Origin of the sequence: Shewanella sp. SM73 (genome assembly GCF_025653795.1) — a bacterium.
Lineage (GTDB): Bacteria > Pseudomonadota > Gammaproteobacteria > Enterobacterales > Shewanellaceae > Shewanella > Shewanella oncorhynchi.
This window is the reverse complement of record NZ_JAKKRY010000003.1, coordinates 403,700-461,370: the sequence shown is the minus strand read 5'-3', so window position 1 is coordinate 461,370 and position 57,671 is coordinate 403,700. Positions and strand designations below refer to the sequence as shown.

The following is a 57,671-nucleotide window of genomic DNA, read 5'->3' as shown; positions in this document are numbered from 1 at the left end:
TACTATACGGTGCGTTTTTTTACCGCGATGAGAACTGCTGAGATCGATGGTCTTAAATGGCAATACGTCAATTTAGAGCGTGGTGAGATATTAGTTCAAGAGACTCTGGTTGATGGCAATGTCGAAACACCCAAGACATCGGCATCTTATCGCAGTATTCAATTGTCTCAACCTGTAACTGAGGCGCTTAAGCGTCAATTCAGCCTAACAGGGAGATTGACGTACGTTTTTTGTAACTCTAAAGGTAAGCCACTCGATCATCGAAATGTCACCAAGCGGATCTGGTATCCGGCGTTAACCGCTTTGAACCTCAAACGTCGTCGCCCTTATCAGACGAGACATACCTGCGCAACCTTATGGTTAGCCGCTGGCGAGAGCCCAGAATGGATTGCCAAACAAATGGGGCATAGCACGACCAAAATGTTGTTCGAGGTGTATAGCCGTTATGTACCCAATATCACAAGACAGGACGGCAGTGCTTTCGACCGCTTAGTAAAACAAATTCAGCTAGCTACATCAGGAGATCCCCATTATGAATAACGTTATATTTGCATGGGTTAAAGACATTAAAATCAGTGGTCATCTACCTACTGCTAACTGTGAATTTATTTCAAACCAAAAGACAATACATGCCATCACATCTGCAGATATTGCCAGGACATGTCAATTCAACTATGGGCTAGCTCAAATGAACATTACTCATGATAGCCGAGGTAATGTCGTTATCTGTGCGATGAAACCCATACTCACTCGTTACAGTGAAAATGAATATATTCAGTTAACTCAGCTACTGGGTTCGACAAAAGAGAAGTTGCTGGGTCGTTTTTTGAAGTTATTAAGCCTAGTGACTTGTCCTGAACTACAGCCCTTCGTCAATTTTATCTTTGAGAGAACAGACATTCTTAAGATATTTATCAAGGCCCAAGCCAGTTATCAGCATCACCATTCCTATGCCAATGGACTATTTGAACATAGCATAGAGGTCGCTGAGATGACCTATCACAATGCCAAACATCTACAGCATTCAGAAATCGAGTGTCAGACAGGACTGGTAGCGGGGTTATTTCATGATATTGGTAAAATTTATGCCATGTTAAACCAGCACATTGAACATTATGTGCCTGGCCCACATGAGAGCTACAACTTCGCGATTCTAGCTAAGCCTCTGGGTGAACTGGGCACCATCAACAGTAAGGTATTTGCTCTACTGAGCGACTTACTTGCTGCAAAACCCTATGGCCATAAAGTCCGCTATGCAATGGAATACGTACTTCAGCAAGCAGACCGCAGCTCTGCACAATCGGGGTATGTACGTGATCAGTTTAAGTCATTACCCGCCCACTATGATTTTAGAAAAGTCGGTGATTCTGTCATCCGAAGATTAAATTAAGTTGAGCAATCTTAATGATAAATGACGATAAAAAATGCTAATGTGACAACTGTTCCATCAGAGTTTCGTTGGCATAAACCTCAAAAAAGATCTACATCAATAGCTCAAAATAAGCAGCAAATGTAAAAAACTGAATATGCTTTGATGTCTTTGTATTCGCTTATATGAATTGTTAACTACGGCTATCTCTAGAAACCCATTACCATCATGCTTGCCTAAATAAAGCCCTTCAGTCTCACTAGCAACGACAAATTTAGTGTCACTGAAACCATGTTCGATAAGCGTCTTCTTCCATCTAGCCTGGATAATATTAGACTTTTCAGGGGTTAGGTTTGCATTATGATAGCGAAAATTTAAATGCCTGGCTTTTAAATCCAACAATTGACATAGGCGTATAAACATTCTTGAAATATTTGCGTCTGGACAGCGTAAGGCGTAATTTTTACCGGGAACCGCATACCGCAAAATTTCTATCCCTAGGCGAATATTTTCTAAGGTCAATGAACCTTCACTAATGTTGTTATCCAATTTATTACATAAAAAGATAAACACACGTGTTGAATTAGCTAAATGTTTATTTTGTTGGATGTTAACAACTGAAACGTCTATACGCGGAAACTTAGGGATTAAGGGGAAGTGCCTACCTCTGCGAGGATAATTCTTATGAATAGTCTCGGCATTACTGAGTAACTTTTGTAATTGCTCTAATGGAACCACATAGTGCGCGGCAACTTCGATGGTGGATGATGTATGTAACGCATTTAATGCTTTGGCCCAAGTTAAACTACTGATAGTTAAGTCTGTTTTTATATTGACAGAGAAGTTCGCTAAACTTGGCATCACTAGGCTGACTGTTTGTTGAGCTGGTTTAATGGCAAGTTTGTGCATTACGTCCTGAGTGTAGTACGTTATGCGTTCAGCTAGACTCAATCCTGGTTCAAGGGGTTGCAGTGTCACACGACCCACGCACTCTGATGTAAAGTATTTTGTCAGTTCAAAGCGCGAATTGTGCTGCAGGTAATACAGTAGGTCTTTTAAATGAAGATAACTATTTAGCGTCGATTGCACGTCTTTATGGCCCATCATATGAGACAGGATAAACATTTTCTTGCGGGTGTTATCACTATAGCAAAGACGAGTTTGCAACCTTTTTAGATACTTTTCATCAAAAAACTCATCATTGAACAAGGTCAAATGTCGCCTGCCCGTCTCTATGATGCTGGCATTCAAACGACACCAGGTCCAATTAGCAAAACTGTGTCGTAAATGATGTACACGTAAACTTTGATCTTGGGTGTAATGACGCATTAAGTCTGTTATTAAGTCATAAGCCTGATTCACTCTTCTCTGATTATCAAATAGTAAAGTGCTATTCTTAGCCCCTGCTCCATTGACGATTCGATAAGTGTATCGCAACTTACTCAATGCCGTTTTCGGCCACAAAGCGTCTAAAGGTAACTCTCTTCTGGCGGAGGTCGTTTTTAATGTCCTATGTTTATTAGGTCTCACTGAAAGCTGAACATAATCAAAGTTGTTATGGGTTGGTTCAGTCAGAGAGAATGTAAAATCCCCCCAGGTTAACTTGGCGGCTTCATTTCGACGTAATCCACTGTAAAAACAGAAACACAAAAGAAAATAGGCATCGTGGTGCGCCGGACAATGTGCCGATTGATGATCTAAATAGGACAACATGACTTGCACATGCTCATGGGAAATCAGGTTGCTATCTACCTCACTGGAGCTCCCAAACACCTCAATATCAGATAAACATAAATCTCGAACAAAGCCTGAATCACTCAGAAACTGCGCAAAATAGTAGATATATTTTTTTCGCTGTGCCGAAGAAAAATGGTCAGCAGCATCATTTAATTTCTCAGCCCAATCCTCACCAGACAATAAGTAAATATCGCTTGTGCAAAAAATGATTAGAAATGGCCGGCTTAAACTTTTGACATAATCAATAGTTGTCGAGACTTTTAGCCGCCGCTTGTGCGTACCACCTGTCTTTAGTAACGAATACAGCCATGCACATAAAATCCAAAAGTATGGATTACTCTTAGATGATTGTTGATCCAGAATGATTGCTATAGCCCCAAGACAATCGGCTCGAAGTTTGTTGCTATCTACAAGTTTACAGAGCTCGGTATATACCTTATCTAATTGTTCGAGGGTCTTTTCCATCGACACAAAAGAAGTTTTCTCGTTCGTGACAACGGACCAATCACGAAAAGCCTTGGTTTTATCAGAAATGGCTTCTGAAAGGTACGGTTCGGCGTTTGCATAAACTTTTCCTGTCAGGATACGTACAAACGCATGTGTGGGCAATGGCTGGCAAACGCCAGGTAACATGTACATACGATATTGAACCGGGCCATAACGGAGGACGTTATCAATTCGTCGCAGCACCCTTAGCTTCAATAGTGATATATCTGACCAATCGAAATACGATCCGTAATTAAGATAATGCACTAAAGCAGCTTTGAACTGACTGGGCTTTATTGCGAAAGACGCGCTATGGTGCACATTATGCCATTGCTGTAAAGCCATGACAGCCATATCACTTAGCACATACCGTGGCGAATTTATTTTGATATTTTGGCATTGCCAATAACAAATTCCTCCCACGTAGAATATGTCCTGTGGGTATTCAACCATAAGCTGTAAATGTTCAGTTTTCTCTATGTTCACTGTGTAATATAAGACGAGTAATAGTCTCCCCAACTTAGCCTTGTCATCTAAATCTCTATGAGGCGCTATCAACTCCCTGCTTAATTGAGTGTTAATGAGCTCGACTATGGGTAATTTTGTCAAATCTACCGGGGTCAACATCGGTTTATCACGTTTTAACGTGATGATTGACGGAATGTTTGGCGAGTCTATGTCTAAGAACTTTTTGGCATAGTTGAGTATAGATTGCAGTATGAGAAGTTGTGCTTGTTTGCTTAGCACTTCAGGCTTCAATGCGGCAAGCACGTTTTCTAACTCTTCTGGTAAAAAAGCGTTATCAGAAAGTTTAATCTCCTTTTTTAGATGCCCGAGCAGATTGTGATAGGATGCAAAAAATTCGTTTTCAATTTTTTCTGACTTTTTATTTTTTACAGCAATAGATGGCGATATGCTGTTTAAAAATGCGGTGCGGCATTCTATGTATAATGGATGTAGCTTCCCCTCTTTTGATAGCTGGATTATGAAAGCACTGACTTTAGTGGTTTCCATCCTACCTCCCTGAATAACTTATCTAAGATAGGCACTAATTCATTAATGGCTTCGATATGGCTTAACGCTGAGTAATTTCCTATTGGTACTTCACCAGCTTGCCAATGACCCATTTGAAAGTTGATTAACTCAGGATCGACTCCTTGATCTAATAAACTACTTTTTAACCAGTGACGACCTGCATTGGCTGGTATAGAGTTTTTTTCCTTTAGTACGCTAATTAATTGTGAAGGAGACAAGCTGCGGGTAACAATTCCTGACTTTTGCTTTTGAAAGAAAAAAAATGGACCATGTTGACTTCGGGAGTTTCTTATCTTTGTATACCAAGCTGAGGCTTGTAAATTGTCATAGCTTAATACTTGCCGATCAACATCGATTATATTGTCTAGTTCGCTGCATAATTGTGGCATTAATAGCCGCAACAATCCGCGCAAACAGCCAAGGTGCCTTCGATATTCGACTAATTGAGCCGTTAACACTGATGGGATTGCGACAATACGTGAATGAGTAAAGTCGCTATCGTCTTTGTCGCTTATTCCCATCAAATTAAAAGAAGGTAGAAACAAAGCCAAGGTAGGTAATGGATTCCAAGCCGCACGATAGCCGGTACCAAACAGCAACATCCATGCAGTGTAAGCTACAAATGCATTATGATAGGCTAAAATATCCTCTAACCTGTGTTGAGGTGTTGGGAATAACGCCTTTGTTTGCAAAGACAAATGGATTATCAATTGCTGAATAGTGGCTTGTGTAGGAGTAAATGTCGAGCCCAAATATTGCTCGTCTTGCTGCCAGTATCTCAACTCAAATAAGCTGACTGTAAGTGGGTTACCACTGTAAACGGAGATCCCCTTTTCAACATCGTTCCAAAAATGCAATAACTGCTCACAGCGTTTTTGATCTCGAACACTTGAATAACTGCGGGCGACTCGAGTTGTATACATATTAACTGCATAACTAAAATCGATATAAATGGGATCTATCACATTTGTAGAGTTGATGTAATTGCATACAAAGTTGGTTAATCTTTTAAGACTTAAACGCCCACCACCGGAGTTGTCAGAAATTTTCGCCAGCTTTTGGGCCAATTTAGACTCAATTTTTTCAACGTCAACGTCCTCAATAAGATTGCCGACTAAACGTGCTCCCATGTGAATGGTGATTAATTTAACCAAAAAGTTTGGACACGCAGTAAAGACATCTTCAACCGTTTTTCTTAGCCCTATTTGGTTCAGACGAGGTCCTGTTGAGTGCGATAGAGGAAAACACCACCATCCATTTCCGCTAGGATCGATATAAAGACCTTGTTTTTTAGATGACAAATCACGAAACACACACAGATTTTTGACCTCTGAAACCGATTTACTGAGAATCAGCATAGTCCATAGAATTATTGCGGTTTCTCGAGTTGATCCGCGACGGCCATAAACCAATAATTTTTTAGCGAGCAGGTAGAGTTCGGCAGGCATCAATAACTGAGTATTTTGCATGCCGATGTTATGAGATCGTCTTACTCGGCTAGTAACATCAATTTCAGTCCGGTGCTTAACCATTGGATTAAAATTAATTGCAACGTCAAGCAACGCCGTTCTGTCTCGCTTTTCCGACATATCAGCATTAGCCATCACAAATGATTGCGACGGGTAGAAATCATCTTCGTCCAGACCTTCGCTATCTGGAATCATATTATCTTGTGGCAATATCGCAGATAAACCATCATCAGTCCCCACTATGGGGTCGGTAACCGGATCTCCATATCTCTTGGGTCCTCTATCTTTATCGCCATGTCCACGAGTACGGCTAATGGCGGGACACCAACTATTGCGAAAAAAATGGCGCAGAACTCTAACATGGGACGTCGGATAAATATTAAGTTTGCTATATTTTCCAGCAAAAATGCTATCGAGATTAGCTGCTATTGATTCTGGGCTATCAAGATGAGAATTCAAAATGTGTACTCGACTAGCGTCGAACGTCTTATCTCCTAATTCCATCATTAATCGAAAATTACTGCATGCTTCCTCTTCTCTTGATGTCGTTTTAGTGGCAAATTCAGGATCCGTCAGCGAGTCAAGGGTATCAAAATACTGCTTGATGAATGCGGCAAGTAACGCACAGGAATGGTAATCAACCTTATATTTCCAAGAACAGATCAAAAGCACATAAAATGGGCGTTCATGACACCATCCCTTACGATACGTGTTTCGATAAAACTCTTTGTTTATTGATAAATCGTTCACTACCATTTGGTGTGCATGGAAGGCATTATAAATGTAAGGCGCAAGACACAGCATTTTTTGAATAAAATTCGCTACTTCAGTAGAAACATTATTCACACGAGTAATTAACACAATTAATTGGAAAAAAGCGCTCAGATCATCAGGCGCATTGACCCGTTCTAAAAACTCATGGAGATCAGCTAAAATGGTCTCGGCATCGATCTCTATAGCGTTTATCTTACAATAGCCTTCTATGTGTTTTAGGACTTTTTGTTCAAGTGTTGTCATTTTAACTTCACCGATTTAGTACTGATATGTAGCCATCGACATAGTTCAGTCTTTGTTTTAATCGACGGGAATAATGACTGCCATTCGGGGGAAAAAAAGACTGATGGCTGATCTACACTCGTAAACAAATGGGGCAATGTATAGTTAATGGTATCGGCGCTAATATCCACAAATTCTTTTAACAGCGGCCTCACTACATCGTTCATTAAAATTAATCGTCTCAGTTGCGCCTTGGGTCTTCGAGACAGGATTAAACAAGGGACGCTTGAATCCACATTTTTAGCATATTTGGCCTTGCATAACTTCTGAAAAGTTAATAAACCTGATAACACCCGATAATGTCCTGCTTCGGTTTTATAAACCAAAAAGGGGGACTGGTAGGCATCGAGTAAAATTGTCGCTGGCGATTCGAATGAATCATCTGAGCATGGTTTCAATGAGCTAATTAAATTAAAGCTCTTAGCAAATTCCTCCACATCTTTATCAAGAGTGGTCAACTTCAAGTCGACTCTCTCTAATTGAACACCTTCAAGAAGCTTTTCCAATTCGCGCCGTATGGTTTCAACTTGATGATTCATCTGCAAACCTACCCTTTGATGGAATAGTGGTCAAAAATGACATTTACAGATTGTGCCTAAAGTGTGCCGAAATCAAGTAAATAAATGCTTGAAAATACGCCAAAACACCTAGCAAAGTGAGTTTTAATTTAAATTTCGCCATATAAAACATATATTTATGGAAATAATGCTAAAGTGGCTTTTATCTAATTAATGAATATTAACGTCTTGACATGGTAGGGGTCGGTGGTTCGAGTCCACTCGGGTGTACCACTCTCTTCAAAGAGTCTAAATTTGAAATTCAAACAGTGCACCCGTAGCTCAGTTGGTTAGAGCACTACCTTGACATGGTAGGGGTCGGTGGTTCGAGTCCACTCGGGTGTACCATTTCTTATTATGTATTTCATTAATCCACCCCTGCTTATCAAGCTAAATACAATTAATCTGCCTTTTAAAGCAGGTGTTTATGGTTTTCACTGCCTTTATCTTTTGATTTAAAATTCATTCCCAAATATCTCAAAGTTCAAAATCCAAAGTAATATCCTGTGCTAAATCAAATATTCGCAGTGGTATTTCTGCACCCTCTCCAATCCTTTTAAACGAGCGGCCTAAAAATTTTTGACTAAGTACGGCATCGAACAGACACTCGACGGTTAAGGTCGCAGAATAATGCATTCAAAGTCTGTTCGTTGAAAATAGCGTTCAGACAATCATCTGCAATTATCATCACCGCTCAATAGTGAGCGATCCTATCTGCATTTAGCGAGGAAATCCCAATGTCGAATGAAGGTTATCATGAACCCATTACTGAACTCACCGATAAAACCAAGGACATGCACCGTGCACTTACGTCACTGATGGAAGAGCTTGAAGCAATAGACTGGTATAACCAAAGAGTTGATGCGTGCAAAAATAATGAGTTGAGAGAGATACTTATACATAATCGAGACGAAGAAAAAGAACATGCTGCAATGCTACAAGAATGGATAAGGAGACAAGATCCGAGCTTTGATAAACAGCTAAAACATTACCTTTTTACAGATACGCCTGTTGCTCACACAGCTATTGTTCACAAATAAGTATTCAATCTGGCTGTTTGAGCAAGCCATTTTCGTGAGCAAACGCCTTTAGTCACTAAGCTGCCGTTCTTATAAAACAAACCTCTGCATGTGTTATTGCACCATTTAGCTCATTTCATACAGCCTTGCAGAATACTAGCGTGCAAATGTATTACTACGGACACTGTATTCTACGGACTTAGTGACTTTCGTTTTTAGCGTGAAGGACTTCACCTAATGCTACCTTAACGAAATATCTTGCGTGTAAATCTTAGGCGTATAGGACCTTTCAATCTCAGAATGGCGAGCACTGCCGTGCAAGAAAAACGAGCGATGTCAGCCATTTTTGAACGACTAAAAACATCACTCACTATTTTTAGCTACCTACGGCAATTAGAAATGATGACTCAATATTGAAGTCATACATCACTTAGGCTTTATCGCTCAAATTTTACCGAGTAGAAGGAATATAACGAGGATCAATACTACCAAACCTAATCCACCGCTCGGGCCGTACCCCCAGCTCTTACTGTGTGGCCAAGTCGGAGCCACACCGATCAGCATCAGAATCAAAACCACCAATAATATTGTTCCTATACTCATGAGAGTCTCCTAGACATTATGGATATAACTCGAACCAGAAATCTTAATCAATATGACAAAGATCCTTTTAAATACCCACATAAAGCTGCCAAACTTTATGCTTAAGGTGCTTACTTAATTGTAAAAGCCTCTGACATCAACTGTGTTTTTCGGCATCCTTAGCCGCTTCTTTTACATTACCAATTGCTTTTTGAGTTTTACCTTTTATCTGTTTCTGAACCCCTTTCATCTGCTGTTTCGGGTTGCCAACGATCTCACCAATTTTTTGCTGCACTTTGCCTGCAGCATCTTTTATTGAACCTTCTATTTGGTCTTTGTTCATGGTCAATTTCCTTTTGTTGTTGATATAACATCTAAATAATAATGAGCGCTAACAATCAGCTATGAGCTATTTTTCATTTTAGTAAATAGCGTTTAGCAAACATCTAAATATTTTTAGTAAATATCTTAGTTGGTAAAATATCAGTAAAGCGACATAAAAATTAGACTAAAATTAATTCCGCGGTATTTTCATAAAATTGTGTGACTGGCTCTACATCAATCACGCCGCGTCAACTTAGGTATTAACGCTACAATATGACATTGGTTTTAATAGGAAAATATTTTGTAGCAATCTTGAATTTTATCTTAAACATATTGTGGTGATCATTTTATTTACTGAAAATTTAGTATTAATCATGACTGAATTCCATTATTTAATTATCTAGTGATTTTTCAGTTAAAGCGACATCCTAATGATGAGCCGCAACATCAAGATAAATAACATAAAATATTTTATTAAGACAAAGATTACCCATTAAAGGCATATCAATCTAAACTCTGTATCCAATTTATAATTTATCTAAAAGTGTGTCTGTGCGATAGCGTACACATTATAAATATTTTAATCCGCAATTTAACTTAAAACACAATGAAACATCAGCTGATACCTAATGTAGCTACATTTTGACATATTATAGATGCCATTAAACATATGAATATTCAGTGAATAAGCTCAGAAGGAACTAAGAGGTATAACTCTAAAACGTTAAAATGATCTAGAGGTGTTTATAGCATCTTGTAGAGCTTAGAAAACCACAGCTGGTAGTCTAAGGTTGTTTAGCACCAATTAGCCTCGACTGCTGATTTTTACAATAATGCTTCTATATTCGCAAGAAGAACACGATAACCTACGTTACCATAAAATATTTGTCTACCTTCGTCGATAATATAGCTTGGACTGCCTTGTAGATTTTGTTGTGTTGACTTTTGATAGTTGCTCATTAATGCGGCTATAGCTGAACCATCATGAACGCTTGAGATGATTTTTTTCTGTTCCAGCCCATAGAAATCAACCAGATCATAGAGTATTTCAAGCTTACCAATATCCAATGCGTCGATAAAAAATGCACTCCGAAATTTCAATGCCATATTGATACTGGTGTTTTTGTCATAGATAAGTTCAATGGCTTTAAGCACTAAATGAGCATTGGCCGACGTTGTCGGTCTGACTTCTGTCCATATTTTTGAGTTCGTGGGAACGTCATCACGGATAGATGCAGATTTATGTACATGTTCTGCAAAACCATTATATTGACCTTTCTGTTTCCACTGTGTCTCAATTTTTGTGTGAACATCACCAAATACATCAAGATAATGATATTTAAAATGAATCACTTTTCTATGCATTGATGAAAGTAAACTTACTAAACAAGCCCATATTTACAATGGCATTATTTCTCATTAAAAACGCAGTTTTGAAATGATTATTGACTAAATAGTCAAGCTGATGGCTATTATTGATATGAATTGTTGACATCTTGTCATCAACATAAAATACTTTATAAGTCCAACAACGGCTTAATCTATGTAACATCTGGTCTTTAGCTTAAAAAGCTGGCGATAAACCACAACCTTGTAATAAGGCTAATGGCATGAGTATACCTATATTTTTCTATTGACTCTGTTCGTTGCCGCACTGATTCTTGACAATACAATGCGCACAATAAAGAGGGAAAACTACCAATACAATATGTGCCATTCCATAACTAGATTGAAGGGCATCATCTTCCCGCTTTCAGTTAATAACAGTATTAGATTTGGGAACGAACCATAGGTGAGTTAGCTCAATATTTACCGATGTCAGTACTGAGTCGTTAATACGCACTAAACAAGCCATAAAAATATTGGGAATAACAATAATAGAAGATACAAAAGGAGTCGCCGATAACTCGGCTACTCCTTTTACTTAGCGGAAAATTTAAAAGCGGTAATTAAAACTCAGGGTCACATTACGTGGAGTTCCGTAGTGATACACACTATATGCTTCGGACATTGAGGCTGAGGCAGACATATAAGCATAGTATTTTTCATCTAATAGGTTCTCTACGTTAAGTTGCAGATCCATATTGTCAGTAAAGTTATAACGAGCCATCAGGTTGACTAAAGAGTAAGCATCCTGATCGATTTTTACTGTCCCCCCTTCCGAGTAACTATCACTCTGCCAGTTAATACCACCACCCACGGTCAATTCAGGCAGGTAATCAACAAACTGATAAGTTGTGAATAGTTTAAACTGTTTGCGAGGGCTAGTAGTCGCCACTTTTTTTCCGTCAGCATCTTCCGCTGTAAACTGCGAATAGCCAGCCGTGATATTCCACCCATCGATAAACTCCCCCACCACTTCTAACTCAAAGCCTTTACTCTCAGTACCTTGAGCAGCTTTGTAATAAGTGGTGGGAGTACCGTCAACAATGATAGTTCCAGCGGCTGTTGCCAGATTATCCTGTTCAATCTTAAACAGTGCCACTGCGGTGTGCAGACGATCATCTAGATAAGCGCTCTTTAAACCGATTTCATAGGCTTTACCTTCGAGTGGCTCTAAATAATCACCGTTAATATCCTTACTGTTTTGCGGATTAAATATTTCGGTATAACTGGCGTAAACACGATGCTCTTCGTTTATGTCATACAAGGCGCCAACATAAGGAACGAACACGCCATCATCACCAAAGTTGGTATCAGTACCATAACTGACCCCTTCGCGGTTCCAACTAGAAATACGGCCACCGGCAATCACTTTTAAATCATCGGTAATTGTCAGTCGCGTTGCTGCGTAGAAACCTTTCTGCTCGGTATCCATATTCAACTGACGATTGGCGTTTGTTGACCATTCAGGCTCTTCAAAGGCGTTGCTTTGCCAATCATAAAAGTTTTCAACTGCCTTTGAGTCCCAGCCCGTCATATTCTCACGGATGGGTTCATAGGTATCAGCATAGGATTTCTGTTTGCTGTATAAGGCACCAGTCACAAATTGATGCTCACGGTTAAAGAGTTGGTAATCGCCTTTCAACTGAAAATCGAAATTATCAGAGTTACTTTCACCATGGCTGTGATAACGCTGACCGCTCAAACCTGCACCGGTTTCTTTATTCAGCAAGCCAGACATATAGATCATTTTGGTGGTGGTTTCATATTCCATGCGATTATAGTTCGCCACCAACTGCCAACCATTGCTGAAATAATGGTTCAAGTTAGCAAAATAGTTGATGTTAGTCGTTTCCCAACGGCTCCAATCTGCCGCTGTTGTAGTAGAAACATCCCAATCAGTAGCCGAACCATCGCTGAATACTGCTGGTAACGCACCCCACATCGCTCCTTTGGGGTTATTGTTATTGTAACTACCGCCGACGCGCAGCATAGTATTGTCAGTAATGTCTGAATCAATTACGCCGTAAAGAATGGTCTTACGGTCTTGATAAAGATCCTGATAAGAATCGCTATTGACATATTTCGCGACCATGCGACCGCGCACATTGCCACTGTCGTTGAGGCCATTAGAAACATCTGCGGTAACTTGTTTTTTATCCCAGCTACCCGTAGCAACATCAACATAGCCCTTAAGTTCGTCACTGTCGGCATGTTTGCGCACTAGGTTGATTGAAGCAGAAGGATCCCCTGCCCCCGTTAGTAAGCCTGTTGCACCACGCACCACCTCTACACGCTCGTACAGAGAGATATCAGACACAGTCTCACCTGCATCGCCCCCCAAACTCCAAGATAAAGGTACGCCATCGATCTGGTAATTCTGAACCGCAAAACCACGAGCCATAAAGCCATTTCGAACGTTATCTGTTTTAGATGAAGACAAACCTACTGTGTTATTAACCACATCAACAACGGTATTGAGTGCCTGATCCTGGATCCGTTCAGCGGTCAAGATGCTCACTGACTGTGGCGTTTCCTGCAGTGACAGCCCTAAACCTGTGGCGGTATCAATGGTTCGACTCACAGTGTACTTGCCCATCACTGTTATTTTTTCAATATTTTGATCATTTGCATCTGCTGCAGAAGACGGCTCTGCAGCCAAAACTGACAAAGGGTTTAATGCCAAAGTAATGGCAGACGCGAGAGGTAGTAGATAAAAGCGCATAGTAATTTAGGGAGTTTATTTAGGATGGATATACGGTAACACTATTGCGAATCACTTTCATTTGTATTTTGGTGATGTATATAACAAATTCATCATTTATTAATGAGGAATAAACGTCCCCGCTGTGTTTATGCCTTCAAAAGTGAGCGTTTACGGTGAAAAAGGTTATTCTTTACCCGTATTCGGTTAATCATTCTTAATCTACGCCACTAAAAGCGACCCTGAGATTATTACTCCATAGGATCGCCATTAGTGTTTAGCTTTTACTTCATCAGTGTGTCTGTACTATTAGCTCGGCAGGCAGAGGCCACTTTGCCACTTGCCACTCACCTTGCCAATTCTCTATCGATATCCACAGACTATCGGCGGAGGTTAGCGTCTTAGTTGCGATGGCGTGTACGTGTTGGCCATGCTTATTACCGTGTAAAATACCATTTTCACTGCGCTGTAAATCTGCTATTGGCAAAGCCTGCGTTCCAATATTGGCATAGCCTTGGCGTATATTGCCTACCTCACCTTTTTCAAAAACCAACATGAAATCTTTCACATAGTCATCATGATGCACATAGGGTGCTTTTAGATCTAAGGGTAAAGGGGCTATTTTAAATTCACCTAACTCTTGAGCCTGCCATGCCGGTGGAAATGTAGGTGTTAGCGACTGATACAAAAACAATAGGGGGAGCAATAGAATAAACCCACTCAGTTTATATTTATTTTTTTGCCAAAAAGTTGAATGAATGAAAGCCATTAACGTACCTCCTCTAACCTATCTGTCACAGTACTGGGGGATCCCATTTTTTTAATTGCACGCACATTACGCAGTCCCCACATCATAAATCCCGTGATTGACATACCCGATAGGATCACCCCAAAAATAAACCAAATGATTTTTGTCCAGATACCACCTAAGGTACCGTAATGCAAAGGATCTGCGATATGCATTAGCGTTTGTATTCCTGTCATCGTCTCGGGTGATGTCGCTCTTGTAATCTCCCCCGTCCAAGGGTTAATGCTAAGGTTGTAAGAATACTGATCGTAAAAAATGTGCTCGCCACTACCGCTCAGATGATACATGTCACGATTATGCTCGGGTTTCATCACATAGCTTGGTTGAAAGTCAGGAAAGTGCGTTTGTGCTAATGTTAAGGCTTGTGCAAATGACACGCTTGGATCTGCGGGATTCACATCACCCTTTTGGATAAAGGGCAATTGCTCAGCAGCAACCAATGGCGCATGTGGCTCGATATCAATATCTGCATGCCAAAAAATGGCTTGGACTAAATACCATAATCCGGTAACGGCCATAATCGCGATAAACCAAATAGACCACACACCAGACAATTTATGCAAATCGGCCAATAGTGTCTTTTTACCTTGACTCACACGCAATTTCGGAGCAAAAAAACTTCGCCAAAAACGTTTATAAACAATGAGTCCCGTCACTAAAGATGCGAGCATAAACAGCGCCATCGAACAGACAAGGTAATAGCCCAAGCTGTAACCGCTTTGCCAAGGAAATAATAACCAAGCATGTAAAGATCTGATAAAGCCGGCAAATGTCATGCCTTCATTAATCTGTTGGATTTCACCTGTGTATTGATTGACATAGGCCATGGCATAGGGTTTATCCGCGTCACTGAACATGATCACATTGACCATATAAGATTCTAAGGTCATAGCGCCAGAGACTGCCGCACTTGGGTAGGCTTCCTCAACAATCGTCATCAATTCACTAACCGGTTTTACGGGTAAATCATTAGGGTTCAACGCCCTCGATGCAGGATTCGTTAACCAAGTGATCTCATGACTCAGTACCGCAATCGTCCCCGTCAAGCAGATAAAACAAAATAACAACCAAATTGGGAGCGACACCCAACCATGCAACATAAACCAGAATCGGTTACTGATCTTCGCCATTTGTGACTTTCCTAACACTTATCGTATTTCGCGAGTGTAAAGGTAATGCAAATTGTTATCAATACGATGTACTGGGAATTGTTTTCAATTAGAATGCCGGTCACAAAATACTATGATGAGGAATCATGATGGATAAAACCTTGTTAGCAGCGCTCATTTCGAGCCTATTGTTAGCGCCGAGTTCCTACGCCGACGAAACTCAATCAGACGCAGACGCCAATATCGAAGTGATCAGTATTAAAGGTAGTCGTTTAGATAAAGCTGCTACAGCAACGGGCTTACCCTTAACACTGAGAGAAACGCCGCAGTCAGTGACGATTATAGATCAAGAATTTATTCAGAGTTTTTCTCTTAACAATGTTGCTGACTTAATGTTTTTAACACCGGGTATTTCTGCACAGAAAGCAGAAACTAACCGCTACTTTTTCAGCGCCCGTGGTAATCCAATCACTAACTTCCAATTTGATGGTGTGCCTGTTAACTATTCTAGTTTCTTCAATGATGCTTCGACCGATACGGTTATCTTCGATCGAGTAGAAGTGGTTCGTGGTGCAACAGGATTATTAACTGGTGCAGGAGAACCCTCGGCCGCCATCAACCTCATTCGTAAACGTCCAAAATCTTCACCAGGAGGTTACCTCAGTACAAAAGTAGGTTCATGGGACAGTTATCGTGTAGAAGGTGATAGTTCAGTTGACATAACAGAAGATGCCGATGTCCAAGCACGTTTTGCCGCCGCCTATGAAAAATCAGATAGTTTTACCGATCTAGCCGAAGATGAAAATCTGCAAATTTATGGCGTCGTTACTGCAAGATTAAGTGATAGCACATTATTCACTTTGGGCGTGGACTATAGTGACCGCGATCCTAAAGGCTCCACTTGGGGAGCGCTGCCACTGTTTTATGCCGACGGCAGTTTAGCGAGTGACCTTCCCCGTTCGACTACCACTGCAGCATCTTGGTCTAGTTGGAAACGCCATGGTGCGAACGTTTTTTCTACTTTAGAACACAACTTCGATAATAACTGGGAACTCAAACTCGACATAGAACATCGTGAGGATAAGATGGATGGACACTTGCTATATTTATATGGCTCCCCAGATAAAACCACAGGTTTGGGGATGAGTGCATTGCCTATGATCTACCAATCAACCCGTAAGCAAGATGCGGCGCGAATATTTGCTTCAGGGCCATTCGAACTATTGGGTCGAGAACATAAGCTAACAACCGGCCTACTCTATTCAAAACAAGATATTAGCGCCGACTCTTTCTACACCACAGATGTTTTAAGCGTAGGCAATTTCTTTGAGTGGGATGGCTCGATTGCAGAGCCAAATTATCCATCGATTCCCACCAATGAAGAGACTGAAGAGATCCAAAAAGGTGCCTATATTGCTACCCAACTCAATCTGCACGATCAGATCACACTGCTGTTAGGTAGCCGTATCAGCCAATATAAAGTCGATCCAGGTTATGAGCACAATGATGTCATTACGCCGTATGCAGGATTGATTTACGATATCAGTGACAGTGTGTCGATTTATACCAGTTACACTGAGATTTTTCAGCCTCAAGATGCCAAAGATGCTAATAACAAACGCTTAGACCCGACAACTGGCAATAATATTGAACTTGGCAGTAAAGCCGATTTTTTCGACGAAAAACTCACCGCCAGTGTTGCAGTGTTTAAAGTTCAAAAGGAAAATGTGGCGGAAAAAGATCCTAACATTAAAGACCCACTTCCTGATGGTAGCTTTCCAATGCGCGCAGTGGATGGCACCAGTAACCGTGGTTTTGAAATGGAACTAACGGGTAGACCCACAGAGGATTGGGATCTGTACTTCAGTTACACCTACAGTGAATCTGAAAAAGCCGATGGTTCGGCCTTTGGCACACATTTGCCTAAAAACTTAGTACGATTATCTTCGCTCTATCACTTTGATGGCGCTCTAGAAGATATCACATTAGGTGGCAACTTAAGCTGGCAGAGCAAGATTTATGTAGAAAACGCGGGGCCTAACGGCGAAAGCTCTGAACAAGCCAGTTATTTCCTTACCAATCTTATGGCAAGTTATCAACTCACTGATGATGCGATTGTTCGTTTGAATATTCGAAACTTGTTTGATGAAAAGTACTACTCGAGTATCGATTTCTACAATCAAGGTTTCTTCGGCGAACCGCGAAATGTCGAACTTAGCCTGAGTTATAATTTTTAGTCTAATTGTTAATCGCCAATACCGCGCATCACTTTTATGCGCGGTATACCTAAAGCTAAACTATCCTGCGTTAAAACAGCATCCGGTAAACTTCAATGGATTAACCCTTTGGGCTCAGTGGGATAATCCATTACAATGAAGTCCATTTTGAGTTCGTAAAACAGATGTTCCGCCTATGCCTAAGTCTCACACCCACATGCATCAACATTTGCAGATGCCACATGCTAAATTAGATCTGCAAGCTCTAGTGGGCACTCTTGCCTTTGAGCAAGTGACCATTATTGGTAATGCTTCCGGCGATTGGCAGCCTGCGACCACAGGTACGACATTTATTTTTAACGGTACTCAATGGGCTGAAAACAGCAATGTAAATAATCAGATAGTAAATATCGCCAACGGTGGTTTTGCTGAATCAAAATATGCCTTTGTGGTACAAGGTCATCCACAAAGTGGTCTGCTTACGCAAGCCTTGACACAAGTTGCGATTGAATTAACGCCTCAGCTTGGCTGCTGGCCTTCATCTGGCTTAACCACAATAGTATTGATGCAGCAATTGTCTCAGCATGTGCAAGTGCAGCGGATGTCGCTGTTTCCGAGTTTATCAAGACCCAATGATTTACCGCCTGACGATCACTTACCTTGCATGGTGCATAATTGGTTAGGCGAACGGCGGATTGCCCAGGCTTTGGTACCATCGCTCGACTGGCCTGAATTTAGCTTAGCGTCCGTATTTTTACCTCGCCTATCCGCAATAAACCAAATGCAACCATGCCAAGTCGCACCTAGGATAAACGCAGGTAATCCCTTTGATTTACTTGAGCGTTTACAAGAGTCGAGCTTATTAATCGCAGATGCGCTAAATCCAGCCACGCGGCAGATGCAACTTGAATGGCTAATCACACTGGCGCATACACCCATCAACATTTGGCAGCAATTTGCTCATCCTAGCCAGCTCATCAATACTGAAGCTTTATTTTTCAACCACATGCCAGAATCAAAATCCAGCAATTGGTATTTAATGGATACTCAGGCATCTCAATATCTTGATGCGATTCGCCATAGTTTGGCCTATTGTTGGCAAACGTTGTCGACTAAGCACGCGAGCTTGTGATTGGCAATCAGTCTTCAAACGGCTCGTGACCCTCCCCCCTGTCCACTGCCATTCGCATTCAAAACACATTCAAAATACCTAAGGCGAATGTCGTTTTACCTTTTACCTTGCCCTCTACCGACGCTAAACCAACCTCTGTTTAAATGCATGACTCAAAACGTCAACACGCCCTAGTTAAGGGATTTTTACCCAATGCGATCCCCAACGGTTCAAAGTAATTGATCAGCGCCTGAAAAATCACTTGTCTGTGGGTCTCATCGGGATAAGCCCCCTCCTTTGCCATTGTTGAGAAACGGGTTCCCGACACTAAATACGGATTCGAAATATCAGTATAGGATTCAATACAGGCTTCAAATGCTCGCGCCATCATCTCCGTTGGCCGAGAGAAGTACTGCATCCCATGTTTTTTATCTAATGCAATCGCTCGGCGAACATAATCATGGGGCTCATCACCCTGTCCACTCAACAATGTCACTTTGAAGATCTCAGATAATCGAACATTTAATGGATGCTCTATAATGGGCAGATCGGATAGCCAAAGATCGCTCGCACACTGAAACCGCTTATTAGTAGGTTTGAATGATTTAGCGGCAATATAATGGTCAAACGCATGCCAAAACTCATGGGCTAAAGCACCTGCACCTGCATTTTTAGCTAATGCCAACTCTCGGGTCGCGGGTGCATAATGGGCCTGAACGCCCTTTTGGCCGCCATGACCAAAGGCCAGGCTGACGGTTTCTCGCAGTCCTAAAGTCAAAGGTGGCAATTTTAAGATAAAGGCCAGATCGGCGAGCGAATCAAACACTAAATCTGCAGCAATGCGCGATTCATCTCGCGTCACCCAGCGGCCCACACGCACATGGCTAAAACCAAAGGTTTGTTTAATATCAAGAAAAGTGACTTGCTCACCAAATCGATAATCGGGTCCATGGCGGTTATATTGCTGATTGATTAACACGGCTTCCCTTGAACCCTTTGCAGTGAGAGACACATTAAGCTGGCTATTTTAGGTGAAAATGCACAGGAACAAAACGCTGCATTAAGTGCAATATCAAGTTAAGAATAGGAGCCAAGCAGCGCTTACCCTTGGTTTGGTATCGCGATGCTTAGATTTCGTCAACCACAGGGTTCGTTAAGTTTTAGCCGTTAATATCACATCATCCCAAACCACGACACGATTTCGCCCCGTAGTTTTAGCGTGATACAAGGCTTTATCGGCCTCGGCCACCAGCTTTTCAGCATCTGAACGGCACTGACTCCCTATTTCAATCGGTGAAGGCACAGACTGAAGCGCTAAAATACCGCTGTTTTCTTCGATGGCATGATGAGTAATTACAGGTGTTAACGCACTCACTCCTGCCGAAAATTGATAGTGAAAATCGGCGACTATCGCTGAAATATCTTCATTCGCAAGCGCTGACATCATACGCGTCACAATTTTCTGCGCGACATCGATCGATGTTTCTGGCAGTAATAGCGCAAATTCCTCACCGCCGAAGCGACCAAAGATATCGTATGGGCGCGTGCGAGCACTGATAAATTGGGTAAAATGCTGCAGTATCTTGTCACCCACTTGATGCCCATAGCGATCATTAACGAGTTTAAAATAATCGATATCCATCATGACAAGGCACAAAGGTAACTGTAGACGACTCAAGCGTTTGATTTCATGCTCTAACTGCTGGAAAAAATGCCGTCGATTGGCAATACCGGTTAATTCATCGGTGAGTGCGAGTCGATTCAACTCAGTCTGCGCATTCCTTAGGGCAAATTCGACCTGTTTTAACTGGGTAATATCGGTGCAAACAATGACCATATCGCCATTGTGATAGACCTGCTCAGAAAGTTGCAACCAGCTACCGTCGACCAGATCCACTTCAAAACGTCGAAAAGCTGATTTACGTTGATTCGCATGAATAAGTTCAAGCCATTCCTCTATGGTTTCATGATCAATTTTAGGCCCTTGCTTATGGGTAAAGGCAAAGTGCATCATGTCGTCAAAATGCCGGCCAGCCATGTCTTGATCAACAAAACCAAACATTTTCGCAAAGGTATGGTTATAAAAGATAAAATGATTGTGCTTGTCCAAAACAGCGAGGCCATTCTCGCTTAGCCGTAAGGCTTCAGTTAAAAAGGGGTAAACAGACTCAAGAGATTCTTTTTCCATCGATTATTCCTAGCAATGACGCTTTTAGAGAAGATCTCCGACATGTTTAGATTAGCAGCGTTCTACACTAATCACAGCGTCTTTGTCTTTACCCCCATATTCCGCAACGGGATTGGCTCTACCGCGATGTAAATCCCACACATTCGGCAAATAAGCTTTAAAAACCAGATCCAATGCTTTGATAATTTACGATTTTACGGCCAATTTACTGAGAAATATTTCAGCACTAAAAGGTTTCTGCATGAAATGTACCTCAGGGAATAATGCTAACTCAGGAATATCATCGCTATCATTAGCTGAAAGCAAAAAGAAGCGACAGTGATGCTCAAACTGGGTATCACTGGCAAGGTTTTGTAATGTTTGTTGCATCTGTTTGATAAGTTGCAAGCCATTCATATCTTGTAAACGGTAATCCACAATAACAATATGTGGCAATGAGTGAATCAACATCTTAAGTGCTTGCGCTGCGTTATCAACACTGAAGGTTTGAAAATGATAGTGCTCTAGCATGGCTTTGCAAATCTCAAGGTTAAACAGATTATCATCTATGATTAACACTTTTTGTTGATCATATTGAATCGTTAATCGTTCTTTCACCTCGGTAAGTTGGCAGGGAAAATGTAACAGCACTGTGGTGCCTTTGCCCTTTTGACTGCGCAACATAAACTTACCGCCAATTTGCTCAAGCAATCGATTACAAGTATAGAGTCCTAATCCCATGCCCGATGTTGTTGTATATGAGTTAGATGCGTGCATAAAGGGATCAACTAAAGCGCGCTGTGCTTCCTTTGACATTCCCTCGCCAAAATCGCGGATCAGTACCCTAAGCATAGGACTATGGTCTTTATGGTTACGTTTAAGGCGTAAGTCCATATAACAATGCACTTCGCTACCCGTACTGTATTTAAAGGCATTATTGATAATGTTAGTCATGAGTTGGAATAACTTAGTCCCATCGAGCTCGATAAACTTCGGCAGAGACTCATTCACGACAACCTGTAAACGTTTACCCGATGTCGCACTAAAAGCACGATAGTAATCCTCAATATTGCTCAGATATTCGTGCAAATTGACTAAATGCCGATTCAATTTTAACTGCCCAGCTTCAGCCTTACTGTAATTCAACGTATTTTCGGCAACCGAGTAAAGTAAGTTAGCTGACCAGGTCATTTTATCGATAATTTCGTCCAGTTTTTGTGGCTGTGAGCGCGCTTTTTTTAACATGCGACTGTAGCCAAGAATGGCATTGATAGGAGTGCGGATCTCATGATTTATGCTGGAAAGTACTGCTAATCTAGATCGATTATCGAGCTTAATCTGCTCTACAATATGCTGATTTTTAGACTTAAAGTACAAAAGAAAAGACAGAGTAATACCAAGAGAAGCAATCAGTAAGATAATCACGATTAGCTCGACAACCTCTTTTTGTGGCACTTGATATTCTATGCGTAAATCTACACGGGTTTGGTATCCAGGAATATCCAAAGTTCGGCTATCTGAGTAGCTAAACATTGAAAATATGCCTGTGGAAAACTCATGGTTACAGGATGAACTTTGCAATAACGATTGTTCAAATTGATAGCTAATACATACACCCTGCTCCTGCTCAATCCGCGCTAATATCCGCTGATGAGAAATGGCATAGACTAAATAAAGCATATTAGGCCCATCGATATTAACAACCGCTAACGTGTAATCGGCAAGGCTAGCCTGAAGTTCCCCTTTACTATTCTTGACTAATTTAAGTGGCTTAAGTTCTGGCGCCATTGTCTGATCAGAGATATAGGCCAGTTCAAGTTCGGGGGTCAGTGTAAAAGCGACAGCAGATTTGATCTTCAGTAAGTCCTTTGCAAAAACCTCAAATTCCTGTGACGTTACCTCACTCGAAGCATAAAAAAACGATTTTAGCGCATCCAACATAATTTCATGTTGTAAGAACATATCCCGTGAAGAAGTAAAAACCGCTTCTGCTTTTTTATTGTAAATGGAGTCAAATTCATAACGTGAGTGGGACAAGGTTAACCACAGCACCAACAGAGTGACCCATAAACCACTGAACATATTGATACAAGCGCTATATTTAAAGCTCATTAGCGTAATCCATTACGGCCTTTAGCAAGCTGCATAACTGATATTCAAACAGCTCTCGCTCGCAAACATCCATGACAGACAGCATATCTTTAAGCTGCAAGTAGCGCGCAATACCCGTAAATTGATGTTTCAGGCCTTCGATACTGTCAGAAGATTCATATTGTTCTAGCTCAAGTCGCATTCGCTGTAATTCAGCAATCAGTGTCAATCGCAGTCGCGATTGCTGTTCTTGGCTGTATTGCTCAAAGAATACAGATAAGGCCTTGGGTAACTCAATATTAGCATTCATACATTAGGCACTCCTATTATATTGAGCAATCCAATCAATAAGATAACGACCTTCAATCGGGGGACTGTACAAATAACCTTGGGCAACATCACACCCCAACTCAGAGAGAATTAACTCTATTGCACTTGTCTCAACGCCTTCTGCAACCACCTTTACGTGCATCTTCTGCGCAAGCGCGATGGTGGACTCTACGATGAGATAATGTTGGTGATTGATATCCATATCGGAGACAAAACTTTTATCAATTTTGATCTCTTTAAAGGGAATGGCATCAAGACGATCATAAGTAGAATAACTTTTACCGAAATCATCAAGGGAAATATCAATATTATTGATGATCAGCCGTGCAATTGAGTTAAGTACTCTATCTTGGTTAATGATTTCCTGTGATTCGGTGAGCTCTAAAATCAAATGGATTTGTTTATACTCACGACCACATTCGATGATGTACTCAATGAGTTCATCACAGGTCAAATCATCTGCGGTAATGTTAATCGACAGGGCAAACGCCATTAATAACGGTTGGCGCGACCAACATTGCAATGCTTGGGAAATAACCATCCGCGAAAACAAGCTATTTAGCCCCTGCTGATTCACCAGTGGCAAAAAAACGTCGGGATAAATATAGCCATTGGATTGATCGCAAAGCCGCGAAAGCACTTCAAAACCGATGATCTCCTTTGTTTTAAGGTTAATCTTAGGCTGATAACACAAAATTAATTGTTCATTTTTGAGCAATTGCCGCACATTGATATTCGCCGCCATGTCTTGCACGATAGACTCATCTTGATGGACACGGTTTCTATCGTCGGAGGCGTCTAGCAATGGCGTTAAAATGTCATTCACATTGATAGGTTTAGCAAATACGCCAAGCAAGTTGAGTTTCAAACCCGTGATAATGCTATCCACCAGTTCTAAAGTCCGTTTATCCGAGGAGCTTATCACCGCAATCGGAATGACTGTAAATCGGGGCTCGGAGGCCAACATATTAATCACCGCAATACCGTCACCTTGATCCATTTTTAAATCTAAAATGACTAAATCAAGTTTTGCTTCTACAGCTAAGATCAGTTCAATTCCGTGATTACCATTACTGGCTTCATAGATCTCCACATTGTCCTCTGCTAAGTACTTATGGATATCAGCTTTCATGGTTTCTCTAATAAAGCGTTGATCATCTATGATGAGAATATTCATATATTGGTCTCTAACTGCATAAAGAAAATGGGATCGATCGTCTGGGATTTGGATGTAGGGATAACAGAAAGCTTGAGTAAATTACGATTCGCCATGACTTCTGTGCGACTGGAGAAAAACGAATAGTTTTTGACTGGTTTGAAGCCGCCTTCTATCGTTCTTACTTTAAATATGGGCAACTTAAATTGCGTCAATTTTCGTTTTAGTGACTCATCACAGATATTAAAACTCAAAAACTTAAGTGAGCGACTCGTGGCCAATTCATTGAGATAAACAGACATCATATAATTTTCAATATAAGGCGTTACGCCAAAGGAGGAGAACACCATTAAGGTATCTGGCAAAGCTTGACTGTTATGGTTAATGACCTCAAACAAGTCCACCTCATCATTCATAAATTCGAGGGCAATTTTGCCTTGAGTGCGGCAGAATAGACTGTGTCCAATGATTTGATCGCCAAAGCTAAAAGCCACCACCAATGAGAGTCCACGAAAAAAAGGTTGAGACAACTTACGGCTCACAAAGGATAAACGCGGGTTACTTTCATAAACCAAGCTAAGTTGCAGCAGGGTCATAAAGTTTTGATGGTGGCTTTCGATAAACTCGACACGATAAGGAGTATTACGGTAGTACGGATGATCACTGCGTTCTATGGTCGATTCAAAAAGGTTAATTAACGCTAAACCTTCGTTGATGAATTTTTTGTCCTCCCGATAAATATCAAACAGTTCAGAGCCAAATATTTCAACGATTTCAGACTGTTTAGCTAGGGATGGAATGTTAACTCCCCGCTCCCAACGGCTAATAGTGATGGAATCTAACATATCGAACAGGCAGCTTTTTTGCCTGAGCAGACTACATAAATCTTCTTGAGATAAATTATTCTCACTGCGGGTGTGTTTTAAGAAATTGGAGAATGTCTGTGCACTTGTTTTGCTTTGATAGGAGATAGGTGTACAAATCATATCGCGTTCCATCTGAATTTTTTATTTTATCTAGCAGCTCCATATACGTCTTATGGTCGATGTCATCTACTGGCTCTGGATGTCTAAATGTAAAAGTAATCCAAATGCGTTGAAGTTTCTCGATGAAATAAAGTCCAGTGATTTTTTCGTCACTCATCACTCAGTTCCTCCATCTCAGCCTTTTATTCACCACGTTTTTTGCAATAGGAAAACGAGTATAAATGCCATTGTTTATCTGAGACCATGGCACAGTCAAAAAAGCGATGGAAAAAAGTGTCTAGTTATTCGTTCGGTTAAATCATTGCATCATAGATAAAACCGCAATCAACAGAACCCCCTATAAAACCGCATAAAATATAAGATTCACCAGCAATGGCCACAAAACGCCAAATTGATTATTTATGCGCTAAATATTCAAAATATGGGATGTAACCTCGGGATTTTTCTCACTAATCTACGTTTTTATGCATAGTTATTCGTGCTTGGAATAGGCAAGCCGCGACAGTATCAGCTTAGAGATATTACTAGGATAGTTTTTAATGGCTTAAGGCTTAAGCCAGCCAGCTGCGAAAATAAGTGGGTAATGGGCCAGTCCAGCGTTTAAAGGAATGCCTATAATCACTGGCGTCGCTGAAGGATAAAGAAGTGGTAATACTGTGGGCATCTTGCGCAGGTGTCGCTAAGTCATAGCGTGCTTTGATTAAACGGGTCTCATCAGCAAGTATCGGCAAGTTGGCCAAAGTTTAAATCCATCTCGGGCAAACTTAAGTTATCCCGCATTAGACACAAAAGAATACCAGCCGCTAAGCCTAACCGCAGTTCGAATATAGTAGTGATTGACATATCCCTTGGCGCTGAATGACGGCAGCGCCGAAACCTATGGTTTGACCGTTACACATCTGCAAGTCGGCAGCGGCGTTTGGCAACAGGGAATGCTGGTGGAGCAAGACGGCTAAAACTACTTACCCAATGATAATCAAACATTTAAATGGTTACCTTGGAGCTGTATCGTCAAACACCTTGACGTTAACTCTGGACATTTAAGCAAAAGGCACAAAGTATAAAGCACAGGAGTTAGAGAAGGCGCTGGTATTGGTCGTAAACATGAGCAACCGGCACCATCTGATTGCAAATTGATGAATTAACTGGTTATGCACTTAATATGCAAATCTAAAACTATAATCCCCGAGATTTTTCTCACCTTAATGCAATAAAGTGAATAGTTAATCATAAAAAAGAGGTTAGCTGTATTCAACAGCTAACCTCTTCTCTTTAAATCAGGCGATAAATCAGATGTTCTATCATACAACTAGAGCCATGACTTCAAAACGACTCTTACAAAAGCTAACTCATACCAGAGCTAATTTTTTACGGGTACGAAAATAGCAAGCTGAGGCTCGTCACAGTAAATAACGAATGTAAAACTAACGCCTGTGAAAAACCATGTCCACTCAATTCGGCAGAAATGGGATTAGCCGCGTTTAGTGCCCCACGGATCGTTATCATCCGTCGATGGGCTTGGTCCTGAACGTTCAGCCATTCTTGAATCGTTTCTTGGCTCGTTTCGGAGTTCGCTGCGGCGCTGTGATTGGCTATTCGATGAACCATATCCAGAGCCGGTGCCACGTCTACCCGTAGGTTTTTTGCCTGAGCCATAACCAGAGTTGGGACGTTTATTACCCGCTTCGTACTCGGCGCTGGCTTGTGCCTGCATTTTAGCGATAGATTCTATGGTGAGTTCCATCGGTTTACGCGGCGCGATACCTGAAGCAAAACCTCGTTCGCGTGGCTTAAGATCAAACTGTTCACCGATGGCTTTAGGCATACGCTTGAATCGATACAGGTAAAAGTTTTCCACTTTCTCCCGCGCCCACTCAGTCTTCTTGAGGAAAATAATACAGGCCTCAATGGTCGGGTTGGTGTTAAAACAACCTAGTTTTAATGCCGCGTATAAAATTTTCCAGCCATAAAAATCGACTAACTCAGTGATCATTGTCTCGAGTTTGAGGCCGTGTAATGGGTTGTTCTGTTGCTCTTCAATCATGGGAATTCCAAGTTCAGCCCTATTGGCTGATTTTACTGTATTAGTTTACGGTTTTGAGTTGTTAAACGAGTGACTCAATTCGCTACTAAAATTCGCGATTAGAGAAATCACTCAAGTTATGAAGTCATGAGCCACTGACGTTGCTACGGCAATAGCATAGGGCGTTAAGCCTCATTGCTCGTGATGCTTAGATCTTAAATCTTACGGACCTGAAGCCTCCAAACAGAGCCATTAAATATTAGCCGTAAAATCTGCTGCTCGACAAAACTGCGGGAATAATAACGGTAAATAAGCTAAACGCCTTCTTTTATTTGCGCTAGCGAGGTTTGGCATCGGCTTTAGGGCAAAAAAATACCCCGCAGCTGACAGTTTTAATCTGCATATCCACGATATCACGCTAACAGGTATGAACTCAGCATCAAGCTCAAACCCGTTTCTAAATTTTACCTATGATCCGCTAATGCCTTGGGTCAACCTCAAAATAAACGCAACTGAAACGGCTCGATTTATAGCTGCGCATCACATCCTTGCTCGCATCTTTAGCCCTTAGTCTGTATACTCCGCGACCTTATTATCCCAACTTTAATGTTTTGGCTTAGAGTGGGTGAAGCGCATGTTTCATTTTGAGGCTTGTTTGTCACAATCCCCGTTAGCAAATACCTAGGAAAGCTCCTTTGATCTCTACCGCGAACATCACGATGCAGTTTGGCCCTGAGCCATTGTTTGAAAACATTTCAGCGAAATTTGGCAACGGTCACCGCTATGGTTTGATCGGCGCGAATGGCTGTGGCAAATCGACCTTTATGAAGATCCTCAGCGGAGCGTTAGCGCCAACCTCTGGCAATGTGTCCATCACGCCCGGCTTAAAAGTCGGTACCCTAAGCCAAGATCAGTTCGCGTTTGAACAATACAGTGTGATCGATGCGGTGATCATGGGGGATGTTGCCCTGTGGAAAGTCAAACAGGAACGCGATGCAATCTACGCCAATCCGAATATGACCGAAGAAGATGGCATGCGCGTTGGCGATCTTGAAAGTGAATTTGCCGAAATGGATGGCTACAGCGCCGAAAGCCGCGCCGGTGAGATTCTGCTCGAAGCGGGTATTGAAGAATCTTTCCATTACGGCCTAATGCAACAAGTCGCACCGGGTTGGAAACTGCGGGTATTGTTGGCACAAGCACTATTTGCCAACCCAGATATTTTGCTGCTCGACGAACCAACCAACAACTTGGACATACATACCATTAGCTGGTTAGAAGCCGAGTTGAACAAACGCAAATGCACCATGATCATTATTTCCCATGATAGGCATTTCTTGAATGCCGTATGTACCCACATGGCCGATATCGATTACGGCGAACTGCGCATTTACCCTGGTAACTACGAATACTTCCTTGCACAATCGTCTTTGATCCGTGAACAATTATTATCGGGTAACGCCAAGAAGAGTGCTGAAATCGAAGAACTGCAAGACTTCGTCAACCGCTTCGGTGCCAACGCATCTAAAGCAAAACAAGCCAGCTCGCGCGCGAAGAAAATGGACAAGATCAAGCTTGATGAAGTGAAATCATCAAGCCGTATTCACCCTTCTATTCGTTTCGATGCTGGCAAGAAAATGCATCGCCAAGCACTGATCCTCGAAGATTTGGCCCATGGGTTTGATGGTGAGCTGCTATTCGAAGGCGGCGACTTAATCCTCGAAGCCGGTGCAAAATTAGCGATTATCGGCGAAAACGGCGTGGGTAAAACCACTTTCCTACGCTGCTTAGTCAATGATTTAGAACACAATAAAGGCGTGATCAAGTGGTCAGAAAACGCATCAATCGGCTACTGTCCACAAGACAGCAGTGACGAATTTGATAATGACTACACATTAATGGATTGGATGTCACAGTGGCGCCAACCTAAGCACAACGATCTTATGGTACGCGCCATGTTAGGCCGTCTGTTGTTCACTGAAGATGACGCGAACAAGAAAGCCCGTAACTGTTCAGGCGGAGAGAAAAACCGCTTGTTATTCGGTAAGTTAATGATGCAAGACATCAATGTGCTGATCATGGACGAACCGACTAACCACATGGACATGGAAGCCATCGAAGCACTCAATAATGCGTTGAAAGACTTTGAAGGCACTTTGATATTCGTCAGTCATGACCGTGAGTTTGTATCGTCACTCGCTACACGTATCATTGATATTAAAGATAAAAAAGTGATTAACTTCCAAGGCACTTTCGATGAGTACCTTTCAAGTCAAGCTGAAATGGAAGCGAGAAAAAGCGCGTAATGTTATTCGGCTAACTTACGCCGATTAACCCAGCGTTATCGCATTAAAAAGTCGTCATTGGTTATCCAATGGCGACTTTTTGTTGGGCTAAATCTGACTAGTTACTCATTAGCTTATTAATTTTTTTAACCAATATCTCGCGATTTTTAGCCAGTTTAAAAATTGTCGGCAAATGTCGAATGACTATCGGCTCAGACTCAAATACCGCATCGCGATCTTTGGCTTGAATATAATCACGGATCTGAAGCATCATCTGTTTATTAAATGCCCAAAGTGAATGACCTTTAAACTCAAGGGAATAAAATGCGTCATTGGGCCATTCAAGTCGATGTTTCTGTTTTGCCATACACTGATAACAACAAATAAGACCAAGATCTGTACCATCTGTAAAAGCACTGTTTGCCCTATGTTCCCAAGTCGAAGTACCTTGGTATTTTTCTGGCAATTTTTCCCGCCAAGAAGCATCCAATAGCGGAGGGAAAAACAGCACACCTGGCCATTTATGGGCAAACCTTTGATTAAACTGCTTGATCTCAAACTGCCAACCCTCAAATAAATGCACATCTTTTTTCTCTAAACGAAAAACATGGGCAAAGGTAAAAGTGGCGCAGCCAGCACAATGGGGGCAAGTAACCTCAACTCCGTTTGGCAGGCTAAAAAACTCATAAAATCCTGTCATTGATACGACATTCCAAATGATTTAGAGACTAATTTGGAGCTCATCAATTTTCCAACCACCTTCATTTATCATGCTAATTCTTTGTTTTTCATTCGCCTCCGATGCATTACCACAGAGATCTTTTTGTGCATATTCAAGAACGGCCGTATCCCCTTCTATCATCTGCGACACTAAGGTGAGTGCTTTGCACTTGGCAGCCGCTTTTGAAAATGAAAGATAAGATGCGATCACTTCATCGCGGGACAGCTTCATCTGCTGCATATACTGTGGGAACTTAGACTCAACATCCGCTTGCTTACGTTGGGTATAGTAAGCCTTGTCCTCTTGATAACTCATCCCCTGCTGTACCTTAGCATTGTACTCGTCATACACTTCGCTCGGCGATTTAGGCGTTGTACAACCTATCAGCACAAGGACAGATATGGGCAGTAAGAAAATCGATTTCATCATCGAACCTCCAAAACTAGACATGTATTATCAATAAATTCCATGGTGCATTCATCTGCTTGTTGTCACTGAACGAGTGCGCCATATATATCCACCAAATACTCCTTATTCTCTTTGAAATCAATTACCTTGGCAGGAAGTAAACCTTTACTATCAACAGGTAACAAAATCAATGAAGATAAAATGTAATGCCACCAAGATAACATGTAAATAGTTCATTGATTACTTTAGCTTGGCAGCGTTGCTCATTCAATTGCAGCACAGTTGCTTACCTTGGCGAGTGCTAAAAATAAGTGCCATAAAGCTGTGAGCATGCTCTAAATTGCAGTATTTGACAGGTCATTGTCTAATGCATTAAAAGGCACAAAGGTCTTTTTATCGAACCAGAGAGGCGAGCGATTTTGTCCTGCAAGCTGATAAGCCCAAGTAGTAATGGCTTCAGAGCGATCACTCTCACAGACGAAATATCGACTGAGTTCAGAGTGTAACGTTTGGCCATGCCGGATAATATTTTGCTCATACCAGTTATCTTTATGGTGCTGAACGGCAAGATGATCGCGTTTTTGATTATTACAACTGCTATGTGCGAGGACAAAATTATGGCCTAAATCATTAGGATATCGTGCCCAAGGGATAAAATGATCCACTTCGCCTGTTTCTTTTAATGATTTTTGGCAATAGAAGCATTGGCCTTTTTGGATATCAAGCAGTACAGGTCTAGCATGGGTGATCGTCTGTCTGTCGCTACCAAACAGAAACTCACTTAAATTGCCTTTACTGCCTATAATCACTTGATTTGCTGGAAACTCGGCGATTTTTTGTACCCATTGAGTACGAGCCAATGACACCACTAAATCGTGAAATCGCCTGAAGCAAAATGCGATACCCAGATTCAACTCGATGTAATTTTTCGTTTTATCATGGGGATAAAGAAAACATTCTTCATTACGTGACAAGTTTTGTAAGCGCCATAAGGGGCCATCTTTAAACGTACCGCGCGTTTTACGCAATAAAGCTGGATAACTAAGATGCGCTTTTAACTGGGATAGACTGTTAACACCTTGATGGCGTAGTTCAATCAAACTGTTGATCAAGGCTGATTGCTTTCCACTATTTTGGATCAAGACAAAATACCCATCATTGGCACCAAAAGGCAAAGAGTGTTGCCAGTAAAGTTCAATAAACTTCTCTACCAAATCATCAATACTGATGGCGGTTTTCAGCGCAGGATCGGCATTGAGTATTAATGGCCGTTCGATACAGATATCGGCGATCGCATGCATAATGGCCGTTCGATACAGATATCGGCGATCGCATGCAGTAAGGCAAATTTGTAAGTTGCAACGAAATCCCCTTCAACTAACAGACGTTGTAAATAGCTAATAAATTCAACTTGTCTTCTCGCATCAATCGGCATTCAGTCGCTCCTGAATAATAACGCTTGCTTCAGGTGCATTTACGTTTGGCATCAGTTTGGGTGTAAAAACTAACGTCTGCCAATGCACTTGTGAGCGACCGAGTTTATCGGTTTCATCTTGGCTCAAATCTAAAAGTCGTAGCTGACAATCTGCAGCAAGTGTGAGCAGTTCATCGGCACTGACTGGGTGCATAACGCGCGCATCGGGGCTTGGGCCATGGCGCAAACTGATGACTAAAAGTCCAGTCGAATTGAGTAAGCGTGAGAGTGTTGCTAGTGCAAGTGGGCGCTCTGAGGGAGATAAATGCATCCACACAGCGCTGAGTAAAATCAGATCAAACTGTTGCGCTAGGCCAACCACTTTTTGCAACTGAGGTAAACCATCCTCAATCCAACGCACGGGTAGATCCCGAGTTAACACCTGCCCCATTTTCGCTAAAACAACCGCAGGTTCGACTGCAATAATTTGTGTCTCTTTGCCCTCTGTTTTTCGGCTAAATAATGCACATCCCGCCCAGAACCTGCTCCCACATCCAATATCGACAATGTATTTTTGGTAAGTAGAGGCAAAAGATGATGCAACCAACTCGAATGCACTTCTTCAAAGGTTTTAGACAAATACTGTGCCGCGAGTATTTCGGCGTGGTCATTATAAAACACTGTGCTCACTGACAACGATCCTTTTGCAACAAGTGATTGTTTTTACAGACGCTAACTTATCACAGTCGTATTTGATAAAAAATATATGTCATCATTATCATGCTGTTTTGCATAAAATATTTAGCATTATGTTGTTCGCGATCACTGTGCTGATTTCGGCTATTCGACCCAAAATTCTTATCAATACCTATGCAATCTCAGCATTTCCCCGTCGTTTTTGTCGCAGTGGTTTACACTCTATGAGTTAGTGTAAAGATAAGTGCAATTGATTGAATCTGTTACATGCTTCTCCAGAGCAGTTTCCATTTCAGTGTTGGAGTGAACGGGTTTTAACGTCTTGGCGTAGCGTCTACATAGAGATTAAGACCTAGGGCTCAATTATTTAGGATATCTATTGCCTATGAGTTTTGAAGATTCGTTAGAGCAACTTAAACGACAGTTTTTACATGCACTGCCGGATAAAAAGAAACAAATCATTACCTTGTGGATTTCATTGCGTAAAAATTGGGACGCACACATGCTGTCTGCCGTGTACCGAGAGGTGCATAACTTAAAAGGGTCGAGCGAGACCTTTGGGTTATCAGATACCAAACACATAGTCGATAAACTGGAGTTGCTGCTTAAGGGGCTGCTCAATGCGCCAGCCCCCGAACTTCCTACGATCAAAGGCTTAGATACCCTCTTCCACCAGTTGTTACAAAACAATATGCGCGGCCAACCGTCGGCGCCAGTAGTAGAGGCGCAAATGCAGCAAAGCCCCTATAAACCGTCAAAGGCGCGCCATGAGCACCATATTGCCATCATAGAAGACGATGGGAATGTCGGCGCTATGATCACAAAGCAGCTGCGAGAGTTCGGTTTTAGTGTGCAGCATTTTTTGAATTTCACGAGCTTTCTGGTGGTGCAAAATAAAACGCCCTTCGATCTGATTTTATTAGATTTAATTCTACCAGATTGGACTAAAGAGGCCTTGTTCGAAGCTGCCACTGAGTTTGAGAAGAACAATACCCGAGTATTTGTTTTATCCTCGCGGGGGGATTTTGACATGCGGCTATTGGCCATTCGTGCCAACGTCAGCGAATATTTTGTTAAACCTGCGGAAACCACTTTATTGGTGCGCAAAATCCATCAATCTCTCAAGATGTCAGAGAAACAGCCGCTTAAGGTGTTACTGGTGGATGATCAACAATCTATGGTGGATTACTTTTCAAGCCTGTTACGCAGCCATGGTTTGATGGTAAAAGGGTTGTCCAGTGCCGAGCAAGTCTTGCCTGCCCTTGAGCAATTTGAGCCTGATTTGTTTATCTTCGATTTGTACATGCCCGAAGTGAACGGGCTTGAGCTGGCAAAGATGATCCGCCAATTGGATAAATACACCTCGAGCCCAATTCTCGTGTTGAGCTCAGACGATACGATGCAGAATAAGGTCAGCATCATACAAGCGGGATCAGATGACTTAATTTCAAAGCAAACCGCACCGAGTTTATTCGTCGCGCAGGTGATTTCCCGTGCGCAACGGGGTCATGATATTCGCAGTTCGGCTAGTCGCGACAGCTTAACTGGGCTGTTAAATCATACCCAAATTCTGGTGGCTGCGAGACGCTGTTTTAACGTAGCGAAACGGATTAACTCTCAAGTTTGTATCGCTATGTTCGATTTAGATCACTTCAAAAAGGTCAACGATACTTATGGTCATTCCGGTGGTGATAAGGTGTTGTTGGCATTTGCCCACCTGTTACAACAATCCTTACGTCAAACTGACTTTACCGGCCGCTACGGTGGTGAAGAATTTATGTTAGTGCTGCCAGATATGCAAAAACCACTGGCGATTGCCAAGTTGAATGCGATCCGTGAAAGCTTTAGCCATATCGTATTTGTTGAAGATGGCGTCGAATTTAAGGTGACGCTCAGCGGCGGTTTAGCCTTTTCGGATCAATGTGAGGAATTTCAAGATTGTCTGTTACTAGCAGATAAAAACCTTTACGAAGCTAAACGTTTAGGCAGAAATCAGCTCGTGGTTTCTCCGACTGACTAGCACTAGATAGAATGAGCCACTGCAGCGCACAAATCAGTTCGGCGTAATGCTCTTCCTGCGAGACTCACGCTCTATTCATCACTTTTGAATCCCACTCAGCGTGGGCGGTCACAGTGAGCTTAAATGGTTAATGAGCTTGCTCGGCATCTGCGATAACTCCACCACATAATCTACCGCACGGCACTTTATTGCTTCTCGTGGCATGCCAAATACCACACAACTTTGTTCATCTTGGGCAAATGTAGTGACGCCTTTTTGGTGTAGCGCCACCATGCCTTCGGCGCCATCTTTGCCCATGCCAGTTAAAATCATCGCGCTGATATTGGGCGTGGCACATTGGGCCAAGGCCGTAAACATCACATCGACCGAAGGTCTGTGGCCACTGACCTTTTCATCTTGGGTTAATTTAACTTTATAACTACCACCCACTTTGATGATCTCAAGGTGATGATCGCCAGGGGCAACATAGGCATAACTGGGTAAGAGTCGTTCCCCATGCTCGGCTTCTTTGACAGTAATCCGTGACTGTCGATTTAAACGTTCCGCAAAAGTGCGGGTAAACCCCGCTGGCATATGTTGGGTGATCACTATCGGCGGCATAGCCGCGGGTAAATGTTGTAATACATAAAGAATGGCTTCAGTACCGCCAGTAGATGCGCCTATCGCGACTAAATGCTGTGTCAGGGTTGTATTGGCCAATATTGGCCGCTTACTTGAAACAGGGCGTACTGGCTCAACAAATTTCTGCGGCTTGATGATTTTGGCTTTCGCGGCAGATTTGATCTTATCTAAAATCAAATCCTGATAATCATGAATACCTTGGAGCGAGTCTAATTTCGGTTTAGGGATAAAATCCACCGCGCCTAAGGCCAAGGCGTTAAATGTCGCATCAGCGCCCTGCTCGGTTAACGATGAAATCATCACTACCGCAGTGGGTCTGGCTTTCATCAAGCGGTCCAAAAATGTTAAACCATCTACTTTGGGCATTTCGATGTCTAAGGTAATCACATCGGGGCGAAATTGGTTCACCAGATCTTTGGCCTCGTAGGCATCGGCAGCAAGCCCAACCAGAGACAGTTCAGAGTCAGCCTCAATCATTTTACCGAGCAAGCTGCGCATTAGCGCAGAATCGTCAACAACTAACACTTTGATCGTCATAACTTAATCACCAAATAGTTCAACGTCGCCGCCCGAAGGTAAATTACGAACCCGTAAACGGTACTCACTTTCCCTGTCAAGAATTGTGCTGTTATGCATGGATTTAATTTTACGGACTTTCACTTTGCCCGAATGGGGGAAAAAATACACTTTGCGCGGATACACATCGAGTAAATCGGCAGCAACGATAGGGATATTTTCAAGATTGAGGTATTCAATCACAAACTCAGCATTACGCTCACCAATGTTGTGCACAGTAAAACTACGTAACATATTACCGCCCCCAAACACCTTAGCTTCGAGTGAATTGCGCTGTGCGCCAAGCTTGAGCAAGTCGTTGATTAACAACTCCATGGCATACACACCGTAACGGGCTGAATCGGCGAGCACCCCAGTACAATTACTATTGTCACTTGGCAATAAAAAGTGATTCATTCCGCCGATTTTGAGCTTAGGATCATACAAGCACACTGAGACGCAGGAGCCTAACACTGTCACTATCATGGTATCTTCACGGGTTGCAAAATACTCACCGGGTAATATTTTTACCGCATCGCAACCAAAATGATGATCGTGATAGCGATTCGGCTCTGCAATGGCATATTCGATATTAGGTTTTAGCACTCATGAGCCCCTTCACTGGCCGATAGGTTGTTTGACCAACGGCAGTGATGATTTGCGGGAACATATTAAAATTTTCCGAATGTCCCGCAATATAAAGCCCATCCTCGCTAAGGGAGTTCATCATGTGTTTTAATATGACTTCCTGCGTTTCTTTATCGAAATAAATCATTACATTACGGCAAAAAATCACATCGATTGGCGTTTTTAGCGGCCAAAAAGAATCGAGCAAATTGATGCGGGTAAACTTGAGCATCTGCTTTAATTCGGGCACCACGCGCACATTGCCCAACTGTGAACCCCTTCCACGGTGAAAAAACCGTTTCTTGCGAATATCGCTAACAGTATCGATCCTGTCTAAGGGATAAATACCCATTTCAGCCTTTTTAAGCACGCCGCTGTCGATATCGGAAGCAATGATCTCGATAGGCGTTTTAAAACTGTTGAAATGTTCAGCGACGACAATCGCAATCGAGTAAGGTTCTTCCCCTGTGCTACTGGCCGCACACCAGATCCTGCGAGTATCAGGGTTATCGATTAAATACTGTTTTAACACCTCAAAGTGATGCGGCTCCCGAAAAAATGCTGTTTGATTAGTGGTTAACGCATTGATAAATTCTTGGTGTTCGTTTTCATGGCTTAGCAGATACTCAAAATAAGCCGAAAAACCGGCTAATTTCAATGTTCTGATCCGCCGCACTAAACGGCTATACACCATAGCATCCTTGCTATCGGCGAGTTTGATCCCCGCTAAGCGGTACAGCGTCGTCCTCGCGGTATTAAAGTGCACCGAGGTATAGGCAAACTCTCGTTCCAATGGTTTGTTTTCACTCAATTAAAATTCTTCCCATTCATCTTGATCTTGCTTCATGGGCTTCATCGCATTGGTTTTAGGTTTCTCTGTCACCCTTGATTTTGCCATAGGTTGAAGCTGCTGTTTGATGGGTTTCATCGCCTTCGCTTTGGGCGCCGCTAATCTCGCGTTGCTGCGTCTTGGGGCTTCATCTTCGTCGTCCACGCGAAAACTGGCGACACTGTCTGAGAGTTGCTGCGCTTGGGATTGCATGCTTTCCGCTGCGGCGGCCGCTTCTTCAACCAATGCCGCATTTTGTTGCGTCATTTCATCCATTTGCACTACGGCTTTGCTGATCTCATCGATACCGATGGCCTGCTCATTAGAGGCTGAGGCAATTTCCGCCATGATGTCGTTCACCCGTTTAATGGCGATGACGATTTCCTTCATGGTATCGCCGGACTTACCGACAAGGCTGTTGCCACTCTCGATTTTAGACACAGAATCCGAGATCAGTGCCTTGATATCTTTAGCGGCATTGGCCGAACGTTGGGCTAAGCTACGCACTTCTGACGCGACCACAGCAAAGCCGCGGCCTTGTTCGCCCGCCCGCGCCGCTTCAACCGCAGCATTGAGCGCTAAGATATTGGTCTGGAAAGCAATGCCATCGATAACACCAATAATGTCGGCAATCTTACGCGCCGATTCATTAATCGATGCCATGGTCTGGACAACTTGCTGAATAAGCTCACCACCGTCCACAGCGACTTCAGCCGCTTTAGAGGCTAAGGCATTGGCTTGACTGGCATTATCCGCATTGAGTTTCACTGTACCTGTGAGTTCCTCCATGCTGGCCGAGGTTTGCTCTAGGCTCGAAGCTTGTTCTTCGGTGCGGCTGGATAAATCAGCGTTGCCTTGAGCTATTTCTGCCGAAGCGGTATTGATGGTATCCGCGGCTCGTTGAATATCTTGGATCATGAAGGATAACTTTTCAGCCGTTTGATTTGAGTAATTTTTCAAATCATCAAAGGTGCCTTCATAGTCGTTATAAATGCGAGTGGTGAGATCTCCGTCGGCCAGCGCCATCAGCACCCGCGCCACATCTTGCAATCCACGTTCCGAGGTTTCAATTAACGAATTTAAATTGTTCGCTAGCATTAAAAAGAAACCTTGCTTGCCATCTGTTTCCGCCCTTTGGGAGAAATCACCCGCAGCTGCGGCTGTGACTATGCGGGAAATTTCCTGCTCGGTTTGGACTTCAATGGTGCGGTCGAGCCACTCAACCACAGTCCCTAAGCGCTCACCTCCTTTAGACACTATGGGGCTGGCGGTTAAGCGAAAATGGCAACTCGCGACCTTGATAAGCGATTCATATTTACGGTCTAATTTATCGAGTAAACTTGCTTGGTGAGCAGGATTGCGGTGGAAGATATCCATAGAGCTGCCGAGGATTTTATCCACGGAAAAATGCGGTAAGGCTTGTCTGATCTCACTTTCAGAATGGCGCAACATAGTTTCGACCGAGCGATTCATATAAATGATCGTACGGTTAGCATCGGCTATCATAACGTTGGTACTGGTATTATTGAGCGCTTCGAGGATGCGCAGGGTTGCTCGCTCGGCTTCGATACTTTCGGTGCGGTCTATCCACTCAACACCTGTGCCTAAATGCTTATTTTCAGCCGTGATAATCGGCGTCAAAATCAACCTAAAAGTACGTTTGCCTATGGTGATTTGCGCGGTATGGGATTGGGTTAGACGCTCTAATAAATTACGCTGATGTGCAGGATTTTTATGGAAAATGTCGATATTACTGCCGATCAGTTTGGCAACCGAGAACTGAGGTAACTCTTTACGAATATCGTCCTCTGCCTCTTGTAGTAAACGGACGACGGCTTTATTCGCATAAATAATATTGCGCTGACTGTCAGCTATCATAAAGCTGTTGCCACTATTATCAAGTAGCTGAAAATAGCGCTGACGCTCTTCATCCCTTTGCTCACGCGCCTCATCATTGCCAAAAAAATTGAAAATACTCATTATTGTTACTCCTGATCAGTCAGACTATTTGCATCAATTAGACCCAGCTCATCACTGCTGATCAGAGCCTGAATATTTACTAAAATGATCATCTTATCCTCGACTGTGGCTAAGCCTTTGAGGTAGCGGCTATCGAACGCCACCCCAAATTCTGGGGCAGGTAAGATTTCCTCCGCCGACAGCTTAATCACATCGGAGACGGCATCGACCACTATGCCGACTATACGTTCAAACACGTTGAGCATAATAACGATAGTGAACTCGTTATAAGTGGCGGTTCCAACAGCAAATTTCATCCGCAAATCCACTATGGGCACTATGTCACCGCGCAAATTAATCACGCCTTTTATAAAACTGGGGGCGTTGGCGATTTTAGTGACCGACTCATAACCGCGAATTTCTTTGACGGACATAATGTCAAGGGCGTAGTGCTCTTCGCCTAACATAAAGCTTAAAAACTCCACCTCATCATGGGCGTTGTATTCCACTTTGGCGGTCATAGTTGATCGACTCTCCATGGCTATTTCCTTAATTTTTAATGTGCAGAGCGAGCGATTCGACATCGAGGATCAACGCGACGCTGCCATCGCCCATGATGGTGGCGCCGGAAACTCCGGGGATCCTGCGATAATGTTTTTCAAGACTTTTAATCACCACTTGCTGCTGGCCAACTAAGGCATCAACGCACAGGCCAAAGCGCTTGTGGTTGCTTTCGAGCAATACGACTATGCCCTCTTCTGGGCAGCGGGCATTGGGCTCAATTTCCATCAGCTGATAAAGATTGAGCAGAGGTAAGTACTCTTCACGTACTTTTAAGAGTCTTTCTTTGGCGAGAAATTTAAGTTGTTCCGTTTGCGGCTGAATAGATTCTATGATGTGCACTAAGGGCAAAATGTAGATCTGATTTCCCACAGAAACCGTCATACCATCGACAATGGCGAGCGTGAGTGGCAACTGGATTTCAAAGGTTGAGCCTTGGCCCTCAGTGGACTCAATATCAATGCGTCCACCTAAGGCTTCAATATTACGGCGCACCACATCCATACCGACACCGCGGCCTGACACATCTGTGACTTCCTCCGCAGTTGAAAATCCTGCGGCAAAAATCAATTGCCAAACTTGCTTGTCGCTACTGTTATCAGCCACTTGCAAACCATTTTCCCGCGCCTTTTGAATAATGCGTTCACGATTTAAGCCTGCGCCGTTATCGTACACAGCGATAACGATATTGCCGCCCCTTTGACTGGCTTTAAGGGATAACACACCCACTTCAGATTTACCCGCAGCGAGCCGTTTTTCAGGTTTTTCGATACCGTGATCTAAACTATTGCGCACTAAGTGGGTCAGCGGATCGACGAGCTTTTCAATCATGCCCTTGTCAATTTCTGTGTTGCCACCTTCAATCACGAGATTGACGTTTTTACCCAGTTGCTCAGAAAGGTCCCTCACTAAACGGTTGAAACGGTTAAACACAAAGGATACCGGCAGCATACGCACCGACATCACTGCCTCTTGCATCTCACGGGTATTACGTTCCAATTCATTGAGCGCAGTCTTGAGTCGCTCACCTAAATCGCCCGTCATCTCGTTACCAATGAGGGTCAACATGGACTGAGTGATCACCAGCTCGCCAGCGAGATTGACCAGGGTATCTATTTTGGAGGTTTCGACCCTTAAGGTGGCATCTTGGGCTGGCGTGGCTGATTTTTTTGTCGCTGTTTTCACCTCTGTGGTATTGGGCTTTGGGGCAACGGATGAGTTTGATGTTGCGTTTGAACTCAGTATTGCAGGCGAGCTTGCTTTCACAGAAGGACTCGTGGGCACGGTTGAAATGGGTGCGGTGGGCTCAGTCGCTTTGGCTTTAAATAAGATGTTTTTGGATTGGCTACTTCCAGTTTCCTGGGCTTGATGTGCTCGAGTGGTCGCTGGCTTATAAACCTTTTGCACTAGCGGTTTTGAACTTAATAACTCGATTTCATTAGCGAAGGATTCTGGCGTTAATGCTTCAAAAAAACCAAAGCCTAACTCATCATCGTCAATTGTCACATCACACAGATCAGCATTACGCTCTTTATTATTTATCGCACTGTCAGCGCTGATCTCTTCCGCTTGATAAGCCTCATCAAAAAATCCAAAGTCTTCACCTTCGATAGCAATATCACGTGCCATTTCATCTTCAAAAAATCCAAAACCCAGATCTTCTGCCGCCACTGGTACGGTGGGTGCTGCATTTATGATGGGAGTGCTAGTAGCGGCGTCTGTACCATTACGTATCGCAACTGATGAACTAAAAGGCTCACCATTTAACGCTGCAACCAACTGACTTTTACTGTATTCAACCTCCTGCCAATCAATCTGCTCTTCTTCGCGGTACAAGCTCAAGATATGGGATAACGTGTCCACAGTACTCAGCAGTAAATCGATAATAGATGACGTTAATTGGAAGTTACCCTTACGGGTTTTATCCAGCAGGTTTTCCATCACATGGGTGACACTGGTTAATGCGGTAAAACCAAAAATACCACTGCCGCCTTTTATAGAATGTGCAGCACGGAAAATGGTGTTCAGTTCTTCAGGATCGGGAGAAGCAAGGTCCAATGCCAATAGCAATTGTTCCATATTTTCAAGATGTTCATGACTTTCTTCAAAAAAGACCTGATGGAACTCGGCCATATTGATGGACATAGCGCACCCCGTTGCAGTTAACCCAGCACTTTAGCCGTAATAGCCAACAACTTTTGAGGATCAAAGGGTTTTACCATCCATCCCGTCGCACCCGCGGCTTTCCCTTGGGCCTTCATGTCATCGCCCGCTTCCGTGGTGAGCATAATGATCGGCGTACGCATAAATGCCGACATAGCACGTAAGGATTTAATTAAGGTCAGCCCATCCATTCGAGGCATGTTTTGGTCAGTCAGAATGAAGTCAAATCTTTGCCCATTACAGATATCAAGGGCTTCTCGACCATCTTTGGCCAGTACCACTTGATAATTAGCCGATTTAAGGGTCGCTTCGACCATTTGTCGAATCGCTGCGGAATCATCAACAATTAATATTCTTTTACTCATGCGCTATTCCATTATGACTTTAGTTATATTCCCTGGCGGTACTAATTCGTATGTCTTAGATAATGTTTTCACCAGCGATAGACCGCGCCCAGACAACTGAGGAATGTCCGCCATCAAATTTTCATCACCCTCAAAGCCTTTGCCACTGTCAGCCACGCTAATATGTAATTCATCCTGCGATGAACGCCAGATGATGCTCACTTTTACCCAATCATTTTCCGTGAGCCTATCTGCAAAACTGTCCCTAATACTATGGTACAGTTCGAAGCCTTCTGGATCATTTTTTAGTCGAGAATCTAATTTTAGTACACCATGATCAATAGCGTTGCTAAATAACTCTGCGACAACAGTAAAAACCCGTTGACAGAAATTAGTCGCAAATCCCAATATGCTGAGAAACTGATTCAATGAACTTAAATAATCAGCGCTGAGTAACATAGGCCCTGCAATACTGACATCCCAGCAGAACTCACCATCCATAATGGCTTTAATACGATTGACATCACGATCTTGATGCCAAGTGTTTAATCGTTCAAAATCTAAGGTACAAATAGTGATGTCATCGGCAATATTTTCAGCAGAACAGTACTCATGAATATTTTTCTCTAAAAATTTTATTAAACCACCTGAAAAATGAATAAAAAGATCTTTTAATTTATCAATGCCAAATGGATTGCCGTCATGGGTATATTGCTCTATTAAACCATCACTAAAAAGGCAAGCATGCCCATGGGATGGTAAATCAACCGTAACAATATCAGCTATAAAAGTATGCGGAGGTAAAATACCAAGGGCCATATTTGTCGATTTAAATTTATCAATGGATTGATTACTGACTGAACGAGAATGGTCAGTTTCTTTAATATTGTGGTTTATTAAACAGTCAACTCCCCCCGTTTTAATATATACGGGTGGCATACCACCATTCCAAATATGTAATTTATTACGATTAAAATCGGCTTCTAAAATAATACAGGCAACAAATCTGTCTTCAGGGTTTTCTCGGTGGAGCTTAGCATTCAGTTCATAAATAAACGTAACTAAAGAAAATCCCTTTGAAACCATGGCTCTAAATGTACTGGCAACACGCATTATGGGCATGGCGGCACTCAGGCCATGACCTGTTGAATCGGCAAGAATTAAGAAGAAATTGCCATTAGGCGCTATGCCATTGAGGATAATATCACCGCTAAAATTAGCACTGGCTTGGCAGTAAGTATGTACAAAATCAAAGTCAGTATTATCAATATTGACTAAGTGCTCAAATAAATGCCGGGCCATGTGTTCTTCTCGGGCCTTTTCATAAAGCATTTTTTCAAGTTCAATTCTTTGATGCTCTACTTTATGCTGAAGTTGCACCCGGGTAAGTAAACATTCAACCTTGTACCAAAATATTTCAACATTTATCGGTTTAACAACAAAATCCAAAACCCCCATTCTAAAACAGGCTAATACGGATTGATTTTCTTTTGTCTCGCTCATGACGATAACAGGTGTTTCTTTTTTATCCTTATTCAACTTGTCCAGTAACGCCAGTGCGGTACCATCCTTTAACCAATAGTTAATCAGAATTAAATCAACCGTATTTTGCGTTATTTCAAATAAACCTTCTTCTAGATCACTACAAACAATGACGTTGTAACCTTTGCTATGAATAAAGTCACTGATCCTTTGACTCGCAATAGCGTCATCATCGATAACTAAAATAAAATGTTCCGGCTGAGTAAGCGATACCATAATGAGTGTTACTCTATGATGTAGATTTTCTGCATATTGGCAATACTAAGGATTTCATTCGCCTGACCATGTGCACCTTTTACAGACGTAGAAATATGTAACTCCTGCGCCTTACGATGCAGCAGTACCATCATGCCTAAAGCAGAACTATCGAGGTAAAGCACTCGACTAAAATCTAAAATAATATGGTTAACCTCTGGAAGCGTTAAAATATCTTGATAATCACTGGTGAATTTCTTGTGGTAATAAAAGTCAAAGCGCTCTGGCAATGAAATAACTTTAATATTTGACATTGTGTTATCCCTAATTAAAAGAGTTCAATTTCACCACAGGTAATTTGATCCCTTGAAACGGGATTATGAGTCTCCTGACGTCGGCGACTCATTTGTATTGTGATGTCATCCCCCTTAATGCCAAACTCCTGTTGTGACATAGTGGTGACGCGATTGAGCGATTCTTTTAAATGGTTTAGGGACTGATTTGTGTAAATCAGGCTTTGGGAAGTAATATCACTGAACTGCAATCCCCGAATAGTATCCGAGATGGCTTGTTCTAGTTCATGTGCCGATGAATCGATACGTTCAATCACTTGAGAATCCTTCTCTGCTTTAACGATAATCTGCCTTAGTGCAGTATCTATATCCTTTTTGGCATCAATAATATAAGTCATATCTTGAGCGGCGACTTTACTCACATGTACGGTTAATTGTTCAATCTGAATTTGAATTGATTTAAGCTGTTTTTGTATGCTTTCACTAAAACCTGCGCTACGAGTGGATAAAGCGCGCACTTCATCTGCCACAACGGCAAAGCCTCTACCCGCATCACCCGCCCGCGCCGCTTCAATTGCCGCATTTAAAGCCAGCAAATTAGTCTGGGACGAGATTTGATCTATGTCTTGCAAGGCTTTCATTGCATGAGGCATAGACTCGTAGATGAGATTCACTTTTTCCAACAACTCCATAGTTGATGCCGACATTTCTATGGTGGATTGAATAAAGCGCTCTAACGTCATTGAGGTATTATTGGCAAATTGCTTCATTTGATCTGAATGGAATAACTCAGCATCATCAGTACTCTTAACGAGATCTGAAATAAATCCTGTCTGCTCCGTCATTAACCGCCCTAAACCATCGAATGACTCACCGAGCAAATTGACTGCGTCACCTTGCACCGCTAGCACACTGTCAATGTTAGCCTCGCAGCCGTTAAGTGTCGTGATTGACTCTTGATACAGATTGATATGGGCTTGCCAATCCGCGGCAAGTTGGTTGTTGAAGGACTTATCATCATGCTGTTGAACTGACTGCATTTGCTGGTGCTGATAAAATTGCCACAGCAACATCATCAATACAGAAATAACCGGACCAATAGCCCACAATGTCATCAAACTCAGCGCATATCCAACGCCTGCCGCGAGCACCGCAACGACCCCATCCTTGTATGTCATATGGACTTCACAATAATTGTACAGTGATTAAAAAGTAGTTTCATATTGGGTGATTTTCAAACACGAAAGTGAAATTATTCACATTGTTACGTGTCGCAATGCGGAAAATGCAGTTATCGCGATAGAAATCCCCATCATTGAGCGCTAATTCTCAGTAAATTGCCGTAAATTCATGATTTGCTAATAAACTTGTCTTAATGGAACCCGAAACTTAACTGTGCAGTCCTCATACCCTAGGTTACACTGGAAGCGTCATGGATTGGGATGGGATCGCTTATGAGTCAACGTACATTAAACTCCTTATTTAAACCGACTTCCGTTGCTATTATCGGCGCTTCGAATACCGAAAAACGCGCGGGTAATGTGCTGATGAAAAACCTACTATCGAGTGGTTTTTCGGGGCCTATCATGCCAGTCACCCCTAAGTATCGGGCAGTGATGGGCGTGCTCGCCTATCCCAATATTGAAGCCTTACCCATCAAACCCGATTTAGCGGTTATTTGTACCCGCGCTTGCCGTGTGCCCACCATTGTTGAAACCCTTGCGCAATTTGGCTGTAAGGTGGCCATTATTATGGCAGCGGGAATGGCACAGGAATTTAACGAAGATGGCGTGAGCCTGCTCGACCTTGCCATGCAAAATGCTAAGCGTTACGGGATGCGCATTCTGGGGCCAAATAGCTTAGGAATGCTATTACCCCCATTGGGATTAAATGCCAGCTTAGCCCACGCCAGCGCCCTACCGGGCAAAATAGCATTTGTGTCTCAATCGGCTGCTATTTGTACAACGGTACTCGATTGGGCCAATAACAAAGGTATTGGCTTTTCCTCCTTTATCTCCCTCGGTGATGCCACCGACATTAACTTTGACGAACTGCTCGATTACCTTGGCCGCGATAGTCGCACCAGCGCCATCATGCTTTATATCGACTCAGTGAATGAGAAGCGCCATTTCCTCTCCGCTGCTCGAGCCGCTTCACGCAATAAACCAATTCTAGTGATTAAATCGGGCCGCAGCGCCGAAGGTGCCCGCGCCGCAAAATTGCATACGGGTGGTGTTGGCGGTAACGATGCAGTGTATGAAGCGGCGTTTCGCCGTGCAGGTATGTTGCGGGTTAACGATCTAATTGAACTGTTTGCCGCGGTTGAAAGCCTCGCGCATTCTAATCCGCTGCAAGGTGAACGCTTAGGAATTATCAGTAATGGTGGCGGCCCCGCGGTGTTAGCTGTGGATGAACTCATTATGCGCGGCGGTAAATTGGCTGAATTGTCAGATGACACCATAGCCAAATTAGAAGCCGTGTTACCGAATACTTGGTCAAGGCAAAACCCCATCGATATCATTGGTGATGCGAACGCATCACGATATGCTAAAGCTTTGACTATCTTGATGGATTCCAATGAACTTGACGCTATTTTGGTCTTGCACTCCCCTTCAGCACTCGGTGAAAGTGTTGAGATAGCTGATGCTTTGGTGAGTGTGATCCACGCGCATCCCAAAAAGAATCGCCTCAATATTTTGACTAACTGGAGCGGTGAAGACTCAGCTTATCAGGCACGAAAACGCTTCACTAAGGGCGGTATATCCACCTACCGTACACCCGAAGGTGCTGTGGGGGCCTTTATGCACATGGTTGAATACCGTCGTAACCAAAAACTGCTGCAAGAAGTGCCGCAATCGATCCCCGATAATATTCCGACAGATAGCCTCACGGCGCGCAAATTATTGCAAGCGGCTCAAGCTAAAGGAAAATCGGTACTGGAAACCCATGAGGCCAGCCCTATTTTGCGTGCTTATGGGCTTAACACTATAGACACTTGGTTTGTGAAAGATGCCGATGAAGCGGTGGCCATTGCGAATGAAGCGGGCTATCCCTTAGCGTTAAAAGTGCAATCCCCTAACATCTTGCATAAGTCCGATGTGCACGGAGTGATGCTCAATTTAACCTCGGCTGAAGATATCCGCCACGCCGCGAATGCGATTACCCAGAGGGTGCATCAAGCCAATCCCGAAGCCATTATTGAAGGCATGATAGTGCAGAAAATGGCGTTGACCGCTGGCGCGCAGGAAATCCGCGTGGCCGTGATAAGCGATCCCGTCTTTGGTCCGGCGATTTGCCTTGGCGAAGGTGGCTCAGAATGGGACCCCACCAATGATGCTGCCGTTGCCCTGCCTCCCCTGAATATGGCACTGGCGCGTTATATGGTGATCCAAGCGTTAAAGACCCATAAGTTAAAAGACAGACATTTACCACTGGGCCTAGACATGAATGCCCTGTGCGTGATGTTAACGCAAATATCCCATATTATTATCGATTGCCCTGAAATCGCCTCGTTAGATTTAAACCCAGTACTGGCCGCGGGTGAAAACATCACTCTGCTCGATGTGAATATCCGTTTGCATGATGCCAATGCCGACAGTTCATCGCGGATGGCCATCATGCCCTATCCGAAGGAATTAGAAGAATTCGCCGAGCTAAAAAATGGCCTTAAGGTAATGCTAAGGCCGATTTTGCCCGAAGATGAACCTAAACATTTGGCCTTCGATAATTCGCTATCCGATGAAGACAGATACAAACGCTATTTTGGGGTGCGCTCGAAAATGACCCATGAAGAAATGGCGGTATTAACTCAAATCGATTACGCCCGTGAGATGGCCTTTATCGCCACGGCGAAGGGACCCGATGGCGATGACATCACCTTAGGTGCCGTGCGTGCATCTATTGACCCTGATAATACCGAGGCCGAGTTTGCCATGGCGGTGCGTGGCGATCATCAAGGTATAGGGTTAGGCAAGTTGTTACTCGAAAAATTAATCAAATATTATCAGGCCAACGACACGCCCGTGCTCACCGGCTTTACCATGTTTGAGAATCGCAATATGGCCAGTCTTGCCAAGAGTCTCGGTTTTAAAGTGACCTTCGATATGGAGGAGCATTTGATCAAAATGCACATGGATTTAAAACCGCCCAGTGATCAATAGCACCTATCCAGACGAACAAAAACGCCGCAAATCATTGCGGCATTTTGTTATCCTAAGTAAATGATTATTTAACGAAATAGCGACCGAGCTAATACTTAACGCCTTGAAACATCGACACTCGCATCACATTCTCAGCCTCTAACACAGTTACGGCCTTCGGACTTAGCTTGGTACAGTGCTTTATCGGCGCGACTAAACAGCGTTTCAGCATCATCCCCCTGTTGCAATGAGGCCATCCCAATCGAGACAGTAATCGCGCCAAGGGAAAGCTTTTTGTCTTTCCCTACCGTTAAGCGCCGCTCAGAAATACGTTCACGCAGATTTTCAGCCACTTGCAATGCGTCGTGAAAATGGGTGTTAGGTAGCACCACCACAAATTCTTCGCCGCCATAACGCGCAACAAAGTCATCCCCACGCACACATTGCTTTAAGGCTAATGCGACATAGGCCAATACTTTATCGCCGGTCAAATGGCCATAGGTGTCGTTAAAGGCTTTAAAGTTATCGATATCAATCAGTAAGAGACTACAGCGGGTCTGGTGATCTTGTGAACGGTAGATTTGATCCTGAATACTCAATTCATAGGCGCGGCGATTATGCAGAGACGTTAATTGGTCTGTCATCGCTGCGAGGCTAAGATTTTCCATTTCCGACTTAAGATTTTGTACTTCTTGACCCATGGTACACAGACTTTGCTCCATCTCACGGTTGTTGATAAGTAGCATCTGCATCTCATCGACCACACCATCAACCAGCTCGTTCAAGGTATTGATATCGGGATTAGTCTGTAATCGCAAACCAAACTCGGCTAATGAGCCAGAAAATGCCGCGGTTCCTTGACTCAACTGGCTGATTTTATTCAACAGGCTATTGATCAAGATTTGTGTTTCAATCTGAACATTTTCAATTACTTCTGGTGACTGTTCTTGGATAAAGGTTTTATAAAGACTGGTATTAACTTCCTTGGTAAAAGAGACAGAATTCGCCAAAAAACCATCAATCGCGCGATTTAAATCGAGATTTGTACCTGCAAAATATTCATACCAAACAGTGTAATTTTCAGGAGTAACAGGAATATCGAGGGCAGACATTTGCGGCACGGCCAAACGCAAAATTTGCGCGGCAGAATCAAGTTCTTTATTTTCTGCAGTAGAAGACATAAATCGCGAACCATAGATTTGTTATGTTTTTGTATATATTAAGTTAACTCAACTGATTCGATTTGGATATGGGAGAAATCAATTATTATGACAGGGAGCAAAAGAAAAGAGGATGTTGCCATCCTCTTCCTCATCATGGTGTCGAACCAACTAGAACGAGCTAAACCTCGCGACAATTAAGTCCACAATTAACCGCGGCAGCGAGCAAAGATATCTAATTCAGGCTGATATACCTCAGTTTTGATATTCATTAGTCCCAATAGACTATCGAATAAATTATCATGGGAGAAACCACCTTTCGCCGCATGCTCAGCCAAACAATCCATATCCAATTGATTATCTTTGCTAAAATCTTTTGACACCCAAGCAAGCATAGGAATGCTCGTCTGCTCAATCGGTGCGATACTGTAAGGCGCGCCATGTAAATACATGCCTTTTTCGCCTAAAGACTCGCCATGATCGCTCAGATACAACATGGCTGAATCAAATTTATCTTGTTGATTTTCTAATTTTTTAACCACTTCGCTAATAATATAGTCAGTGTACAAAATACTATTGTCATAGGTGTTCATCAGCTCATCTTCACTGCAGTTTTGTATATCACTGCGCTGACAATCCGGTGTGAACTTACGGTGTTCTGCTGGATAACGTAAAAAATAAGTTGGGCCATGACTACCAATGACATGCAATACAATCACGGTATCTTTGCGTTCTGCGTTGGCTAAGGCTTCATCTAATTTGTTCAGTAACACTTGGTCGAAACAATATTGGCCAGTGCACAACTTAGGATCACTGTTCAAATCAATGGTTATGTTTTCAACTTGGTCACACACCCCTTTACAGCCAGAATCATTGTCAAACCACTGCACTTTAATACCGCCATGATCCAACACATCAACGGCGGTGTCTTGAGCATAGGCACGGCGTGAATCGTAATCTTCCCGTCCCATGCGAGAAAACATGCAAGGCAAAGATACCGCCGTTGCCGTGCCACATGAATGGGTATCTTTAAAGACTATTAATCCTTGGTCTTGGGTATGAGCGTTGGTTGGCTTGTCGTAGCCATAATACTGATAACTCATTGAACGCGCGGTTTCCCCCACGACTAGAACTAATAAATTCGGTTTTCCATTTGAGTTGGCACTGACATTTTTTGCATCGAGGCCAAGTTGCTGATATTCCATTGGCGTTTGCAAGTACTGCACATTGATGTACTTAGAGACAACGCCGATAAAATATGTCGGCACGATATAACGTTTTAGCTCGTCGTTGTTACGGCCAAAAGCCGCGTAATCTTGAAAATAGAAGAAAGCAATAATGCCCAGTCCTGCCAACATCGCTAGCATAAAAAGCACTTTATGCAGTAGTTCTTTTAGGAAAGGTTTGTACTGAATATCCGCTTTATAGATAAGGTATGCGGGTAAAATCCCAGTCAGTAACATATTCATTATCGAAGCGAAATTCACATACATGAACGCTTCGGCATGATTGGTTTGAAAAGTGTTTTCTATCATGCCGTAATCGAAGACGACATTGTATTGGTAGGCAGCGAAGAACACACTCGATGATAACAAGGTGAGTAAGATGAAAAACGGTTTAACGAGATACTTCACCGTAAATAAGGAAAATACAAAACTGAGTGCAAAGGTTAAAAACAACGGCACAGTAGCAATGAAGATAGGATCGACATCAGGTTGTTTTTCAATGCCTTTCTTAATGATGCCAAACAATGGGATATTGAAAATACAGACGTAAAATAACGCTGTGATAAAAGTGAATCGATTCACCGATAGAGTCTTAAATCTTGCTAACACTGATAGCTCTCACTCAAATTAGTTGTTTGTCGAGAATAACTTAGTATTCTTAAGGTAGTCTTAGCCTTTGACAGTGAAATTTTTTCGCAATAGTAGCAAGCTCTCGGCAATGGCTCAAATTATCTGTGGGTATTGTTAACATTAAATAATAAACTTAAAAAAACGGCCGAACCTCAATAAGTTCGACCGTTTTCTGCTCCCCAACCTATTAGGGTCTTGCTCGGTTTTACCAGTGAAGAGTTAACAATTCATGCTAACCCAGCGGTAATTATCTTAATTGCTGTAATAAGTAGGCAAACGCCATTGAATTAAGTTCCGCAGCTTGATTATTATCTGCAGCGCCGGCGTGGCCACCTTCAATATTTTCGTAGTACAAGACATCAATTCCCATGTCTTTCATCTTAGCAACCATCTTACGGGCGTGACCTGGGTGAACCCTATCATCACGGGTCGATGTGGTGAAAAAGACCTTTGGATAATGCACGTCTTTATGCAGATTATGGTACGGAGAGTACGTTTTAATGTAAGCCCATTCCTCAGGAATATCCGGATTACCATATTCGCCCATCCAGCTGGCACCGGCGAGTAACTTATTGAATCTAAACATGTCAAGCAGAGATACTTGGCACACGACAGCGTTGTACAGATCAGGCCTGCGGGTAAATGCCGCCCCCATTAACAGGCCACCGTTGCTGCCACCTTGGATGCCTAAATGTTTGCTTGACGTGATTTTACGGGCAATCAAATCTTCCGCTATTGCCTCGAAATCCTCATAGGCTTTATGTCGATTTTGCTTTAACGCCGCTTGATGCCAAGCTGGGCCATATTCGCCACCGCCACGAATGTTAGATAACACATATACGCCGCCCTGCTCTAACCAATTCTTACCAATGGTGGCCGAATAGGATGGACGCAGTGAGACTTCAAACCCACCATAGCCATAAAGTAGCGTAGGATTAGTGCCATCTAACTTAAGATCCTTAGCCATCACCACAAAGTACGGTACTTTAGTGCCATCTTTAGACGTCGCAAAGTATTGCTCAGTTTTAAACTTATCCGCAGCAAACTGTTGCGGCATACCTTTAATTTTCTTCGGATTTAAGGTTTTTGCATTAACCGTATAGAGGCTTGAAGGCTCAAGAAAACTGGTGTAATTCACGAAAAAATCATCACTGTCTTGCTCAACGTCCATTACCGTCAGGGCGCCATTCGCTTCGAATGGGACTTGGGTGCTTTGCCAAGCGCCCTTTTCGTCTTGCTCATACCGCACTAATTTGCTTTTCACGTTATCGAGCCAATTCACGAAAATCGCACTCTTACTAAAACTAAGCTGCGCTATCGATGCGGTCTGAGTCGGGCTCACAAATAAACTGAATTTGGCTTTTTGGGCGATAAGATCCGCCACATCGGCATACACGACCGCGCCTTGCTTAAAGTTACCGTCTTTATTGGTTAAATCGCTCTTTAACTCAATAAATAACTTACCTTTAAAATAACCTTTAATCTCAGCATCTTGAGGTAATGGCAACCCTATGAGTTTGCCATCTTGATAGACATATTGGCTGGCGGTATAAAAAGTATGTGCCTCGGTGACTAAACTCAGCGGCGTTTTATCATCGAATAAAACCCAGCCTGATACTGCGACTGAGGTTTTGTCACCAGTGAAAATCGGTTTCGCTTGCTCGAGTGCTGTACCACGTTGCCAGAGTTTCACCTCCCGTGGATAACCTGAGTCAGTCATGCTTTGACCATCACCAAAATCAGTACCGACAAAGGCGTGGTCTTTATCTATCCAGCTCAGACTTGATTTGGCTTCTTTCAAAAAGAATGGCTTATCTTTGGTGGCAACAAAGGATTTAGTATTTAAATTAAATTCTCGCACTTCCACCGCATCGGCACCACCGCGGGAAAGTGAGACAAAACAGCGCTCATTTTCGGGATATTGACAGCTAATATCCTTAAATACCCAATTGACGGCTTCGGCTTTACCTAAGGCATCGATATCAAGCACGGTTTCCCATTTGGGATCGGGTTTAGCATATTCTTCCATGGTAGTGCGGCGGTAAATACCGCGCACATGGGTGTCATCCTTCCAAAAGTTGTATAACTTGTCGCCAATGTGGGTCGCGTAGGGAATGCGTTCTTTATCGTTCAGGATGGCGAGACTGTTCGCCACTAAGGTATCAAAACCTTTAAACGCTTTAATTTCGGCGGCAGATGCAGCATTTTGGGTTTTCACCCATTCCATCGGCTTTGCGCCTTCAACATCTTCTAACCAAATGTATTTATCTTCTTCTGCGTGAAGTTGACCGCTCATACCGAGCACTCCTGCAATGCACAAAGGCAGTAATTTATGATTCATTCTATTCCTTTTAAACAAAGTCCATCTTGAGATCTGCCCTTACATTACCTTAATTAATATCCAGTTCAACTATTAATCCAACAAGAATGTAACAAAAGGTAAGGTACTGTAATAGCTGATGATTAATCTAGAATGAATCGCGTTTTTAAAGATGTCATGCTATAAAAAAGCGTCCACGAGGGACGCTTTTTAGTGGATGAAATAGGGTAAATTAAAACTCGTTATTCATACGAGACAACAAATTGAGCAGTACGATTCGTTCCTCACTGCTCATTTTAGCGGTGAGATCTGTGGTGAGTTGTAGATGTAATGCATCATGTTCGAGGAACAAAGTTTGGCCCTTTTCGGTTAACTCCACCAGAATCGAACGACGATCGGTTTCATGGGGACGACGTACAACCCACTCAGCTTCAACCATTTTGTCGATTTGAACCGTTAGTGTGCCTGTTGTGACACCAATTTTATCCGCTAGTTCTTTCATCCTCATAGCGCCGTGCACGCCGAGTAACTCAATGGTGTGCACCTGCGATAGGCTAAAACCTTTGTCACGTACAATGGCGTGTTCCCAAGACGACAGCTTTTCGTAAAATTCAATAATCACATGATTTAATGCATGATCTGTTGAATGTGCGGCCGTTGAATGAGCAGTCGTTGAATTCAGGTTTGATGAATGATGATGTTCAACAGTCATTTAGGCTTCCTTAGCCATACACTCGCGCTGACGGCAAGTATGGAGTTCAATAGTGATATGGGCCAATTCAGGAAATTGTGACAGTAACTGATTAAAATAACTGACATCTTTCGGTGAATGGGACACGATAGACACCATAATAGCATGGTGATCGGCACTCACTCGCCAAAGATGTAAATCGGCCACTTGATGATCCGGTACGGCCTCAAGGGTTTCCACAACTTTACGCTGTAATGACGCTTTAACACCACCGTCAAGTAAGATAGGACTCGTTTGCTGAATGAGTCCCCATGACCAACGGCTAATAATCACAGCACCCACTATACCCATAACCGGATCGAGCCAAGTCAGTCCCATGTATTTACCAAACAACAAGGCCGCAATGGCGAGCACTGACGTTAACGCATCGGCTAATACGTGAAAATAGGCGGCGCGTAGGTTGTGATCATGACCACCGTGTGCCTTCTGACTCTCATGCTCATGCTCATGCTCATGCTCATGCTCATGCTCATGCTCATGCTCAGCAGCATGGTGCTCCTGTTTATGATGACAATGGCTATGATCTTGATGGCTGTCATCGTGTACATGTGAGTCATCGTGCGTATGTGGACTCGCACCATGCGAATGAGCCGTATGGGCGTGATCGTCATGGGAGTGAGCTTGGCTGTTATGATTCGCGTGAGCATACTTGTCATCATGATCATCTTGATGTCCATGAGCATGACTATGACCATGACCATGAGCGTGCCCATGGTCGTGGGTATGGTGATCTTTGAGTAAAAATACACTCAGCACATTAACGCTCAAACCTATGACAGCCACAAATATGGCTTCGTTAAAATGGATTTGCTCAGGGTTAATCAGTCGCATTCCCGATTCAATTAACATCACCAGTGCCACAAGTCCTAGCGCTATTGCGCTGGTATAACCGCCAAGTACACTCACTTTGCCAGTACCGAAAGCAAATGCAGGATCGTTAGCATGTTTACGGGCATAGGAATAGGCGAATAACGTGATCATAAAGGCCGCGGCATGGGTTCCCATGTGCCAACCGTCGGCGAGCAGTGCCATAGAACCGTAGATGGTTCCGGCAGCAATTTCAGCCACCATAGTGATCACGGTTAAATACAGTACATAGCGAGTGTTCTTCTCGCCATCGCGGTTATGACTCGAAAACTCATGGGCGTGCTGCCACTGGGCGAGTGAGTGCCCTTGGCGGCTTCCCGTAGTAGCTTGATGACCTGTCGCTTGCTCGGCTGTCATTGATTTCATTGTATGGCCCCTGCTCCATTTCTATCGCTATTAATGGTGAAAAACTCGTCGCTTGAATTATAGTTTGAAAATCAAAATATATGAAGATCAAATTAACTATTTATCAAGATATACTGTTTTCAAACTTTTAAACGTGTATTTGAATCCCCATAATGCATCTGCTCTCCTGCCATCAGTCGAGACACTGATATGTAAATTAAGATAGGCAGCTAGACTAGGCAAAGGATATCAGGCAAGGTTTAATGGATTAGCGCTTGATTTATGAGTAAAAATAGCTCACATAGCTGAGTTAGATTGGCTTTATTACAGCCTTATGCAGTTATAGACAGACACAGCGGTGGCTTTTCAGTGCAAGTTGAAATCCAAGTTTTAAGGTTTTTATCTAGGCTATTTCGTATATTTTTCGCATGATATGAGTCATAAAACAGCCACAGCAAAGAATTGAAATAGCTGCGAACTTAACAAAATAAGTCATTGGAAAGTGTAATTAACCCTTATTATTCAGATTGATAAAGATTATTTGAATAAAAAATCGATTTTTTATTGAATAATTTAACCCTTTTTTACCTCTGCTGCGTTTATAGGGAGCAGAACACAGACAAATTTATCGACATCAATTCAGTTCGATTAGGAGAAACAAAATGAAATTGAAGACCTTATTTAGCGTTAGCACTGTTCCCCTTGCATTTGCACTATTGTCATTCAATGCCGCGGCGGTGAGCCCACCACATCCAACAGGATTAGATGCGCCTATGATCAGTATTCAACGTTTCGATCCAAAAGATTACAGCGCACAGGAAGCCACTAAGATGTTCCCTGCTCCGGCAGCAGGTATGGTGCAGCACATTTTAAGTTTACCTAAATTAGAAAATGAAGATGACTACATGGTCGAAATCCAAATTGGTCAGACTCAAATGGTTGATTGCAATAAGCATGGATTAAACGGGGAATTGAAGGAACTGACAGTAGAAGGTTGGGGTTATAACTACTATCAAGTAGATGAAATCGCTGAAGGCCCGAGCACTATGATGGCCTGTTTCGAACTAGCGAAGAAAGAAGCTTTTGTACGTATTCCGGGTGAACTAAAAATGCACTATGACAGTCGCTTGCCTAAGGTTTTTTATCTACCAGAAGGCGCTGAACTGCGTTTCAGAACTTGGAAAGTAGATTCAACCTATCAATATTCCAAGTAAATAGCCGAATTTAACTCTTGCGTCATCAATCAAATGCGCTTCGAGTCTTTGCTGATTGATAAAAGCAA

General features: G+C 42.7%; 45 protein-coding genes, 1 tRNA gene and 1 pseudogene (1 of these 47 cut by a window edge). 10 read left to right on the top strand and 37 right to left on the bottom strand.

The features are described from left to right. Both L5M51_RS07270 and L5M51_RS07265 read left to right on the top strand, forming a co-directional pair. Positions 1-540, top strand: the final stretch of a protein-coding gene (locus L5M51_RS07270; protein ID WP_259528189.1) for a site-specific integrase. Its footprint begins 684 nt before the window's first position; the window shows 540 of its 1,224 coding nt (coding positions 685-1,224); its start codon lies off the left edge, out of view; it ends in the stop codon at positions 538-540. A 148-nt stretch (positions 541-688) separates the two neighbouring features. Further along, positions 689-1,390 (top strand): HDIG domain-containing metalloprotein, encoded by a 702-nt coding sequence (locus L5M51_RS07265; protein WP_159436990.1) that lies wholly within the window; start codon positions 689-691, stop codon positions 1,388-1,390. A gap of 96 nt (positions 1,391-1,486) precedes the next feature. Here the strand turns inward: L5M51_RS07265 and L5M51_RS07260 are convergent, their stop codons facing one another. From L5M51_RS07260 to L5M51_RS07250, 3 genes are read right to left on the bottom strand one after another with little or no spacing between them, the layout of a single operon-like run. Continuing rightward, complete coding sequence (locus L5M51_RS07260; protein WP_263172134.1) at positions 1,487-4,606, bottom strand: tyrosine-type recombinase/integrase; 3,120 nt, start codon at positions 4,604-4,606, stop codon at positions 1,487-1,489. Continuing rightward, on the bottom strand, positions 4,576-7,113 hold the full coding sequence (locus tag L5M51_RS07255) for a hypothetical protein (RefSeq protein ID WP_263172133.1): 2,538 nt from the start codon (positions 7,111-7,113) through the stop codon (positions 4,576-4,578). The genes L5M51_RS07260 and L5M51_RS07255 overlap by 31 nt, the downstream gene beginning before the upstream one ends. Then, entirely contained in the window at positions 7,110-7,691 is a 582-nt protein-coding gene (locus L5M51_RS07250) for a hypothetical protein (protein WP_263172132.1), read from the bottom strand. The genes L5M51_RS07255 and L5M51_RS07250 overlap by 4 nt, the downstream gene beginning before the upstream one ends. Positions 7,692-7,980: 289 nt before the next feature. On the opposite strand from L5M51_RS07250, the gene L5M51_RS07245 reads away from it, so the two are divergent. Both L5M51_RS07245 and L5M51_RS07240 read left to right on the top strand, forming a co-directional pair. Further along, positions 7,981-8,057, top strand: a tRNA-Val gene (locus L5M51_RS07245). Positions 8,058-8,446: 389 nt separating this feature from the next. After that, positions 8,447-8,749, top strand: coding sequence for an encapsulin-associated ferritin-like protein (locus L5M51_RS07240; protein ID WP_219234161.1), 303 nt, complete (start codon positions 8,447-8,449; stop codon positions 8,747-8,749). Between the two features lie 423 nt (positions 8,750-9,172). Here L5M51_RS07240 and L5M51_RS07235 read toward each other — a convergent pair whose 3' ends face one another. From L5M51_RS07235 to L5M51_RS07210, 6 genes are all read right to left on the bottom strand, one after another. Continuing rightward, a complete protein-coding gene (locus L5M51_RS07235) occupies positions 9,173-9,325 on the bottom strand; it encodes a DUF3309 family protein (RefSeq protein WP_311981184.1) in 153 nt (50 codons plus the stop codon). 142 nt (positions 9,326-9,467) lie between these two features. Further along, positions 9,468-9,653 (bottom strand): CsbD family protein, encoded by a 186-nt coding sequence (locus L5M51_RS07230; protein WP_028759929.1) that lies wholly within the window; start codon positions 9,651-9,653, stop codon positions 9,468-9,470. A gap of 806 nt (positions 9,654-10,459) precedes the next feature. Continuing rightward, on the bottom strand, positions 10,460-10,987 hold the full coding sequence (locus L5M51_RS07225) for a DsbA family protein (RefSeq protein WP_263172130.1): 528 nt from the start codon (positions 10,985-10,987) through the stop codon (positions 10,460-10,462). 583 nt (positions 10,988-11,570) lie between these two features. Beyond that, the gene (locus tag L5M51_RS07220; RefSeq protein WP_263172129.1) at positions 11,571-13,742 is read right to left on the bottom strand and encodes a TonB-dependent siderophore receptor; all 2,172 of its coding nucleotides are present in this window, start codon (positions 13,740-13,742) and stop codon (positions 11,571-11,573) included. A gap of 271 nt (positions 13,743-14,013) precedes the next feature. Continuing rightward, positions 14,014-14,490: a hypothetical protein gene (locus L5M51_RS07215; protein ID WP_105252512.1), complete on the bottom strand. Its 477-nt coding sequence runs from the start codon at positions 14,488-14,490 to the stop codon at positions 14,014-14,016. Next, positions 14,490-15,659 (bottom strand): PepSY-associated TM helix domain-containing protein, encoded by a 1,170-nt coding sequence (locus tag L5M51_RS07210; protein ID WP_131524752.1) that lies wholly within the window; start codon positions 15,657-15,659, stop codon positions 14,490-14,492. The genes L5M51_RS07215 and L5M51_RS07210 overlap by 1 nt, the downstream gene beginning before the upstream one ends. A gap of 128 nt (positions 15,660-15,787) precedes the next feature. On the opposite strand from L5M51_RS07210, the gene L5M51_RS07205 reads away from it, so the two are divergent. Further along, the gene (locus L5M51_RS07205) at positions 15,788-17,875 is read left to right on the top strand and encodes a TonB-dependent siderophore receptor (protein WP_317629929.1); all 2,088 of its coding nucleotides are present in this window, start codon (positions 15,788-15,790) and stop codon (positions 17,873-17,875) included. A 175-nt stretch (positions 17,876-18,050) separates the two neighbouring features. Then, positions 18,051-18,986 (top strand): hypothetical protein, encoded by a 936-nt coding sequence (locus L5M51_RS07200; protein ID WP_263172126.1) that lies wholly within the window; start codon positions 18,051-18,053, stop codon positions 18,984-18,986. A gap of 160 nt (positions 18,987-19,146) precedes the next feature. Here the strand turns inward: L5M51_RS07200 and L5M51_RS07195 are convergent, their stop codons facing one another. The 8 genes from L5M51_RS07195 to L5M51_RS07160 form a co-directional block, all read right to left on the bottom strand. Continuing rightward, positions 19,147-19,944, bottom strand: a complete 798-nt coding sequence (locus L5M51_RS07195) for a CLCA_X family protein (RefSeq protein WP_263172125.1) — start codon at positions 19,942-19,944, stop codon at positions 19,147-19,149. A 174-nt stretch (positions 19,945-20,118) separates the two neighbouring features. Continuing rightward, the gene (locus tag L5M51_RS07190; RefSeq protein WP_263172123.1) at positions 20,119-21,153 is read right to left on the bottom strand and encodes a GGDEF domain-containing protein; all 1,035 of its coding nucleotides are present in this window, start codon (positions 21,151-21,153) and stop codon (positions 20,119-20,121) included. A gap of 186 nt (positions 21,154-21,339) precedes the next feature. Further along, positions 21,340-23,244 (bottom strand): ATP-binding protein, encoded by a 1,905-nt coding sequence (locus L5M51_RS07185; protein ID WP_131524744.1) that lies wholly within the window; start codon positions 23,242-23,244, stop codon positions 21,340-21,342. After that, positions 23,234-23,533 (bottom strand): hypothetical protein, encoded by a 300-nt coding sequence (locus L5M51_RS07180; protein ID WP_131524743.1) that lies wholly within the window; start codon positions 23,531-23,533, stop codon positions 23,234-23,236. Before L5M51_RS07180 ends, L5M51_RS07185 begins: the two co-directional genes overlap by 11 nt. A gap of 3 nt (positions 23,534-23,536) precedes the next feature. Then, complete coding sequence (locus L5M51_RS07175) at positions 23,537-24,730, bottom strand: EAL domain-containing protein (RefSeq protein ID WP_131524742.1); 1,194 nt, start codon at positions 24,728-24,730, stop codon at positions 23,537-23,539. Next, positions 24,727-25,695: a helix-turn-helix transcriptional regulator gene (locus tag L5M51_RS07170; RefSeq protein ID WP_105253121.1), complete on the bottom strand. Its 969-nt coding sequence runs from the start codon at positions 25,693-25,695 to the stop codon at positions 24,727-24,729. The genes L5M51_RS07175 and L5M51_RS07170 overlap by 4 nt, the downstream gene beginning before the upstream one ends. Positions 25,696-26,246: 551 nt before the next feature. After that, positions 26,247-26,435, bottom strand: a complete 189-nt coding sequence (locus tag L5M51_RS07165) for a hypothetical protein (protein WP_254306313.1) — start codon at positions 26,433-26,435, stop codon at positions 26,247-26,249. Positions 26,436-27,166: 731 nt separating this feature from the next. Further along, complete coding sequence (locus tag L5M51_RS07160) at positions 27,167-27,739, bottom strand: VF530 family DNA-binding protein (RefSeq protein WP_173244816.1); 573 nt, start codon at positions 27,737-27,739, stop codon at positions 27,167-27,169. A gap of 674 nt (positions 27,740-28,413) precedes the next feature. On the opposite strand from L5M51_RS07160, the gene L5M51_RS07155 reads away from it, so the two are divergent. Then, the gene (locus tag L5M51_RS07155) at positions 28,414-30,024 is read left to right on the top strand and encodes an ABC-F family ATPase (protein ID WP_131524739.1); all 1,611 of its coding nucleotides are present in this window, start codon (positions 28,414-28,416) and stop codon (positions 30,022-30,024) included. Positions 30,025-30,121: 97 nt separating this feature from the next. Here L5M51_RS07155 and L5M51_RS07150 read toward each other — a convergent pair whose 3' ends face one another. The 5 genes and pseudogenes from L5M51_RS07150 to L5M51_RS07125 form a co-directional block, all read right to left on the bottom strand. Next, complete coding sequence (locus tag L5M51_RS07150; RefSeq protein ID WP_173244814.1) at positions 30,122-30,703, bottom strand: hypothetical protein; 582 nt, start codon at positions 30,701-30,703, stop codon at positions 30,122-30,124. 21 nt (positions 30,704-30,724) lie between these two features. Beyond that, complete coding sequence (locus L5M51_RS07145) at positions 30,725-31,153, bottom strand: hypothetical protein (protein ID WP_173244811.1); 429 nt, start codon at positions 31,151-31,153, stop codon at positions 30,725-30,727. A 314-nt stretch (positions 31,154-31,467) separates the two neighbouring features. Then, a pseudogene (locus tag L5M51_RS07140) lies at positions 31,468-32,567 on the bottom strand (HNH endonuclease). Then, a complete protein-coding gene (locus L5M51_RS07130) occupies positions 32,557-33,105 on the bottom strand; it encodes a class I SAM-dependent methyltransferase (RefSeq protein ID WP_263172144.1) in 549 nt (182 codons plus the stop codon). The pseudogene L5M51_RS07140 and the gene L5M51_RS07130 overlap by 11 nt, the downstream one beginning before the upstream one ends. Beyond that, positions 33,003-33,236 (bottom strand): hypothetical protein, encoded by a 234-nt coding sequence (locus tag L5M51_RS07125; protein ID WP_263172147.1) that lies wholly within the window; start codon positions 33,234-33,236, stop codon positions 33,003-33,005. Before L5M51_RS07125 ends, L5M51_RS07130 begins: the two co-directional genes overlap by 103 nt. A gap of 391 nt (positions 33,237-33,627) precedes the next feature. On the opposite strand from L5M51_RS07125, the gene L5M51_RS07120 reads away from it, so the two are divergent. Further along, the gene (locus tag L5M51_RS07120; RefSeq protein ID WP_263172115.1) at positions 33,628-35,262 is read left to right on the top strand and encodes a diguanylate cyclase; all 1,635 of its coding nucleotides are present in this window, start codon (positions 33,628-33,630) and stop codon (positions 35,260-35,262) included. A 108-nt stretch (positions 35,263-35,370) separates the two neighbouring features. Here L5M51_RS07120 and L5M51_RS07115 read toward each other — a convergent pair whose 3' ends face one another. The 10 genes from L5M51_RS07115 to L5M51_RS07070 are packed head-to-tail and all read right to left on the bottom strand — an operon-like array spanning position 35,371 to position 46,129. Then, positions 35,371-36,420 carry a chemotaxis response regulator protein-glutamate methylesterase gene (locus L5M51_RS07115; protein ID WP_263172114.1) on the bottom strand — a complete coding sequence of 350 codons (1,050 nt, stop codon included), beginning with the start codon at positions 36,418-36,420 and terminating at the stop codon, positions 35,371-35,373. 3 nt (positions 36,421-36,423) lie between these two features. Then, positions 36,424-37,044: a chemoreceptor glutamine deamidase CheD gene (cheD, locus tag L5M51_RS07110; RefSeq protein ID WP_105252529.1), complete on the bottom strand. Its 621-nt coding sequence runs from the start codon at positions 37,042-37,044 to the stop codon at positions 36,424-36,426. Beyond that, on the bottom strand, positions 37,031-37,876 hold the full coding sequence (locus L5M51_RS07105; protein WP_028759906.1) for a CheR family methyltransferase: 846 nt from the start codon (positions 37,874-37,876) through the stop codon (positions 37,031-37,033). The genes cheD and L5M51_RS07105 overlap by 14 nt, the downstream gene beginning before the upstream one ends. Continuing rightward, positions 37,877-39,874, bottom strand: a complete 1,998-nt coding sequence (locus L5M51_RS07100; RefSeq protein WP_028759905.1) for a methyl-accepting chemotaxis protein — start codon at positions 39,872-39,874, stop codon at positions 37,877-37,879. It lies immediately after the preceding gene. A gap of 5 nt (positions 39,875-39,879) precedes the next feature. Further along, on the bottom strand, positions 39,880-40,392 hold the full coding sequence (locus L5M51_RS07095; RefSeq protein ID WP_049821692.1) for a chemotaxis protein CheW: 513 nt from the start codon (positions 40,390-40,392) through the stop codon (positions 39,880-39,882). A 10-nt stretch (positions 40,393-40,402) separates the two neighbouring features. After that, positions 40,403-42,559, bottom strand: a complete 2,157-nt coding sequence (locus L5M51_RS07090; protein ID WP_263172111.1) for a chemotaxis protein CheA — start codon at positions 42,557-42,559, stop codon at positions 40,403-40,405. Positions 42,560-42,576: 17 nt separating this feature from the next. Then, positions 42,577-42,942: a response regulator gene (locus L5M51_RS07085; protein ID WP_028759902.1), complete on the bottom strand. Its 366-nt coding sequence runs from the start codon at positions 42,940-42,942 to the stop codon at positions 42,577-42,579. A gap of 3 nt (positions 42,943-42,945) precedes the next feature. Continuing rightward, positions 42,946-44,679 (bottom strand): SpoIIE family protein phosphatase, encoded by a 1,734-nt coding sequence (locus L5M51_RS07080; protein WP_263172109.1) that lies wholly within the window; start codon positions 44,677-44,679, stop codon positions 42,946-42,948. An 8-nt stretch (positions 44,680-44,687) separates the two neighbouring features. After that, positions 44,688-44,972 (bottom strand): STAS domain-containing protein, encoded by a 285-nt coding sequence (locus L5M51_RS07075; protein ID WP_028759900.1) that lies wholly within the window; start codon positions 44,970-44,972, stop codon positions 44,688-44,690. A gap of 14 nt (positions 44,973-44,986) precedes the next feature. Then, positions 44,987-46,129, bottom strand: a complete 1,143-nt coding sequence (locus L5M51_RS07070) for a methyl-accepting chemotaxis protein (RefSeq protein WP_263172108.1) — start codon at positions 46,127-46,129, stop codon at positions 44,987-44,989. Positions 46,130-46,405: 276 nt separating this feature from the next. Between L5M51_RS07070 and L5M51_RS07065 the strand changes: the two genes are divergently transcribed. Further along, positions 46,406-49,111, top strand: coding sequence for an acetate--CoA ligase family protein (locus tag L5M51_RS07065; RefSeq protein ID WP_173244787.1), 2,706 nt, complete (start codon positions 46,406-46,408; stop codon positions 49,109-49,111). 131 nt (positions 49,112-49,242) lie between these two features. Here the strand turns inward: L5M51_RS07065 and L5M51_RS07060 are convergent, their stop codons facing one another. The 5 genes from L5M51_RS07060 to L5M51_RS07040 all read right to left on the bottom strand — a co-directional run bounded on the left by L5M51_RS07060 (position 49,243) and on the right by L5M51_RS07040 (position 56,410). Next, positions 49,243-50,271 carry a GGDEF domain-containing protein gene (locus tag L5M51_RS07060; RefSeq protein WP_028759897.1) on the bottom strand — a complete coding sequence of 343 codons (1,029 nt, stop codon included), beginning with the start codon at positions 50,269-50,271 and terminating at the stop codon, positions 49,243-49,245. 188 nt (positions 50,272-50,459) lie between these two features. Further along, positions 50,460-52,085 (bottom strand): phosphoethanolamine transferase, encoded by a 1,626-nt coding sequence (locus L5M51_RS07055; RefSeq protein WP_263172105.1) that lies wholly within the window; start codon positions 52,083-52,085, stop codon positions 50,460-50,462. Positions 52,086-52,353: 268 nt separating this feature from the next. After that, a complete protein-coding gene (locus L5M51_RS07050) occupies positions 52,354-54,447 on the bottom strand; it encodes a prolyl oligopeptidase family serine peptidase (RefSeq protein ID WP_263172103.1) in 2,094 nt (697 codons plus the stop codon). A gap of 211 nt (positions 54,448-54,658) precedes the next feature. Next, the gene (locus L5M51_RS07045) at positions 54,659-55,138 is read right to left on the bottom strand and encodes a MarR family winged helix-turn-helix transcriptional regulator (RefSeq protein WP_028759894.1); all 480 of its coding nucleotides are present in this window, start codon (positions 55,136-55,138) and stop codon (positions 54,659-54,661) included. Beyond that, a complete protein-coding gene (locus L5M51_RS07040) occupies positions 55,139-56,410 on the bottom strand; it encodes a cation diffusion facilitator family transporter (RefSeq protein WP_263172101.1) in 1,272 nt (423 codons plus the stop codon). A 641-nt stretch (positions 56,411-57,051) separates the two neighbouring features. On the opposite strand from L5M51_RS07040, the gene eco reads away from it, so the two are divergent. After that, positions 57,052-57,603 carry a serine protease inhibitor ecotin gene (gene eco / locus L5M51_RS07035; protein WP_263172099.1) on the top strand — a complete coding sequence of 184 codons (552 nt, stop codon included), beginning with the start codon at positions 57,052-57,054 and terminating at the stop codon, positions 57,601-57,603. Positions 57,604-57,671: the final 68 nt, after the last annotated feature.

Excerpts from the sequence above, each read along its gene's own strand:
- L5M51_RS07265 (WP_159436990.1), top strand. The coding sequence starts at position 689 with ATGAACATTACTCATGATAGCCGAGGTAATGTCGTTATCTGTGCGATG.
- L5M51_RS07260 (WP_263172134.1), bottom strand. The coding sequence starts at position 4,606 with ATGGAAACCACTAAAGTCAGTGCTTTCATAATCCAGCTATCAAAAGAG.
- L5M51_RS07255 (WP_263172133.1), bottom strand. The coding sequence starts at position 7,113 with ATGACAACACTTGAACAAAAAGTCCTAAAACACATAGAAGGCTATTGT.
- L5M51_RS07250 (WP_263172132.1), bottom strand. The coding sequence starts at position 7,691 with ATGAATCATCAAGTTGAAACCATACGGCGCGAATTGGAAAAGCTTCTT.
- L5M51_RS07240 (WP_219234161.1), top strand. The coding sequence starts at position 8,447 with ATGTCGAATGAAGGTTATCATGAACCCATTACTGAACTCACCGATAAA.
- L5M51_RS07230 (WP_028759929.1), bottom strand. The coding sequence starts at position 9,653 with ATGAACAAAGACCAAATAGAAGGTTCAATAAAAGATGCTGCAGGCAAA.
- L5M51_RS07220 (WP_263172129.1), bottom strand. The coding sequence starts at position 13,742 with ATGCGCTTTTATCTACTACCTCTCGCGTCTGCCATTACTTTGGCATTA.
- L5M51_RS07215 (WP_105252512.1), bottom strand. The coding sequence starts at position 14,490 with ATGGCTTTCATTCATTCAACTTTTTGGCAAAAAAATAAATATAAACTG.
- L5M51_RS07210 (WP_131524752.1), bottom strand. The coding sequence starts at position 15,659 with ATGGCGAAGATCAGTAACCGATTCTGGTTTATGTTGCATGGTTGGGTG.
- L5M51_RS07205 (WP_317629929.1), top strand. The coding sequence starts at position 15,788 with ATGGATAAAACCTTGTTAGCAGCGCTCATTTCGAGCCTATTGTTAGCG.
- L5M51_RS07200 (WP_263172126.1), top strand. The coding sequence starts at position 18,051 with ATGCCTAAGTCTCACACCCACATGCATCAACATTTGCAGATGCCACAT.
- L5M51_RS07190 (WP_263172123.1), bottom strand. The coding sequence starts at position 21,153 with ATGGAAAAAGAATCTCTTGAGTCTGTTTACCCCTTTTTAACTGAAGCC.
- L5M51_RS07185 (WP_131524744.1), bottom strand. The coding sequence starts at position 23,244 with ATGAGCTTTAAATATAGCGCTTGTATCAATATGTTCAGTGGTTTATGG.
- L5M51_RS07180 (WP_131524743.1), bottom strand. The coding sequence starts at position 23,533 with ATGAATGCTAATATTGAGTTACCCAAGGCCTTATCTGTATTCTTTGAG.
- L5M51_RS07175 (WP_131524742.1), bottom strand. The coding sequence starts at position 24,730 with ATGAATATTCTCATCATAGATGATCAACGCTTTATTAGAGAAACCATG.
- L5M51_RS07170 (WP_105253121.1), bottom strand. The coding sequence starts at position 25,695 with ATGATTTGTACACCTATCTCCTATCAAAGCAAAACAAGTGCACAGACA.
- L5M51_RS07160 (WP_173244816.1), bottom strand. The coding sequence starts at position 27,739 with ATGATTGAAGAGCAACAGAACAACCCATTACACGGCCTCAAACTCGAG.
- L5M51_RS07150 (WP_173244814.1), bottom strand. The coding sequence starts at position 30,703 with ATGACAGGATTTTATGAGTTTTTTAGCCTGCCAAACGGAGTTGAGGTT.
- L5M51_RS07145 (WP_173244811.1), bottom strand. The coding sequence starts at position 31,153 with ATGATGAAATCGATTTTCTTACTGCCCATATCTGTCCTTGTGCTGATA.
- L5M51_RS07120 (WP_263172115.1), top strand. The coding sequence starts at position 33,628 with ATGAGTTTTGAAGATTCGTTAGAGCAACTTAAACGACAGTTTTTACAT.
- L5M51_RS07115 (WP_263172114.1), bottom strand. The coding sequence starts at position 36,420 with ATGACGATCAAAGTGTTAGTTGTTGACGATTCTGCGCTAATGCGCAGC.
- L5M51_RS07100 (WP_028759905.1), bottom strand. The coding sequence starts at position 39,874 with ATGAGTATTTTCAATTTTTTTGGCAATGATGAGGCGCGTGAGCAAAGG.
- L5M51_RS07095 (WP_049821692.1), bottom strand. The coding sequence starts at position 40,392 with ATGGAGAGTCGATCAACTATGACCGCCAAAGTGGAATACAACGCCCAT.
- L5M51_RS07090 (WP_263172111.1), bottom strand. The coding sequence starts at position 42,559 with ATGTCCATCAATATGGCCGAGTTCCATCAGGTCTTTTTTGAAGAAAGT.
- L5M51_RS07085 (WP_028759902.1), bottom strand. The coding sequence starts at position 42,942 with ATGAGTAAAAGAATATTAATTGTTGATGATTCCGCAGCGATTCGACAA.
- L5M51_RS07080 (WP_263172109.1), bottom strand. The coding sequence starts at position 44,679 with ATGGTATCGCTTACTCAGCCGGAACATTTTATTTTAGTTATCGATGAT.
- L5M51_RS07075 (WP_028759900.1), bottom strand. The coding sequence starts at position 44,972 with ATGTCAAATATTAAAGTTATTTCATTGCCAGAGCGCTTTGACTTTTAT.
- L5M51_RS07070 (WP_263172108.1), bottom strand. The coding sequence starts at position 46,129 with ATGACATACAAGGATGGGGTCGTTGCGGTGCTCGCGGCAGGCGTTGGA.
- L5M51_RS07065 (WP_173244787.1), top strand. The coding sequence starts at position 46,406 with ATGAGTCAACGTACATTAAACTCCTTATTTAAACCGACTTCCGTTGCT.
- L5M51_RS07060 (WP_028759897.1), bottom strand. The coding sequence starts at position 50,271 with ATGTCTTCTACTGCAGAAAATAAAGAACTTGATTCTGCCGCGCAAATT.
- L5M51_RS07050 (WP_263172103.1), bottom strand. The coding sequence starts at position 54,447 with ATGAATCATAAATTACTGCCTTTGTGCATTGCAGGAGTGCTCGGTATG.
- L5M51_RS07045 (WP_028759894.1), bottom strand. The coding sequence starts at position 55,138 with ATGACTGTTGAACATCATCATTCATCAAACCTGAATTCAACGACTGCT.
- L5M51_RS07040 (WP_263172101.1), bottom strand. The coding sequence starts at position 56,410 with ATGAAATCAATGACAGCCGAGCAAGCGACAGGTCATCAAGCTACTACG.
- eco (WP_263172099.1), top strand. The coding sequence starts at position 57,052 with ATGAAATTGAAGACCTTATTTAGCGTTAGCACTGTTCCCCTTGCATTT.